Below are 57,671 nucleotides of genomic sequence, written 5' to 3' on the forward strand. Positions count from 1 at the left end.
AATAAGGAGAAATACTTTCTTGAGATCTTTCCTGAAATTATAGGAAACCAAATGAGGAACAGGGTATTTTTTAGGAGAATAAAGGGGGTGTTTTCGTATTTAAGGCTGGTTTTTAGTGGGTTGTGGTTAAATAATGTACATTTGATATACGTTGATGTTTTCCAGTGGTGTAACAATACAATATATGAGAAGAACATTGCTAATTTTCGGATTTTGTTTTCTTAGTTTTTGTATATGCATGAATGCTCTAACCCAGGATGAAGCTATCAGTAAGGATAGTGTTCAGAAATTGTTAGAGGAATGTACTTCGTATATAGTAAGACCAGAAAAAGAATATAAAGAGAAAGGAATTAATTTACTAAATCTACTAGAAAATTTAGTGAAGCAGATGGAAGATCCTTATCTGGAATTTTTGGTGAATAAAAACAAAATAATTTTTGCAGTAAGTAACAGGGATCCCGTTAACCTGGAAAAATATGTAACTAGAAATTTTGAACTACTAAAAAGAATAGATGATAAACGGGAATTAGGACTCAATTATGAAGCTTTAGGACTTCTTAGATGGTTGCAAGGGAAACAGGAGGAAAAACTACAGGCATACATCAAAGCTGAAGAGCTGTTACGGGAGTTTGGGAAACCAGAAGACTTAATTGATGCAAACTTTAATTTGGCACTTTCTTTTTTAAAAGAAAAAGCCTGGAAGAAAAGTATTACTTATGGCGTAGCCTCCATAAATGCAATACAGGAGGTCGGTCTAAAGAAAACGCAACTCAAGCATTTGAATATTATTTTAGCAACAGCTTATTTAAATCAAGGAAAAATAAAAGAAGCGAAGGAACGAATTCAAGTAATAGAGAATGATCCGTTTTATTATTCTGATGTTGCTTATTTTTCTGGAAAATTTAATGCGGTCAAAGGATTGTATTATGACAAGCAGAAAGCCTATGAAAAAGCGGCATACTATTACGGAGTGTCTTCTGCTGATTATGCTCGTTTTGCTGAAGAAAAATCAAAAGAAGTGAGCTCTTTTCTGGCTTTAGAAAATACATTAAAACTTCAGGAAGCTGAAAATCAAAAAATACGAGTAGAAAATGAATTGAACAAAGAACGATTAAGAAGTGTGAAGTATATTTTCATTTTATGTGTTATTACCATTATCGTATTGATTGTTTTTGGAGTTAATCAGTTTAAAGCTTCCAGGTATAAATCAAAAGTAAATCAGGAGTTGTCAAAAAATTATGAAGCTTTGGTCGTGGCAAATAAAAAAGTTGATGAAGCATTACAGGTCAAGTCTAATTTTATGGATGCTGTAACTCACGAGTTGCTGACTCCGTTGAATACTATTAAGGGGGTTTCTTTTCTGTTACAGAAAAAAGAGAGAAGTAAAGCAGAAGCACATCAAATGAAGCTGATCAATGTATCAAGTGACTATCTCTTAAGTATGATTGATAGTGTGATTCACCTGAATTCTTTAGATAGGGGGAAAGAACAAGTAAAGAAAGAGCCATTTAATTTTAAATTTTTACTCAATGATTTGTTGAATTCTTCATTGCTAACGAAAAATAAACATGATAATAAAGTTCATTCAGATATCGATGTAAATATACCTGATATTGTATTGGGGGATATGCTAAAAGTTTCGCAGGTAATTACCCACTTGTTAGACAATGCATTTAAGTTTACTGAACAAGGGGATATCTATATCAAAGCAGGTGCAAAATTCGAAAGAAATAAGGTGGCTGTAAGTTGTGAGATTAAAGATACAGGGATTGGTATTTCGGAGGAGGAGAAGGGGGATATTTTCACTAATTTTTCCCAGGGATCTGTTGCAGTAAATAGATTGTATGGAGGAGTAGGATTAGGTTTGTCAATTGTAAAAAAAATAATAGACTTATTAGAAGGAGAAATAAGAGTAGATTCAGAAAAACACAAAGGAACAACTGTTTTTGTTTGTTTTGTTTTTGATAAAGCAGAAGGAATAGAAGAAATATTACCAGGAAGTAAGGAAGTAGTACACCCCGAAGAAAAAATTAATGTTTTGTTGGTAGAAGACAATAAAGTAAATCAGCTGATAACAGAAAAAATTATTACTAATTATGGGTTTCGTTGTGATTCTGCGAATGATGGGGAAGAAGCGGTGGCATTAGCAGCAAAAAATGAATATGCGTTGATTTTGATGGATGTAATGATGCCTAAGATGGATGGTTTTGAAGCTACAAAACATATTAAAGGGAATAATAAAGATATTCCTGTAGTTGCCTTAACGGCATTGTCAGAAGAATTAAATAAGAAAAAATTTAATGAAGTAGGGATAGAAGAAGTGTTGAATAAACCAGTAAATCCTGAAAAACTATACCAAACAATTGTCAAGTATAAAAGATCGATGTCATGATTTCTTTTAATGATTTTAATATAGATACTCTCCTTGTCGACTATATAAAAAAAACACAACCTGTTGCAATATAGTGTTATATGAAAGTTGCTTTTTTTAAAAACAGCATGTCTTAAAAAAGAGATAAATCCTTAATTAGTTACGTTTTATACTGGTTTTTAGTAAGTTAATACAGTAAATAGTGTATTTTTGTAGTTCGTTATACACAATTTATTAAAAGGATTTATTGATGAGATTTTTATTTGTGTTTTGTTGTTGTTGGATGCTGAGCTTTGGAAACGGAGTCTTGGGAAAAACAAGCAATTCTCAAATTAACAAAGAGTATGTAGAGAAATTACTCGAAAAATCTTCCACCTATTTAAAAAGTTCCCATAAAGATGTAAAAGAAAAAGGGATCAAATTGCTTAATTTTTTAGAAGTATTGGTAAAGGATCAGCAAGATGCATATCTAAAATTGAAAGTAAATAGCGCCAAGATTGATTTTTTCTTAAATAATAGGGATACAATTTATGCAAAACAGTATATAGATAAAAACTTTGAATTAATTGATAGGATAAAAGATGAAAGAGAACTGGGGCTGAATTATGAAGTGCTAGGGGTTTTAATGTCATTGCAAGGAAAAAAGGAAGCGGCAAAGACTGCTTATATCAAAGCAAAGGATAAGTTGAGTGAATTTGGAAAACCAGCTGACAGAATAGATATAAATTATAATCTGGCGATTATTCTTTTGAGAGAAGAAGCGTGGAAAGCATCAAGAGAACATGCGCTGGCATCTTTAAAAGCAATTAAAGAAACAGGAGTAAAAAAAGACCGTGTAAAAAGGCTTCAGATGATGTTGGCAACAAGTCATATTTATTTAGGAGAATATGTTGCTGCTCAGGCTAGTTTTGATTCAATTTTACAAGATGCATATTACAAACCTGATCAGTACAACTTTGAAGGATTGTTTAGTCATACCAAGGGAATCTATTTTGAAGAGAAAAATGAGCTTAAAAAAGCAGCATTCCATTATAGAGAATCTTCTAAGCATTACAAGAAGTATGCTTATGAAAAAATGAATGAAGTTAGTAGTTCAATAGCATTGGAGAATAAACTTCGCCTACAGGAAAAAGAAAATGATAAAATCCGGGTTGAAAATGAATTGAATAAAGAACGCTTAAAAAGTACGAAGTACCTCTTTATACTTTGTATGATAGTAATTGCAATTTTGATTGTTTTTGGTGCAAACCAGTTTAAAGCGGTAAGGTATAAAACAAAAGTAAATCAACAACTGACAAAAAATTATGAAGATCTGGTGCTGGCAAATAAAAAGGTAGATCTGGCATATCAGGCAAAATCTGATTTCATGGATGCAATTACTCATGAATTGTTGACTCCGCTTAATACAATAAAGGGAATTTCTTTTTTGTTGCAAAAGAGAAAAAAGAATACCGAAGAAGAACATCAAATGAAATTAATCAATTTATCCAGTGATTATCTGTTGGAGATGATTAATGATGTAATTCATTTGAATGCATTAAATAACGGGGGAGAGGAAATTAAGAGAGAACCTTTTAATCTCAATTTTTTGATAAAGGATTTAGTAGCTTCTTCTTTAGTTACTAAAAATAATAAGAATAATAAGATTCACTGTACCTTAGATGATAAGATTCCAGAAGTTTTATCAGGGGATATGCTAAAAGTATCTCGGGTAGTTACTCATTTATTGGATAATGCATTAAAATTTACAAAAGAAGGAGATGTTTACGTGTCGACTTCTTTGTTGCATAGCGGAAAAGAAACAGTAGATGTGCGGTTTGTTATAAAGGACACTGGCAGGGGAATGTCTGATAAAGAACGACAGCAAATCTTTGATATTTTTAATCAGGGATCTGTAAAAGTAAACAGAGAATATGGAGGTGTAGGTTTGGGGTTGTCGATTGTAAAAAAAATACTTACCCTATTAGAAGGAGAGGCTACCGTGGAATCCAGTTTGGGGAAAGGAGCCACTTTTTCTTTTGATCTTTCATTTGGTAGGGTAGCGACACAAGATAAGCCGCAGGAAAAAGCATTGAAAAACTCCTGGTCAGAAGATAAAAGCAGATTGAATGTCTTGTTGGTAGAAGACAATAAAGTCAATCAGTTAATAACAGAAAAAATTATTACGAATTACGGTTTTAAATGCGATTCGGCAAATGACGGTGAGGAAGCAGTTGCTCTCACCAGGGAGAAAGAGTATTCCCTTGTTTTAATGGATGTTATGATGCCCAAAATGGACGGTTTCGAAGCAACAAAACATATTAAAGGAATGTATGAAAAACTACCAGTAATTGCTCTTACCGCTTTATCAGAAGATCTTAATAAAGAGAAGTTTGATGAAGCAGGAATAGATGAAGTATTAAGTAAGCCTGTTAACCCGGAAAAATTGTATCAGACAATCGTCCGGTATAGCAAACCTATGTCCTGATAGCTTTAACAATTAATTGAGCCGTATTGTCACTTGCTCCTTTTCCTCCTAGTTTCTTTTCCAGATCATAATAGTCTAAAAATAAAACAGCCCGGTTATAGTCATCGGTAATGTGAGTTAACTCCTCTTTGAGTCGTTCGGGATTAAAATCATTTTGAATAAGCTCTTTGACAACTTCTTTCCCCATAATGAGGTTTACCAAAGAAATAAAATCTACCTTAATAACTTTTTTAGCAATTTGATACGATATTGCATTTCCTTTATAACAGACTACTTCTGGTATTTTAAACAATGCGGTTTCCAGAGTTGCTGTTCCTGATGTGACTAAAGCAGCATTACTGTGACTCAAAAGATCATATGTCTGATTCATAACCAGATGAACTCCTTCTTTTTTTATAAAGGGATCGTAGAAAGAAGCATCTTGGCTGGGAGCTCCGGCAATGATAAATTGATACTTAGGGAAGTCATCGACTACACTGAGCATTACTTCCAGCATTTTTCTTATTTCCTGCTTCCTGCTTCCCGGAAGAATAGCAATAATAGGTCGGTCGTCCAACCCGTTTTTTTCTTTAAAAGCTTCGGGAAGCATTAATTTATGCTGTCCGATAGCATCGATTAAAGGGTGTCCTACGAAATGAACAGGGAATTTATGTTTGTCCTCATAAAATGATTTTTCAAAAGGAAGAATGACGTACATGGCATCGATACACTTTTTAATTCCTTTTATTCTTCCTTCTTTCCATGCCCATATTTGTGGAGAAATATAGTAATGCGTTTTGAAACCTTGTTCTTTAGCCCATTTGGCAATGCGTAAATTAAAACCTGGATAGTCAATAAATATTAAGGCGTCTGGTTGAAAATCAGTAATATCTTTTTTGCAGGTCTTAATATTTTTAAGAATCGTAGATAAGTTAAAAAGAACTTCAATAAACCCCATAAAGGCAAGTTCCTTATAATGCTTAACGAGGGTTCCCCCGACAGCACTCATTAAATCCCCTCCCCAAAAGCGAAATTCAGCATCAGGATCTTCCTTAAGAATTGATTTCATAAGATTGGCTCCATGAAGATCTCCGGAAGCCTCTCCGGCAATAAGATAGTATTTCATGTGTTTTAATAGTTTTTAGTTGTCACATGATGCCCTGGATATCAATGAATATTACTTTATATGAGGTATCTATTTAATCTCGTAGGCATTATATTGTTATAAGTTATAAATTTTAATTTTGTGTACGATTTATAAACTCGCTTCGTCCTTTAATTAGTATAGCCCTGTCTAAATAAATTTACTAATTGCTACGCATATGGCTGCTATAATGGTAGCAAGAAGTACGCCACGTGCTTTATATGGCATATTTTTTTTGATAAAAAGGAAAAAAACAATCAAATTTAGGATAGCTCCCAAAACCAGTAGACTCCCGATTGTTCCATTCTGTACGGAGGCTGACAATGTCTCTGATAAGGATAGACCGTTAGGGCTTAGATAAGAAAATAGTAAAGTGCATATGATTACTCCGATACTATTGGCGATAAGCCCTACAATAAAACCAATTCCAATTTCTTTTTTAATCATTTAAATTCCAGTTGTTTAATTCTTGTATAAAATGGTGGGCTGTTAGGTCGAATTGAGTGGGTACAATAGAAATATACCCGTTCTGTAAAGCCCATTCATCTGTGTCTTCTCCTTTGTCTTCATTGATAAACTTGCCGGTTAACCAATAATAATCGCGTCCCATAGGGTTTGTTCTCTTGTCAAAATCTTCTACCCAATGAGCATTTGCCTGCCTGCATATTTTAGTACCTTTGATAGCGTCTCTATCCAGATTTGGTATATTTACATTGAGAACAATTCCTTTTGGCAGCCCATTAGCAATCACATTTTTAACAATGTTTTTTACAAATTTCTTAGAAGGTTCAAAGTTGGCATTCATAGAATAATCTAATAATGAGAAACCAATAGCAGGAATCCCTTCGATTCCCGCTTCAACGGCAGCACTCATGGTTCCTGAATAAATTACATTTATAGCAGAATTAGAACCGTGATTAATACCGCTTACGCATAGATCGGGTTTGCGTGGTAGAATTTGTCGGGTAGCCATTTTGACACAATCAACAGGAGTACCAGAACAGCTATATTCCTTCTGAGGGGCTTCCTTGTCGATTACAATAGCATCGCAGTATAAAGTGTTGTTGATTGTAATCGCATGCCCCATAGCGCTTTGCGGGCTATCTGGAGCTACCACCACCACTTCCCCTATTTCATTCATAACTTCAATTAACGCTCTGATTCCTGGCGCTGTGATTCCATCATCATTTGTAACTAAGATAAGAGGTTTTTTAGTAGACATAAGAAGGATTTTTTTGTAAAAATATTGAATATTATCGTATAAATACAGGCTTCAGATCTTAATTCATGATGGAAATATTTATTTTATTGATCCAGATATGAAAACAAGGGAATGTGTAGTAGAATTCCCTGCTTTTGTATCTGGTTTTTGAAGAAAAAAACAATCTTAACTTTTTGTAACATCCGTATTTTTTTTTCGTTTTTATAAAAGGTGTGTGAACATCGTCAGGGGATAATATTAGTTGTTTTAAAAAATATTTAGTAATATTACTTACTATTGGCATAGTGTGCCCCCTATTGTGTCTTGAATTTACAAAATAATAAGCGTATGAAAAAGAGTGCTCTGGTATTGATGCTTACCGTGATTGTTTCTGCTGTTTCCTGCAGTTTTACTACCAAAAACCAAACAGATCCCGATAAGGATAAGTTATTGATTGATTTAATTAGTTATGTACTTAGTAAAGGACATTATGATGCTAAAGATATAAATGACTCCTTCTCTAAAGGTGTTTATAAGGATTATGTAGAAGCGTTAGATCCTCTGAAAAGATTTTTTTATAAAAGTGATATAGAGGAATTTAAGAAATACGAAACACTAATTGATGATCAGATAAAAAATAAAGATATTTCTTTTTTTAACCTGACTTATTCCCGTTTGCAAAAGCGAATAGGAGAAGCAAGTGTATTATATCAGGAAATTTTAGATACACCTTTTAATTTTGATAAAAAAGAATCCATAAATACAGATTATGAAAATTCTTCTTATGTTACCAATAAAGAAGAGATGAAAGAAAGATGGCGTTTACAGTTAAAGTTTAACTCGTTATCTGGCTATTATGATAAGGTAGAAGAACAAATTGATTCTCTGACGAAAAATGATACATACAAACGAAAAACAGCTGTAGAATTAGAAGGAGAAGCAAGAGAAATAACACGAACGTCACTAAAAGAATATTTTGATGTAGCGAGTGATTTAGAAAGAAAAGACTGGTTTTCTATTTATATTAATTCTATTGCAGAAGAATTTGATCCGCACACGTATTATTTTGCACCTCAGGATAAAGATCGTTTTGATATAGCGATGTCAGGTAAGTTGGAAGGGATAGGAGCACGTTTGCAAAAAAAGAATGGAAATGTCAATATTGTAGAAATCATTTCCGGAGGACCTGTATGGAGAGACAATAAAGTACAGGTAGGAGATATTATTATGAAAGTTAGACAGGAAGACGAGCTGGAGGCGGTAAGTATTGGAGGAATGAGGCTTGATGATGCGATTACTTTGATCAAAGGACCTAAGGGAACTAAGGTTATTTTGACAATTAAAAAAGTTGACGGAACTGTAGAAAATATAGAGATTACCAGAGATGTTATAGAGCTTGAAGAAACCTATGCAAAATCTTCAATGGTTAAGAAAAATGGAAAGACATATGGCGTAATTAATCTGCCGAAGTTTTATTTCAATATGCAAGATTACAATCAACGTAATGCGGCAAATGATGTGAAGAAGGAAATAGTACATCTAAAAGAACAGGATATGGATGGTCTTGTGATCGACCTGAGAGGGAATGGTGGAGGTTCCCTTCAGACGGTAGTAGATATCGCTGGGTTGTTTATTGATAAAGGACCTATTGTGCAGGTGAGAACAAAAGGAGAATCTCCAGAAGTGTTGAGTGATAGAGATAGAAGTATTTTGTGGGATGGACCTTTAGTAATTTTGGTAAATGAATTATCGGCATCTGCATCAGAGATACTAGCCGCAGCTATGCAGGACTATAAAAGAGCTATTATTATAGGAAGTAAGCAGACGTATGGAAAAGGGACTGTCCAAAATGTAATGGATCTTAATCGTTGGATGAGAAGTAATGATTTTGGTGATCTTGGGGCATTAAAATTAACCACTCAGAAATTTTATAGAGTAAATGGAGGGTCTACGCAGTTAGAAGGAGTGAAGAGTGATGTAGTCGTTCCGGATAGATATAGTTATATAGATATTGGAGAAAAAGATCAGGAAAACCCACTGCCATGGGACAAAATCCCTGCTGCGGATTATACCCTGTGGGATGGTTATATAGATTTTGAGGAAACGATTACTAGAAGTAAGGACCGTATGGCACAAAGTGAGCAGTTAAAGCTGATCGATGAAAATGCAAAGTGGGTACGTGAAAAAAGAGATATCGACACATATTCTCTAAACTATGATGATTATAAGGCAAGTAGAGCTCAGAATGAGGATCAGGCAAAGCGCTTTGATGCAATTTATGACTATAAAACAACATTGACATTTCAATCACTTCCTTATGAGCGGGAGCTAATCCAAAAGGATACCGTACTGGCAGAAAAGCGAAAAAGGTGGCACGAAAACCTTAGTAAGGATGTCTATGTAGAAGAAGCTTTGAGTGTGTTAGAGGATATGAAAATTAATAACATAAGAAAGTCAAAGAGTTCTCTTTCTCTCAAAAATTAAAAATATACATGCTAGAAGAACAATCAAACTCATTAAGTAGATTGGCGCTCCAAAGATTTAAAAAGAATCTTTGGGGCGTTTTAAGTTTTTGGTTTATTCTTTTTTGTGGGATTATAGCGGTTTTTGCGTATTTAATTGCACCAGATAACTCCCAGAATGCAAATAAAATGCATTTGTCTATACATTCTAAGCCTCCGGGGTTTTCTGTAAAAATTTTGACATTGCCAGCAAAAGATGAAACCAGTCAAAACTGGGGTGATAAAGCGTTTTTTGGAGAGAAAAATAGTGGTATTGAAATCCCGATAGAACAGTATGAAGTTGCTGATACTACCGTAACGATTCTCCCATATGCAGATGGGGCTTTAGCTGGTATGAAAAAAGAATATGGAGTTTCGCGCTTTAAGGAGGTAAGTACCGGAGAAAAAATTGCAGATCACTATATTCAGGAAAAAACATTTTTATTAGGTACAGATAAATATGGAAGAGACTTATTGAGTAGAATGCTCGTAGGGATTCGTATTTCATTTTCTATTGGTTTTGTAGCCGTTTTGATATCATTATTGCTGGGAGTGCTATTAGGGGCACTAGCAGGATATTTTGGTGGGAAAACTGATGCATTGATCATGTGGCTAATTAATGTAACCTGGTCGATTCCTACACTGTTGTTGGTTATTGCTATTACATTGGCATTAGGAAAAGGCTTTTGGCAAGTTTTTATAGCCGTTGGATTGACAATGTGGGTAGAAGTAGCACGAGTTGTTCGGGGGCAGGTTTTAGCGGTCAAAGAAATGCAATATGTAACAGCAGCTAAAGCCTTGGGATATAATCATTTTCGTATAATTACACGTCATATACTGCCGAATAGCTTAGCTCCGGTAATTGTTATTTCTGCAGCTAATTTTGCAGCAGCTATTCTGATAGAAAGTGGTTTGAGCTTTCTGGGGATAGGGGCGCAACCTCCTACACCTAGTTGGGGGGCAATGATTAAAGATCATTATTCATATATCATTTTAGGAAAAGCATATCTGGCAATTATTCCGGGAATAGGGATTATGAGTTTGGTGATGGCATTTATGTTGCTGGGGAATGCATTACGCGATGCATTGGATGTTAGAAGAGGCTAGTTCTATAAAGTAGAAAAGCTAGAATGGAATTGCAGACAGGATTAAGAAAAAAGCTGGTCTCATTAGGAAAAAATGCCCCGAATATTTATAGACACTCGGGGCTCATGTCTTCTTTGTGTGTGTGAAGAAAAAGAGTCTTAATAATCGAAATCAATCATCAAGATGTGCTGAATTCTTTTCTAAGAATAAGTTAAGTTTGTTCAATGTCTTGTATTTCCACATGATGATGATATGATATTTTAAACCTCTACAAGGTTTTCTTCCGTTAGCTTTACTAAGCGATGTTCTTCTTTTAAGGCGCTTATAAAGTGAAAAAATTCCTTATAGGTGTATTTTGTTGGGTAAACGGTATGATTTATAATACTGGCAGGAGTATAAAATAAATCATTCGTTTCTGCCCAGGCAGCTTGTTTCTTTAATACTCTGATATGATCAGGGTTATTAATAGAAGTGCTGTATTTTTTTATCCAGGCGGTATAGGTTCTGTCTTTAAACCAATCTGAATATGCTTTTATAAAAGCTTCAGCCCCGTTTTCATGGTATATCTCAGCTAACCTCAGGCTGATCTGTCGAGCCTGATCTTCTGGAGAATCCTGAGAAACTTTAAATCGTATTGTGACCTGAAGATGTTCTCCATGTGCTTTTAATACTCTGGCATATGCTTCAAAGGCTTCCTTGCAGTATCCACACATCGGATTTGTTAATGTTATTATTTTAAACTTGGAACCAGGATTACCAAGGATGATTTCATTACTTATTTTAGTAGTGTCTTCTATGACCTTTGATTGCTTAAAAAAATATTCAAAAATCTCCTCGTCTCTTTTGAATTTTGTAAGATCAATGTTTTCACTTTTTGCTTTTTTGTTTTCGGCTATTTTTTCTCGGCTAAATATGTAGAAAGTACCGAATAACGAAGAGATCGCTAATAAGTTGTAAATCCCACTATAACTAAACTGAAAGGGTAAGGTAGTCATAGCGATTGCTAGAATACCTGCCGTAGTCAAAATAGTAGCAATACATAAAGCACACCACTTCTTGAGAACAAATGCTTGCGAGTATATCGAATATAAGGTAACTGGAATACTAATTAGAGTCGGGATGAGTAATGTGCTGTTAAAACCGAAAAATAGTTGAAACAATACCAGAGAACCAAAGAATAACAACCCCATATCTGCTAATGAAATGGTATTAAAGAGTTTTCCTTGAGTACTGTTAATAACATCTCCACAATTAGTGTTGCCAACAGACGAACAGAATTGATGTACTGTCTGTGATTGGATACCTAGGCTTTCCTGAACAGCAAAAAAGCTGAGGATAAGCCCGGTGATGCTTAATAAGAAAAAGCTAATACTAGGTATAGAATGTGTCTTCCCGATAAAAATAGTAATAAAACTGGCAACTGAAATCAGTAGTAACAGATTAAATAAAGAAGGCTTTTTAGAAATTATCGATGATTTAGCTTCTTTTTCTACAGCGATTACTTTTGGAACCCATATGGAAGAAAAGTTACTGTAGTCTAAAACATTACTTTTTAGAGTTGTGTTTTCTAAAGTTATTCGGTTGTTTTTTTTGTTTACGGAAACAATCTCGTCTCCATTGTCTGTATGAATGATAGATACAAAGTCCTGTGGAAGCTGTTCTAAAGAACTTTTAGGGACTTCGACAGCTACATTGTCTATGTTAAAATAATCAAGAGTGTCAGTTATGGATTGAAAACTTGGAAAATTAGGGTGTACACGTAATTGAAGTTTCAAATCCTTTTTGTTATAATTCCGGATTCGATTCCTTAACAATAAATGTTCGACTATGTTTTCTATATTATTTTCCATAATACCTATTTATAGAGAAAAAGTATTTTTTTTTCTAGGATTCGATCGAAAGGGAGGTATGGGGGTAATCATCAGTATACTCATAGAGTTAATTTCAAATGTCGAAAAATAGGTTTATAGATTTAAGGAAAATCGATTAGACTAAAGTATGTATTTTAATGGCTTATAGTGATGCGGGCACTGCTCAAAATATAAAAGGTTAAACCGTAAAATAATGGGTTTTTTGATTTATTTTGCTGATATACAATAATTAAGCTGTTATTGGAACGTCAATTTTACCAAGGGAGAAGACTGTTAAATTTTCTTTTCTCTTAGCGTCAAAACGGTCTTGATAGTTAATTAGATTGCCTTACATTTGCTTTTGAAATGTTTAATTTTAGAATTAGAAAAGGTTTTGAGTAGAAAGTATATTTACCCGATATTGATCATTTTGGTAACTATAGGGTTTTATTATTTAGAAGGGAGTATTGAAGGAAATACAAAAGGAGATACAAAGAATGAAGAGAAGCAGCATAGCTCTTTTTATTATTTACCAACTTCAACTACTGATAAAATTATAGTTCATGATTATTATACGTTGTCTTATTCAGAAACACATGAACAGGCAGAATGGGTGGCGTATGAATTAAAGAAAGAACATCTTTCCAGAAAAGAGTTTAAAAGACCGTATTTTATTGAAGATAGAAAAGTGAAAAGCATGTCGGCAGATTGGAAGAATTATAAAAACTCTGGTTATGATAAGGGGCATTTATGTCCGGCTGCGGATCGAAAGTTTAGTTATAAGGCTTTCGAAGAGACGTTTCTGACCTCTAATATCACTCCTCAAAACTCCTCGTTTAATGCAGGGATATGGAACGACCTGGAACAACAGGTGAGATATTGGGCGCGTAGATACGATGGGGTATATGTAGTGACTGGAGGGGTGCTGACTAAAGGATTGCCTTCTATTGGTTATGAAGCAGTTTCCGTTCCAGAGTATTTTTATAAAGTAATAATGGATACCGATAAAAGTAAAATGATTGGTTTGTTATTACCTGCAAAAGACTCAAATAAAAAACTTAAGGAGTTTGTTGTTCCGGTAGATCAAATAGAGAGGATGACAGGGATAGATTTTTTTAAAAGCCTAGAAGATCATGTAGAAGATAAGTTGGAACGGGCAAATAATGCGGCCCAATGGAAATTTTAGGCTCTTACCATTCGTTTACTCGATTAGCATCTAATTTGATGAAAATAAATAGTAATAAAGTAAACCCCCATAAACTCGATCCTCCATAGCTGAAAAAAGGAAGTGGTATTCCAACGGTGGGTAATAAGCCGGTTACCATTCCAATATTTACAAAAAAGTGAATGAAGAGGATACCAACGACACCGTAACCATAAGCTCTACTGAATTGAGATTTTTGCCGTTCTGCTAACTGAAGTAATCTGATCAGTAGTAATACGAATAGAACCACAACAGCAGTGGCGCCTAAGAATCCCCATTCTTCTCCTACGGTACTAAATATATAGTCAGTATGCTGTTCCGGAACAAAGCCTCCTTTTGTTTGGGTTCCTTCTTTCCATCCTTTTCCGGTCCATCCACCACTTCCAATAGCAATTTGACTTTGATTGGTGTTATAACCTATTCCTTTGGCATCGACTTCTTTTCCTAAAACAATATTGAAGCGATCTCTGTGTCTTTGTTCAAAAACATTGTTGAATATATAATTAACGGAATAACAAAAGGCAGTAATCATGACGATGGTCAGTATGTAGTTACTGTATTTAGGGCGTAGTTTTCTGTTTTTTATCAGTAAAAGAATCATCACTCCAGTAATGGCAAGTATTACCCATAAAGGATTAAAAAGCAGCGTTAGTATAAAGAGAAGTGTAGCAGATACAACGATAATAAGATACATGGCTGATAACCCCTCTCTATAAAGAGGGAAAAAAAATGCTGCATATACAAGGCCACTACCGGGATCCGGTTGTAAGGTGATTAAAAAGGCAGGGATAATAATAATTAAAAAAGCCTTTAACTGATGGTTGAAAAGCTTGATGTTTGTTTGCATATCACTTAAGAACTTGGCAATTGCCAGAGCTGTTGCGGCTTTAGCAAACTCTGATGGTTGTAATCCGGCAGGACCAATTTGATACCAGGAAGTAGCACCAGATATTTTGCTTCCTAGTACGAAAAGTCCAGCTAATGATAAGAGTGATAGTACATAGATCAATCCAGAAAACCGTTCATAAAATTTAGCTTCAATGGCCAGGACGATAATGACAATTCCAACGCTTAATGCAATCCAGACAGCTTGTTTGATATACGGTTTTGAAAAGTTTAGAAACGAAAATGCTTCTTCTCCATGCGAAGAGGAGTAAATATTTACCCACCCAAATAAGACTAACGTAAAAAATAAAACGACTGATATCCAGTCTATAGCAGCTATACTCGACTTGGCCATTATTGATTAATTTTAAACGGTTCTCCGCTGTATGGTTTTTTGTATTCTTCTTCTAAGCTATGTGTTAGAATCCATTGTTCCAGGTCCTTTCTGGAGATGTCTCCTTTGAGGTGTTTTTCTATCATAAGACTGGCAATTTTACCAGCATATCGCGCTCCCCAATATCCATTTTCGATAAATACGGCAAGAGCAATTTTAGGATCATCCTTTGGAGCGAAGGCAACAAAAACAGAATGATCCGTTAATTGGACTCTCTTTCCGTCGATTTTAGTAAAATTCTCCGCTGTTCCAGTTTTTCCGCAGATATCAATCCCTTCTATCTGTAGTGCTTTTGCAGTTCCATTAACATATACCTGATGCATCCCTTCTATTACAGGTTCAAAATGTATTTTGTCAATAGTCGTTTTTTTAGGTTTGGTGTATTGTTCTATTTGTATGGGGATATCATTGATCTTTTTTAGAATATGAGGAGTATAGAAATACCCTCTGTTAGCAATTGCAGCGGTCATATTGGCCAACTGAATAGGGGTTGCCAGAATTTCCCCTTGTCCTATAGAATTAGAAAGGGTTCCTGTGGCATACCATTTATATTTAGGGTAACTATATTTCCTGTTGTATACACTGGCATCAGGAACTTTTCCTGGTTTTCCGGCAGATAAGTCATTTCCTAAATAATTTCCGAGACCAAAACTTTTCACATGTCTACTCCAATTGTCAATTCCTTCTTGTGGGGTACTATATTTATTAATAATGCGGAGATATACATTGGCAAAATAAGCATTGCACGAATGTGAAAGTCCAGGAATCAGAGATAAAGGACTTCTATGGGAATGGCACCCAAATCTTCTTTTCTTTTTTCCGTAATAATATCCCATATGACAGGAAAACCCTTCGTTAATATCCACCACATTTTCTTGTAATGCAATTAAAGCATTTATCGCTTTGAAAGGAGAACCAGGCGGGTATTCTCCCTGAAGGCCTCTGTCAAATAAAGGTTTGGCAATAGTATCGTAATATAATTTAGTAAAGTTTCTGGAGCGTTTTCTTCCTACCAATAATTCGGGTTCATAATTCGGAGCAGTAATCAAGGCGAGTATTTCCCCGTTTGAAGGCTCGATTGCTACAATTCCTCCTCTTTTGTTTTTCATGAGCTTTTCGCCATACTCCTGTAGTTTAATGTCAAGAGTAATGGTGAGGTCTTTACCATTTACAGGAAGGGTGTCGAATCGTCCTTCTTTATATGGACCAATATCTCTGTTGAATCGGTCCTTCTGAATATATTTTACACCTTTAACACCTCTGAGTTCTTTTTCGTATTGCTTTTCTACTCCTCCTGTCCCTATTAAATCTCCGGAGTGATAATAAGGGTCCTTTCTGATAAGTGCATTGTTTACTTCACTGATATATCCTAGAACATTGGCAGCATTTCTTGTGTGATAATCTCTTAAGGATCGTTTCTGGATAAAGAATCCTTCGAATTTTCTCATTTTTTCCTGAAGAAAAGCATATTCGTCTTTTGTTAATTGCGGAATAACAATAGAAGGGACTCTGGGAGAATATGTTCTGGCTTTCTTTAATTGCTTTTTTAATCTTTCTTTGGTTATGTTTAGAATAGAGCAAAATTCTAAGGTGTCAAATGGTTTTAATTCCCGGGGAATCACCATCACATCATATGAGGGTTGATTGGTTACCAGTAATCTTCCATTTCTGTCATAAATAGTCCCTCGCTGAGGGTAATCATATATGACTTTTATAGCATTGTCTTCAGAAAGAGAGGCGAATGACGTGTTATATATCTGCAGATAAAATAACCTGGAGATAAAAATAACTCCGGTAGTAATGACAATTAGATATAACAAAAGTTTCCTCATGAATTGTTTTTTCTAAACAAGACTAGTGCAAGCATTGTTGTTAGAATTGTAAATAGACTGGAAAATAACGTTTTTTTCAAAACAGTCACTATATGCGAGAAGTTAAATGTTTCCAGGAAGAATAAAATGAGGTGATGAATTAGTACCATCAGCGTTACATAGGCTAATCGCTCTCCAAAACGGACTTTGTTTAGTTTTATCGTTTGGAATTCATAACTCAACCCGAAAGAGGAACGAAGGATAAAAGGTCTTAAGTAGGCAATAGTAACACAGGCTGCTGCATGAATTCCTCCTGAATCCCCAGCCATGTCAATAAACAATCCTAGTAAAAAACATACGACCAGAAACAAGCTTCTGTTGATGGTTATCGGCGCTAGTAAAATAAAAATAATATACAGATACGGATTGAGATATCCCAGAAAGTTAATGTGATTCAGAATAAGTATCTGAATGAGGACAAGAAATAAAAACCGAAATGTATGTGTTGCAATATCGTTATTCATTCGCAGGGTTTTCAATGGTTTTTATTTCGGTTCTATCATTGCTTCTAATCGCGTATACAAAGCCAATATTGGTCATGTCATTAAATAATCGAACATCGATAAGATAGTAACTTTTATTTTGGTCTAGTGTGAAGTTTTCGATAGTGCCAATACCAATTCCTTTAGGGAAGATTGTAGATCTACCATGGGTGATGATAGTGTCTCCTTTATTTAAAATAGCTTGCCTTGGAACGGTTTCTAGTTGGACTAAATTCGGGTTTTTTCCATTCCATGTAAGAGAGCCGTAATGAAATGAGCTTTTTAATCCGGCATTAATCCGGGAATTGCTGTTGAGAATCGAAATTACACGACTATACCGATGAGATGTGTTTTCTATAATTCCAACAATTCCCTTGTCGGTAATAACTCCCATATCAGGAGTAAGGCTATCTCTTTCTCCTTTGTTTATCAGGATGTAATTGTCGCTTTTGCTATAATCGTTTTTGTGCACTTTGGCTTTGATGTATCGAAAGGGGATATCAAAAGAACTGGTGTCTACAAAAGATTCCGTTGTCTGATTGTTATCCAGAAGTGCCACTTTATTTCTTAAGTATTCATTTTCCTCCAGTAAACGCTCATTTTCTTCTTTGAGATGAAAATATTGAGAAATGGAATGCCTCCAGTTGTATATCCCTCCTGTAAAAAAATTGGTAGAGCTAATAAATTTACTTTTGTGATAAGAATGGGATTGAATAGTTAAGATTAAGGAGAATACTAATAAAAGCAGAAATAACAGAGAATTCTTATTTCTTATTAAAAAATTGATAATCTGCTGCATTGTTTAAAAATAAGTTTCCAATACTTTTGTCTATAGTTTCTCAAAAGATATATCCTACCTTTTAGAAACTGTATAAGGTAGGATAACGTAAAATTCGAATTTTAGGTATATAGAAATTATTATTTTCTTATATACGGTATTACTTTATAAGTACGTTTTTATATCTGTTAATATTTTTTAGAGTAATCCCTGTTCCTCTAACTACGGCTCTAAGAGGGTCTTCTGCAATATATACAGGAAGATCTGTTTTTTGAGATAATCGTTTGTCTAACCCTCTAAGCATGGAACCTCCTCCTGCGAGATAAATTCCGGTATTGTATATATCGGCAGCTAATTCGGGTGGAGTCTGAGAGAGTGTTTCCATCACAGCATCTTCAATTCTTAAAATGGATTTGTCTAATGCTTTGGCGATTTCTCGATACGAAATTTGAACTTGTTTTGGTTTTCCTGTTAGTAAGTCTCTACCTTGAACATTCATTTCTTCTGGTGGAAGTTCCAAATCTTCGGTGGCAGCACCTACTTTTATTTTTATTTTTTCGGCAGTGCGTTCCCCAACATACAGGTTGTGCTGGGTTCTCATATAATAAATGATATCATTGGTGAATACGTCTCCTGCAATTTTTACAGATTTATCACATACGATTCCTCCAAGCGCTATTACGGCAATCTCAGTGGTACCTCCACCTATATCTACAATCATGTTTCCTTTTGGCTGCATGATATCAACACCGATACCGATGGCGGCAGCCATCGGTTCGTGTATTAGGTATACTTCTTTTCCATTTACTCTTTCTGCACTTTCTTTTACAGCTCTCATTTCTACTTCTGTAATACCAGAAGGAATACAGATTACCATTCGTAGTGCAGGGGTGAATATTTTCTTTTTTAATGCAGGGATATCTTTGATAAACATACTTATCATTTTTTCACTGGCATCGAAATCAGCAATTACCCCGTCTTTTAGAGGACGAATTGTCTTTATGTTCTCATGGGTTTTTCCTTGCATCATAGCAGCTTCTTTTCCTACTGCGATGATTTTCCCCGACATAATATCTCTAGCTACAATAGAGGGGCTGTCTACTACAACTTTATCGTTATGAATTACCAAGGTGTTTGCGGTACCTAAATCTATTGCAATTTCTTCAGTGAAAAAATCAAAAAATCCCATATAAAAATTTAAAAAAGGGTTATCATTAAGTAAATGTACTAAAATTAATGTTTAAAATGTCTTGTTCCGGTCATTACCATTGCAATTCCATTTTCATCGCAGTAATCAATGCTTAATTGATCTTTGATAGATCCTCCTGGTTGGATAACCGCTTTTATACCTGCTTTATCTGCAATTTCTACACAATCAGGGAATGGGAAGAAAGCATCGCTGGCCATAACTGCTCCCGAAAGATCAAAATTAAATGAAGTTGCTTTTTCTATAGATTGTTTAAGAGCATCAACTCTGGATGTTTGTCCTGTACCACTAGCCAGAAGTTGTCTTCCTTTAGTAAAAACAATTGTATTGGATTTTGTATGCTTACATATTTTTGAAGCAAATAGTAAATCGTCTATCTGTGCATCAGATGGAGCAACTTTTGTTACTGTTTTTAAATCAGCTTCAGTATCCGTTTTTAAATCTTTATCCTGAACTAACAGCCCATTAAGACAGGTGCGAACCTGATTCTTTGGCAAGTTTACTTCTTTTTGGACTAATAAGATTCTGTTTTTCTTCCCTTTTAATACCTCGAGGGCTTCTTTGCTAAAAGAGGGGGCAATCACTACTTCACAGAATAGTTTATGGATTTCATTAGCGGTAGCAAGATCAATTTCGGAATTGGAAATCAAGATTCCTCCAAAAGCAGAAACAGGGTCTCCTGCCAATGCGTCAATATAGGATTGTAGTACCGTCTCTCTTTGTGCAACACCACAGGCATTGTTGTGTTTTAAGATCGCGAAGGTGGGAGCTTCTCCAGCGAATTCCCCCATTAAATTTACGGCAGCATCTACATCCAGTAAATTGTTGTAGGACAATTCTTTTCCGTGCAATTTATCAAACATGGCTTCAAAATCTCCAAAGAAGACTCCTTTTTGATGTGGATTCTCTCCGTATCTAAGAGATTGAGAAGATTGTTCGCTGGCTTTAAAAACAGTAATTTCCTGATCAGAATTAAAGTAATTAAAGATAGCAGTGTCGTAGTGAGAAGAAACATTGAATGCTTTGGCTGCGAATCGTTTTCTATCGGCTAAAGAGATGGTCCCTTTTCCTTCTGTTATGATTTGTAAAAATTCGCTGTAGTCTGCTACTGATGAAACACAAGTGACATCAGCAAAGTTTTTTGCAGCCGCCCTAATTAGGGAGATTCCTCCAATATCAATTTTTTCAATAATATCTTGTTCCGAAGCTCCAGAGGCTACAGTTTTTTCAAACGGATATAAATCTACAATAACAATATCTATTTGTGGGATTTCATATTGCGCTAATTCTGCAACATCACTATCGTTGTTCTGACGGTTTAAGATTCCTCCAAAAACTTTAGGATGTAATGTTTTTACTCTTCCTCCTAAAATAGAAGGGTAATCAGTAACATTTTCTACTGGTATAACATCAATATTGAGGTCTTTTATAAATTTTTCTGTACCTCCGGTAGAATAAATGGTGATACCAAGTTCATCTAATTTTTTTACGATAGGTTCTAATCCGTCTTTACTAAATACTGAAATTAATGCGGATTTTGCCGTTTTTGTATTGCTCATCGGTCGTTTTGTTAATAAAAGGCAAAAGTAGCAATTTAGTCTATAATCTGATAACCTAATTGTATGTATTTGTTCTAGATAATTGTAACGAATTTGATTAGAAAACGTCATATCTTTATGTAGGTCTAACTTTAGTCAAAAAAAAGAAAATGTTAATTTATCTAAGAGTGCTGAAGGAGAGCTTTAATTTTGCTATTAATGCTCTGAAAAATAATTTGTTAAGAACGTTTCTTTCTTTGTTAGGGGTTACGATTGGTATTTTTTCTATTATTGCTGTTTTATCTGCGGTGGATTCTCTGGAGAAAGAGATAAAAGGGAGTATCAGTTCTCTGGATAATAGTACGATCTATATTATGAGGTTCTCTTTTGGACCGTCTTCAGTGCCTCAATGGAAGAGAGAGCAATTTCCTGATGTGACCTATGAGGAATATCAGCACCTAAAAAGAGATCTTCCTGATCTTAAAGCAGCCAGTTTTATCGTAAATGTTAATTCGGAAACTCTTAAGCATGAGGATAAAAGTATTAGTAATGTAGAGGTGGTGCCTGTGACGAGTGATTATTATGATATTGAAGAGCTTCAGGTGGTGAAAGGTAGGTTTTATAATGAGCAGGAGTCGATAACGGGAGCTCCGGTTGTAGTGGTTGGTGATGAAGTAGCAAATAGCCTTTTTGGGTCACAAGATCCTGTGGGGAAAGAAATTCGGATGTATGGCAGGAAATTTACAGTTATCGGTGTTTTAAAGAAAGAAGGAGCCGGGTTATTCGGTAATTCCAAAGATACGACCGTTATTTTACCGGTAAATATTGTAAGACGAATCTTTGGAGATAGTAATAAGTTTGTGATTCCTGGGATTATTGTCAAACCTGAGTCAGGTATTGATGTGCCTGAATTTATAGCGGCGATAAAACAAAAGTTAAGAGCTTTCAGAGGGCTGAAGCCGGACGAAATTGATGATTTTTTTGTAAACCAATTACAAGGGTTTACGGATTTTATTGATAATATAACTGGTACGATGTCAATGATTGGGGGCTTTATAGGGATGTTTTCTTTGTTGGTAGGTGGTTTTGGAATTGCTAATATTATGTTTGTTAGTGTTAAAGAAAGAACAAATCTAATTGGAATTCAAAAAGCACTGGGTGCAAAAAGAAAGTTTATCTTGCTGCAATTTTTGTTTGAGGCAATTGTACTAGCAGTTTTTGGAGGAGTGATCGGGTTATTAATGGTGTGGGGTGTTTTTGCGTTGGTTTCTAATTTTACCGGAGATTTTGAATTTATTCTCTCTGCTTCCAATGTTTTTTGGGGAATGTTCTGGTCTACAATTATTGGATTGATTGCAGGGATTATACCTGCCTGGTTAGCATCTAGGTTAGATCCTGTAGAGGCCATTCGGACTGGAATGTAATTCAAGAAAGAAGTGTTGCTAGTATAGGTATAGCAAAAGATATAAGCTCATTGTTAGTGCCGTCACAATTAAAATTACAATTAGTAGCGGAATGATCTTTAGTAAGGTCTTCTGCGTTTTTCTCAAGTTCATGTTGGTTTTCGTTATTAGCATCATGTTGTAAATGTAGTGGAAAAAGAAACTTCAGTAAACAAGTATAAACACGTGTTTTAAAGAAAAAGCCTTATTGCAAAATCACAATAAGGCTTTTTTGGGGTTAAGATTTTTGGATATAAAAACAGGTTATTGTTTTATGATTCTATAGGTGAAAGTGTCTTTTTTGCTCATAGTTTCAATAAAATAAATTCCTGCGCTTAATACCGAAATGTCAATTGGGTTGTTTTTTCGGTTTCCATTTAGTTTTTTTTCTAAAACCAAAGCGCCTTGTGAATTGTAGACTCTGGCAACTTCGAGATAGTTGTTTGTGTCAGCGGTCAGCGTTATGATTTCGGATGCTGGTATTGGGTGTATCGAGAAAGGAACCTCTGGAGCTGGGTGTAATGTGTGTTTGTATTCGATAGTGAGTATTTCTGATTTATTATTAGGGGTTCCAGTTATATCAGTTACAGTATTCTCATTGACGTAAACTGTGATTGTCCCTTCTGTAATTGGAATAATATCCACTTTATAGGTTTTAGAATTAAGTACAGTAAAATTAGATAAGATCCCCATAGAACTGGTAATATCATTAATAGAGAAGCCGATAACTTCTGAGTTCCAGTCAAACTGAATGGTAATTGGTGATGCATTTGTAGGAGTCGCACCAGAGTAGCTTAATAAAACAGAGGGAGGAAGGTTGGTGTCGTTGTCGGTAATGATTACTGTGTTAATTTCATTCTCCCGAATATGTGCATTTTCTACCGTGCTGAATGTAATGATGATCGATTCGTTTGTTTCTATATCGAGATCGTCTATAGAAGTAATGGTATGTTCGATATGAGTATTTCCCGCTGGAATAACTATAGTTTTTTGAGCATCAAAATCCTGAGCGTAGGTAGCAGTGCTAGCGGTATAGTCTAAATGAATGATTACATCAGCTCCATAGGCATGTGATAAGGCTACTGTTATAGTAGAAGTTCCTTTGTTTTCTTGTATGGATGGAGAGGATGGAGAGTCGTTGGAGAAATACACTTCGGGAAAAGGAATTACTAATAGATCCGCAGTATAGGTATGCGTACTGTATACTGTTCCGTCATTAACTTCAAAATCAAAAGATGTATTGATGTTATCGGTTTGATGATATTTGAGAAGGTTGTTTTCTAAAGAAACTCTGGGGACAATAGTATTGGGAGTAATAATGGTTTCGGTATTGTCAATATTATTGTTGTTGTTTGTGTCTATCCATAAATTTCCGGATGGAATTGTAGTAATTCGAATGTGATCCAATGGATCGTTATCAGGATCTGAGTATATGATTTGAGATAGTGAAAATGTATATGCGATATTTTGATATATTGAAGAAATAGTAAGGTTCTCAGAAGTTGGGGGAGTATTACTGCTGATCACCGAGATTTTTACTACAGAAAGGGCAGAAGTGCCTCCGTCGCCATCACTGATAGAAATATGAAGTGTTCTGCTGCCAACTGTTATATTAGAAGTGTTCGTGTTTTCATAGGAGAGTGCCTGGACTAGTTTTTGTATTTTGTCAGCAGTTGCATTGGGGTTAAAGGTTATTGCCAGGTCATTTCCTTCCGTAATTGTATTGTCCAGCGTTCCTATGGTTGTTCCGGAAACAATGACATTGCTGCCAGCATTTGTTCCGGATAAGGAAACCACTCCAGAAGTGTTTATGGATAAAAGATCTTCAGCAAGAATCTTGCCTGATGTAATACTGGCTAGCAAAACGCCTCCCTCAAAATTAAAGGAATCCACATCACTGACACCTGCCGGGTTGTTCTGGTCTAGTAATGTATTGCCATTGCCTTCTATGTAAGTATAAGAGTCGTTGTTTAAATGGGTTATAATAGGAACATCATTAATGTTGTTTATATCAACCGTTATATTTGATGGGGTAGAGGTTCCTCCATCCCCATCGTTTAATGTGATTTCTATATTTCTTGTGTTTGTAGCAGGGTTGTCCGTATTGATGTTTTCATAGGTGATAGCTTGTAATACGGATTGTATGCTATTGAGGGTTGCGTGTGTGTTAAAAGTGATAAGGAGGTCATTTCCTTCGGCAATCGTATTGTTAAGTGTTCCTATGGTTGTTCCGGAAACAATAATATTGCTGCCGGCATTTGTTCCGGAGAGAGAAATTATTCCAGAAATATCTATAGATAAAATGTCTTCAGAAGAGACTTTGCCAGATGTAATAGTGGCGTACAGGGAGCCTTTGTCAAAATCAGGGGAATCAACATCCGATACTATTGCGGTGACTTCCTGATCAAGTATAGCTTTTCCTTCTTCCTCTGTATAGGAAATGACGTCTCCATTAAGATTATTGATTTCAGGAGGATCATTGGTAGCTAATATAGAGATGGTTATGTTGCTGGTGGCAGAGGTGCCTCCGTCACCATCATTGATACTGATGCTAATGTTTCTTGTGTCTGTAGTAGGAGCTTGGTTGTTGGTATTGTTATAGGTTATTCCTCGAAGTAGTATTTGTGCTCGAGTGGGAGTTGCATCTGCGTTAAAATTTATGATCAGGTCGTTTCCAGGGGCTATATTATTCCCAAGCGTACCAATAAGAGTCCCGTTAATAGATATAGTGCTTCCGGCGGTGGTTCCGGAGAGAGTTATGTCACTAGAAGTGTCTAAGGATAATACATCTTCTTCAGGATCCTTTCCGGTGGTAATAGTTACGGTGATATTTCCTCCTTCAAAATTAGGAGAATCTACATCGTTTATATTTGCATTTGCATTTTGATCCACAAGGGTATTGTTATCTCCTTCAGTATAAGTAAACGTGTCTCCGTCTACGTTTGAGATAGTAGGGATGTCATTTTGATTATCTACTGTAATGATGAGATCGTTATTGGAGGAGGTCCCTCCATCACCATCATTAATAGTTACTCTGATATTTCTGGCTCCAGTGGTAGGAGTTTCGTTATTGATATTTTGATATTGAATGGCATGTAATAAATTTTGCACATTAAAAAATGTAGCATTTGTGTTGAGGTTTATAATCAGATTGTTTCCAGTAGCAATTGTACTACCTAAGGAGCCAATAGTTGTTCCTCCGATCGTAACACTACTTCCGTAACTTGTTCCTGATAGTGAGATGTTTCCGGAGGTGTCTATAGATAAAAAGTCTTCAGAAGCATCTTTGCCGGAAATAAATTCAATACTAAGATTACCACCATCAAAATCAGGAGAGTCTACATCAAAAATAATTGAGGATGAATGTCGGTCAATAAATCGGGGACCATCTCCTTCGGTATAGGTCCAGGCGCCTCCGTTTAATGCATGGATCACAGGAGGGTCATTTGTAGCAGTAACAGTGATAGTAGCTTCAGAAGGAGGAGATTCTTTTTCAATGCCATCAAACACGGTAACACTGATGGTCCTGGGACCAGTGATAGGGTTGTCAGTATTACTGTTCTCATAGGTGATTGCTCGTAAAAGCGTTTGAACCTTGCTGAGGGTAGCGGTGTCATCTCCGTTGAAGACAACCCATAATTCATTTCCAGGGGAGAGGTCGGATAATAAATGACCAATAGGAACTCCTTCCACAGACACAGTACTTCCAGAGGTGGTGCCAGATAGAGATATATTTCCCGTAGTTGCCAGGGATAGTATATCTTCTATAGGGGCAGATCCGTTGCTGATAGAAGCTTTTAGATGACCTCCATTGTATATGGGGGTGTCTATATCATCCAGTATAATATTTGTTCCTTGATCGATAATGCGTTGTCCGTCTCCTTCTGTGTAGATGAAACTGTCTCCGGTCAAGTTGCTTATATAAGGAGGGTCGTTGATATCTGTTATCGTGACAGTAACGTTCGCATCTGGAGAGGTGCCTCCATCCCCGTCATTAATAGTTGTTTTAATAGTTCTTGGTGCTGTAGAGGGGTTATCTGTATTGGTGTTTTCGTAAGTGATCGCTTGTATTAATGTTTGAACTCTGAAAGAGTTTGCACTGGTGTTAAAGTGTACAATCAGGTCGTTTCCCAAGGCGATATTGTTTCCCAGAGTCCCGATAATTGAACCGCCAACAGTGACATTGCTTCCTGTTGTGGTTCCTTCCAGGGTTACAGTACCTGAAAATGAAAGGAGGTCTTCCGAAGGGTTTTTTCCTGAGGTAACGGAAACCGTTAGGTTTCCTCCGTTTAGATCAGGGGAGTCTACATCTATAAAGAAAAGGGGAGCCCCTTGATCGATATTGGTACTTCCGTCTCCTTCATTATAGGTATAGGAGTCACCATTTAAATTAATGGTTACAGGAACATCGTTTACTTCAACCACATTTATGGATATGTCTGAGGGAGCTGAAGTTCCTCCATCTCCATCATGTAATGTAACACGAATGTTTCTTGCTCCGGGAGTCGGGAGGCCATTGTCGGTGTTTTCATATATAATTGCGCGGGTCAGGCTTTCTATATGGGTAATCGTTGCATTGGCGTTAAAATTTACAATCAGATCATTCCCTGTAGAAATATTATTCCCCAGTGTTCCGATGGTAACTCCTCCAACAGAGATATTACTGCCAGTTGTTGCACCAGAAAAAGAAATAGCTCCGGTAGTATCGAAAGAGAGAAGGTCTTCAAAGATATCTATTCCAGAGGTGATCGATATAGTGAGGTTTCCTCCATCAAAATCAGGGGAATCAGTATCAGTGATAGTTAAGTTGCTTCCTTGGTCAATACGTCTACTCCCATCTCCTTCTGTATAGGTGAAAGTATCTCCGTTAAGGTCGGAAATGACAGGAGGAGAGTTTATCTCAATGCTGTTTTTTATAATTGAGGTTTCAGTAAGAATTGGAGAAACATCATCGCTATCGAGATAGGCTATAAAATCAATGTCTTCGAGATGATCGATGGGGGTATTTTGTATTTGAGCTTTTAGCATTATGGGGAATGCCAAAACAAATAATAGTAGGTGTTTCATGGTTGGTAGTTTTTCTTCTATAGAGTAAGGTTTTATTTCCCGGATAAAGAGGTAGTCTTTTTCCGGGGGTCATTTGTTTTTATTAAGAAAGTGTGTTCTCTAAAAGAGTGTGATGTGTAATGTGAACAATCAAAAAATGATTGTAGGACCTGGTTTGTGTTCGAAAGAAATACTAGAGTAGTATTTTGATTGCGTCGTAAAACTGTTTACGGTTGTTTCCCTGATTGCAAAAAGTATCTGGAGAAACAGGAAGTGTGCAGATTGTAGCGGTGAGAATATCTGTTGTTATAGGTATCGTAGGTGTGCTTCTTCTGTTCATAATTTTGGGGTTTATGGTTTACAGTTAGTAGATTGGGTTTTTTGGGTTATCGGGATTTACATAGTCCGATAAGGTCTATTTGTAAATATACTACAAAAAAAATAAAGCTGCTTTTAATCAGTTAGTTAGTTGGTTTTTGTAATAGTCTTTTGTTACTTTTTTCGGTTTTTTAGATAGAGGCATTGGTTTTCATAATCAATAATTGCCTTTCCTTTTTTTAAAATATCAGCGCCTATAATTCCATCTACTGTTTTGGCACCGTGATTTTGTAATGCTTCATTTACATGTGTAAGATCAAACAATACAAGAGGGATATTTGTTTTTTTCCAAGTGCCGATATGAAGGGTGTTTTTTTTAGATAATTGTGTGTGTATATCTATAGCTCCTGCTCCTGCTGCTTTTACATCGCTTTCTTCACTGGTAAGGTGAAATTTTTCAATTCCTTCAAATCCTACGCAGGAATTAGAAGCTCCGGTATCTAAAATGAAATCTCCTTCAATCCCGTTGAAAGAAGCTTTTATTTCAAAGTGATTTGTTTTAGTGTATGATAATGGGATTCGGGTATAGGATTTTTGGATCAGTAACCTCCGGAGTGTTGTCATAAATATAAAGCTAAATGAATGACAAAAATACTATAAAAAGAAGATAAAACAGCGAGCAATGATATGTGGGGTAGTGTTAGCATGTGATGTAGTATGTTGAATCCTTTGTAGTAGTGTTAATTTTTCTTAAAAAAGAAGATGTTTTCTAAAAGTAGTATTAAAAAAATAGGGTGTATTGGGAGTGAGCTGTTGTTGAGTAGAAAAAGAATTGTAAAAATAAAAAATGGTATGGTGGAAGTTGAAATCGTAGAAGAAGATGCAATTCGGCAATTGAAATTTCCGGAATATGAAGTTTTAGGATGTATTTGCGATGAAAATAATCGTTTTTTACAGTTAAAAAGAGCAGCTTTTCTGGGTAAAGTAGAGCGGTACAAAGTAGAAATTTTATTTGCAGATGATGAAGGGATTAAGAAAGTAAGAGCTGTGGTATGGGGAGTGACAAAAAAGGTTGTCATACTAAGCTCATTTGTGAGTATTCCTTTAAAAAGAATTATTGATATTATATAAGGTATAAGCCGGTTTTATAGATGGGGTATTATTGAGAGGTCACTTGGTGTTTTTAGTTTACTAAACTTTTTTCATAAGAAACAGGAAGTTAAATGATCTCGATAAAATACTATAAAATCGGCTTTTTTATCGTTGTTTTTAAACTATTATGAAGCATAGAAAAAGCAATGGTGGCTAATTAAATTTGGTTACTTTTGCCTTCATGATACTTACAGATACGCACACACATATTTACAGTGAATCTTTTAATGAAGATCAGGACGAAATGATGGAACGAGCAATTTCGTCCGGAGTGTCACGTTTTTTTGTTCCTGCAATTGATTCTGCTTATACAGAAGCGATGTATGCAGTAGAGGAAAAATATCCAGAGCAGGTCTTTTTGATGATGGGATTACATCCTACTCATGTCAAAGAAAATTACGAAGATGAATTGGCACATGTAGAAGAAGAAGTAAAAAAAAGAAGTGAATCATCCTCTTCAAAACGTTTCTATGCCATAGGAGAAATAGGGATTGATTTGTATTGGGATAAGACCTTTCTGAAGCAGCAACAAGATGCATTTCGAAGGCAGATACAATTAGCGAAAAAATACGGATTGCCAATCGTTATTCATGGAAGAGATGCTTTTGATGAGATTTTTGAAATTTTAGAAGAAGAAAAAGGAGAAAAACTAAGAGGTATTTTTCATTGCTTTTCGGGAACCTTGGAACAAGCTAAAAAAGCGATCTCTTATAATATGAAACTGGGTATAGGAGGAGTTGTTACTTTTAAAAACGGGAAGATAGATAGGTTTCTGGATCAGATTGCATTGACAGATCTTGTTCTGGAGACAGATGCTCCGTATCTGGCACCAACTCCATACAGAGGAAAAAGAAATGAAAGTGCGTATGTGTTGCATGTGGCAAAAAAGCTATCTTCAATTTACGGCATATCAGAAGAAGAAATAGCAGAAATTACTACTGCGAATTCAAAAGAAGTTTTTGGAATATAAAATTAATTTAGATTATGGGGGCTACACCAAAAATATTGCTGGTATACACAGGGGGAACCATTGGTATGGTGAAAGATTTTGAAACAGGAGCGTTGGTTGCTTTTGATTTTGATGAGTTGTTATTGAGGATTCCCGAATTGACACAATTGGAATGTGTGATAGAAACGATTAGTTTCGAGGAACCTATTGATTCTTCGGATATGAATGTAGCGAGGTGGAAGGATTTAGGAGGGATTATTAATAGGAAATATGAAGACTATGATGGATTTGTTGTGCTCCATGGAAGCGATACGATGTCTTATACAGCATCTGCGATTAGTTTTATGTTTGAAAATTTAACAAAACCGATCATCTTTACAGGGTCTCAGCTGCCGATAGGGGATTTGAGAACTGATGCAAAGGAAAACCTGATTACAGCTATTCAGATCGCAGCATTACAAGAAAAAGGCAAGCCGGTAATTACAGAAGTAGGTTTGTATTTTGAGTATAAATTATTGAGAGCAAACAGAACAACCAAAATAAATGCAGAGCATTTCGAAGCTTTTCAGTCTCCTAATTATCCGCCACTGGTAGAGTCAGGAGTTCATCTGAAAATAAATAGCTCCTTTTTGAGGAAACCCAACCGAAGAAAAAAAATGATCTATCATACCCATTTTGATAACGATGTGGTTATTCTGAAAATGTTTCCCGGAATTAATGAGAATATCGTAACAGGTATTCTTTCTTCTGATCTGATAAAAGGAGTGATTTTGGAGACGTACGGTTCTGGTAATACCACCACTAAAAAATGGTTTATCGAGGCGTTGACAGCTTTTATAAAAATGGGAAAACCGGTGATAAATGTTACGCAATGTGCAGGAGGAAGTGTCGAAATGGGTAAGTATAATACCAGTGTAGCGCTAAAAAAAGCAGGAGTTATTTCAGGAAATGACATCACAACAGAAGCAGCTATCGCAAAATTGATGTATTTACTGGGAGAAAATTTACCTCCTAAAGTCCTAAAAACCATCTATGAAACTTCTGTAAGAGGGGAAATGTCCGAAAATTAACTCATTAAATTTCATTAGTTAACATTTTTTTTGTTATTTGCTCACCGTTTTAAGAAAAAACTAGAGAGGTGGCCGAGTGGTCGAAGGCGCACGCCTGGAAAGTGTGTATACGTCAAAAGCGTATCGAGGGTTCGAATCCCTTCCTCTCTGCATTATTATTAAATTTTTAAGAGAGTTTATAATATTTTTTTATCTTTAACCCTTTATTTAACTAATTAAAATTAAGAATCAGCGCAATGAAAAGACTATTCTCTATTCTGGCAATCGCAGCAGTAATGGCGTTTGGAAACGTGAAAGCAGCTACTGTACCTGCTCAGTTATTATCAACTAATGTGCAATTATTTGCTCCTATAACTACCACTACTACAGTACAAGAAGATGCAGCTCCTGCAAAAGAAGAATTATCCTTCCACCAAGAAATCAAAAAGCGTTTCATCGAAGGAGGTCCTGAATTTATGGGGATTGTATTGTTATGTTTAATTCTAGGTCTTGCAATTGCAATCGAAAGAATTATATTTTTGAATCTTTCTACTACCAACACGAAGAAATTACAGCAAAACGTTGAAGATGCGTTAAATAGCGGTGGAGTAGAAGCTGCAAAAGAGGTGTGTAGAAATACAAAAGGACCGATCGCTTCTATTTACTACCAAGGGTTAGATAGAGCAGACGAAAGTATTGATGCTGCAGAAAAAGCAGTTGTAGCTTACGGAGGTGTTCAAATGGGACAGCTAGAAAAGAACGTTTCTTGGGTATCATTATTTATCGCATTGGCACCGATGCTTGGGTTCATGGGAACTGTAATCGGGATGATTCAGGCATTCGATAAGATTGAAGCAGCTGGAGATATGCAGCCATCGCTTGTAGCAGGAGGTATTAAAGTAGCACTTCTTACTACAGTATTCGGACTTATTGTTGCTATTATCTTACAGATATTTTATAACTACATTGTAGCAAAAATCGATAGTATTGTGAACAACATGGAAGATGCGTCAATCACGTTAATCGATATGTTGGTAGCTTATAAAAACAAAAAATAATAAGCATTTTCTATCAAGTGCACATCAGCTAACCACTGATGTCGAAAAAAGAAAATAATTATTATTCATCAGGTTTGAGAATTATTCATTCCTAAATTAAAAAATAGTCACATGAAAATTTCAAAAATACTATCATATGTAGTTCTTGCTGTTGGAGCTTTGGGAATTATCCTTTGGTTCGTAATGAACGGTAAGATTGGAGATTTAATGGCAGAGAGCGGGGTTTCTGAAGCACGTGATCTTTCATTAGAAGCTGCGAGTTCTGCAGTAAGTCCACTATATAACCTGACACTTGTAATCTTTATCATTGTTGTTGTTGTTACCTTAATTGCAGTATTCTCTGCATTAGCTAAAAACCCAGCCGGATTAAAAAAGACGGCTATTGGTCTTGTATCTTTCCTTTTAGTAGTAGGAATTGGATATGGATTAGCTCAGGGAGTTGAAACTCCGTTGAAAGATGGAGAAGTACTTTCTGCAGGAGGTTCTAGATGGGTAGGAGCAGGATTGTATGTATTCTACTTCCTGTCAGCAATAGCAGTAGGATTAATGGTTGTTTCAGGTATCAAAAAATTAATAAAGTAATATGGCAAAGAGAGCAGCACCAGAAGTAAATGCAGGATCGATGGCAGATATTGCATTCCTACTTCTTATATTTTTCCTGGTTACCACAACGATCGAAACCGATAGTGGTATCAGCAGGAAGCTTCCACCGCCACAGGAAGAAGATGTTGAACCACCTGTATTAAAGCAAAAAAATATTTTTGTAGTAGAGGTGAATAAAAACAATGACCTGTTGGTAGAAGAGGAGCCAATGGAATTGAAGGATTTACGTGCGGCAGCCATCAAATTTTTAGATAACGGAGGAGGAGCAGGAAATGATGCTTGTTCATACTGTAGAGGAGAAAAAGATCCATCTTCTTCTGATAATCCTGAAAAAGCCGTAATATCACTACGTAATAATCGTGAGACAAGTTATAAAACCTATATCGCTGTTCAGAATGAATTGGTAGCAGCATATACAGAATTACGTAACAGAGAAGCTCAGCGATTATTCGGTAAGACTTTTGTCCAAATGGAAAAAGATCTTAAAGATGTGAACTATCCTGGAAGTAAAGAAAAATTAAAGGATGATATCAAAAAAGTACAATTGTTATTTCCTGAAAAACTTTCAGAAGCAGAACCAAAGAAATAAATTAATAACATAAAAAATAGATTATGTCTAAGTTTAAAAAGAAAAAAAGTGGTGAATTGCCAGCTATTTCTACAGCATCTTTGCCAGATATCGTATTTATGTTATTATTCTTCTTTATGGTGGCTACTGTAATGCGTCAAAACACATTGATGATTGACAATAAATTACCGTCAGCAGATCAAATAGAGAAGTTAGATAAAAAAGATTTGGTTATGTACATCTATGCAGGAAAGCCAAGTGCTAGATATCGTGCTAGTGCAGGTAATCAGGCAAGAGTACAGTTAAATGATAAGTTTGCTGAAGTAGACGAAATTAAAGCGTTTATACTTGCAGAAAGAGCTTCTAAAAGAGAGGAATTGCTTCCTTTCCTTACTACAGCCCTAAAAGTTGATGGAGATACTAATATGGGGTTAGTAGGAGATATTAAAAAAGAATTGAGAGATGTTCAAGCACTTAAAATTAACTACACCACCAGAACAGGTAGTGCTACAGATAATTTAAAAAAGTAAGAATATTCTATTCTAATCATAAGTATTTTCAAAAAACCTGACCTTTTTGGTCAGGTTTTTTTTTATTCCATTGTTTTTTTAAGAATTAAAAATACGGTATGGCATGACAATTGTTACTGTATATATGTAAAGATTTCCTATAATCTTTCACTTTAATCTTTATTCATTATTGCCCATGGGGGTAAACCTGTTAATCAGGTATGGGCAATAAGAATATGGATTTTTTTTCATCGTTATTATATCAATATCTAACAATCCAAACGCTAAGTGATATTGAGTATACGTTTTATTCGCGAGTTTTCCTCCAATGAACGAATAGTATATGCATTATGGTAATAATGTATATAAATTTAGTAGCTAACGTTCGATGATTTTCTCTCCCTTATGCTGTCGGACATAAAATAGCTATACTGTTTTAGACATATAATGATTGTATCACTTCTGATTCGATGAAAGCCACATTATGAGTATTAATTAAATCTATATAATTATGGCTAGACGATTAGCACCAGAAGTAAATGCAGGCTCGATGGCTGATATTGCATTTTTATTATTGATCTTTTTCTTAGTGACCACTACTATAGAAACTGATGTAGGAATTAGCAGGAAACTACCACCTTTGCTGGAAAAGCCTCCGCAAGATATTCATATTAAAGAACGTAATCTTTTCAGGGTGGAGATTAACAAAGACAACCAGTTATTGGTAGAGGAGCAAATGATGGATGTTAAAGGATTGAAAGAAGCAGCTGTTGCTTTTTTAGACAATGGGGGAGCAGGGGTATCCTCATGTACGTATTGTATGGGAAATAGAGATCATAATTTATCAGACAGCCCCGAAAAGGCAGTGATCTCTTTGGTTAATGATCGTGAAACAAGTTATGAGATGTATATCGCGGTTCAGAATGAACTGCTGGCAGCATATACGAGTTTACGAAATAGGGAAGCTAGGCGTAAATACGGAATCTCATATGAAGAAATGCTCACGTTGTATAAAGAAGCTAGTGATTCGAATAATAAAGGGCAGTTAAAAGCACAATTAACCGCTATCCGAGCGATGTATCCAGAGAAATTATCAGAAGCAGAACCCGTAAAACAATAAGAATATGTCCAAGTTTAATAAAAAGAAAAAAGGAGGAATTCCATCAATATCTACTGCTTCATTACCAGATATCGTTTTTATGTTGTTGTTCTTTTTTATGGTAGCAACAACAATGCGGCAAAATACGCTTATGGTAGCGAATAAATTACCAATAGCTGATCAGGTAGAGAAATTAGAGAAAAAAGATCTGGTCATCTATATTTATGCCGGGAAACCAAGTAGCAGATATCAATCCAATGCAGGAACAGAGGGAAGAGTTCAATTGAATGATAAGTTTGCTAGTTTGGAAGATATCCAATCCTACGTGCTGGCAGAGCGGAATAAAATGAGAGAAGAATTAGTTCCTTTTCAGGTGACTGCCTTAAAAATAGATGGTCAAACAAATATGGGATTGGTTGGTGATATTAAAAAAGAGCTGAGGGCTGTACAGGCGTTAAAGGTTAATTATACAACACGGACCGGAGCGCTGTCAGATGTCTTTCACTGATGAATAAATGTCCTGTAATTTGCAACAAAAGGTTTCCCCTTTAGGGGAAGCTTTTTGATTGTTTGTAGGGCTTGTATTTAAAGATAAGACCAATGGGTGTAATTCTCTCAAAGCTTGCTTTGAAATTTAAAATCTGTTTTAAATAAATGCTCCGAGGTGACTTACTGTTGTAACGACTTAATTCGTTATGTGTTACTCTCGTGTTTATATATCTAGGCTTGCTTTGTATGTGTATATGTCAGCATAGTTGCTCCTGTCAATTTTAAGCAGTATAGGTGTTGTTTGAAGAATATAAAGTATTTTAGTGCTTTGGGATTATTAGTCAACCTTGATAAAAAGATTTCGCAGGTTGTTTTGATCTGTAGTACGCATTAGGGTTTTATAATGAAGTACGAAAATTCGATCAGGTATGATGTTTTATCAAATTAAGTATAGTCGTACTATGTTTAATCTGAGAAATATAACAAAGTGATATATTGTAAAATAGTTTTTCTAATACATAATCCGAATTAGAGCTTTTATCAGTACGGTTTCATGGATAGAAATTACTTTGTAGTGTATAGGTGATTACTACTAGAAAAATAAATTATAAAAAAGTGAGATACTCTTTGTTGTTTTTTGGGATTCTTTGTTGCTGGGAAGCAGCTTTTGGTCAATTAGATACCATACAGGAGGAAAGTATAGTACTGGATTCTTTATATAGAGAAGATCAGTTTTATGTTGGAGCAACAATGAACTTACTTTTTAATACTCCTGATGGAATAGAGCAATCTGGGTTTTCAGGAGGGCTTCATTTAGGCTATATGAGAGATATGCCTGTAAATAAGAAGCGAAACGTAGCGATAGCTTTAGGGCTTGGATATTCTTTTAATACGTATAATCAAAACTTGTATATCGGAGAAGAAACGACTGCTGAAAAAACAATATTTAGCTCCTTATCAGGGGTACGGTATGGTTCTAATCGATTTGTAACACATTTGGTAGAGGCACCATTAGAATTTCGATGGAGAACCTCTACAGCAGCTTCTCATAAGTTTTATCGTATCTACACGGGAATTCGAATGGGGTATTTGTATCATTTTACATCCAGATATGAAAATAATGGGAGTATTGTAAAACAAAATAAGGTGGAAGAAGTCAATCCCTGGCGTATAGGAACTTCCTTTGCTTTTGGGTGGAATACCTTTAATTTTTATGTGTATTACAGCTTAAACCCGCTTTTTAAAAATGCTGTAATGGATGATGGACAATCTCTGGAGATGAATACTTGTAAGATCGGACTTATGTTTTATATTTTATAACCAGAAATTGACCAGGATCAGCTGAGGCAGCATTCCTATAGATATGCCCAGAATGAGTTCTGTATGGGTGTGTGCCTTATAAATAAGACGAGAGGTGGCCAGTGCCCCATTTCCAATAAATAGCAGACCAATTAAAGTGGTGATGTTAATTCCGAAATGAACACTCAATGCAATAGTAAACATGGTGATGCTACTGATACCAATCATATGCAAACTTGCTTTTATATTAAACAAAACAATAAAAGTAGCACTAATCGCTGATATCAGAGCTCCCAGAAAAAAGAAGTACAGTTCCGGGAATGTAGGTGCATCGATAATAATTTTAATGACCAGCAACAAGATAAAAGACTGCAATATTAGTGGAATCTTTCGTTGATTGACTGTTGCGAGGTGAAAGGAGTCCAGTAAGCCGAGATTTTTCAGCGAAAAAAAAAGGATAACAGGAATACACACAGTCATAATAAACAGCCCGATCAGTTTAGCCTGTACAAGTTCAAAGGCAAAGAAACGAGGGGTGTTGCTAAAATAAATAATAGCGCCCAGTATAGGCATTATAATGGGGTGTAGGATATAGGAAAAACTTTTTAGCAATGCATTCATTAGATTTTCTTTCTTAAACGCGCGACAGGAATATCAAGTTGCTCTCTGTATTTGGCTACTGTTCTTCTGGCGATAGGGTATCCTTTTTCTTTCAGAATTTTAGCAAGTTTCTCATCGGTCAGCGGTTTCTTCTTATCCTCTTCGGCAATAGTAATTTCCAGTATTTTTTTGATTTCTCTGGTAGAGACTTCTTCTCCCTGATCGTTGGTCATCGATTCAGAAAAGAATTCCTTTATCAACTTAGTTCCATACGGAGTATCTACATACTTACTATTCGCTACCCGGGATACAGTACTGACATCCATATGAATCTCATCTGCAATGTCCTTAAGGATCATAGGTTTTAGATTCCGTTCATCTCCCGAAAGAAAATAATCTTTTTGGTAATGCATAATGGCACTCATGGTTACGAACAGTGTCTGTTGTCGTTGTTTTACAGCATCGATAAACCACTTGGCGGCATCAAGTTTCTGTTTGATAAAGAGTACGGCATCTTTTTGTGTCTTTGATTTTTCATTACTGGCTTTATATGCCTGTAGCATATTGTTATATTCTCTGGATACATGTAACTCCGGAGCATTGCGACCGTTTAGTGTCAGCTCTAATTCGTCGTCAATAATTCGTATCGTAAAATCAGGAATAACCTGCTCGATAACTTTATTGTTTCCGGCATAAGCTCCTCCGGGTTTGGGATTGAGATGTTCAATTTCTTCAATAGCTTCTTTTAGCTGTTCTTCGGTGACATCAAATTTATTGAGTAGTTTATCATAGTGCTTTTTGCTAAAATGATCAAATGAAGAATCCAGAATAAGTGTTGCCAGCTTGATCGGAATGGTGGTCTCTTTTCTTCGTAATTGGATTAAGAGGCACTCCTGTAGATCCCTGGCACCAACACCCACCGGATCTAATTGGTGTACAATTTTTAAGACTTCTTCTATTTCTTCTTCTGTAGTATATACATTTTGGGTAAATGCCAGATCGTCGAGAATATCAGGGACAGAACGTCGGATATAGCCACTCTCATCAATACTCCCAACCAAAAATACCGCGATATTTCTTTTTTGTTCTGACAGGCGATAGGTATTTAATTGATTGATCAGATGCTGATGGAAGGTCGTTCCTGATGCATAGGGAACTGTTTTTTCTTCATCATCCGCACTGTAATTATTAGAGCTCAATCGATAACTTGGGATCTCATCATCACTAAGATACTCATCGATATTGATTTCGGTTTCAATTTTTTCGGTTCCAAAATCTTCTTCTGCACTATTTTCATTGCTAAAGGTATCTTCAAACTCATCTCCTTTATCCTTGCCACTATCCAAAGCAGGATTTTCTTCCATTTCCTGTTTTAGCCGTTGTTCAAATGCCTGCGTAGGCAATTGAATCAATTTCATTAATTGAATCTGCTGTGGAGATAACTTCTGAGAAAGTTTAAAATTTAATTGTTGTTTTAGCATAAAAAATACAAATCTGTGGCTACCTACAAAAATACATAAAATGATGCGTATTTTATACCGGTAATCAATGGTTATATGATATGCCAGGTGTTTTTACTGTCAGGATAAAATGGCTGGCGTTAGTTCTTGATCGTTCCTGTCAGTCTTGTTTTTACTCCATAATGGGGATGTAAATACTTCAGGGCTTATTAGCCTCAGAATACAAGGGTTGTTTCAAGTGAATGTCTTACAGGTTTCTTTTATAGTTACTTCCTCAGCACCTAAAAACAAGCTCTTTATACAGGGGTTTCGATTGGATAACGCAATAAGCGCGCCAAAAATATACAATCAGGGTAAAAAAAATTAAAAGAAAAGGGAATCCAGTAATTTTTAAGGGGTAAATATCTTGTTTTTGATAGCGTATATAACCAATCCTGTTCTGTTTTTTAAGTGTAGTTTTTCGAAAATAGCATCGCGATATCCCTCGATCGTTTTAGGACTAAGACACATCATATTGGCAATTTCTTTATACGTTCTTTCTGTACAGGCATGCTTGATAAATTCAATTTCCCGGTCTTTGAGAATAACAGAAGCTTCTTTTTTAGGATTTAATGAGTTGATCAGCAAATTAGTTACGTCCTTAGTGTGGTAGTAACCGGTCTCTATAACTTCTTCCAGCGCATGTTCCAGAATGCTTTTTTCGGTGTCCTTGAGGAGGTATCCTTTGGCTCCGGCGCGAAGCATTTTGAGAATCGTTTTTTCATCTTCTTCTACAGAAAGAGCCAGTACATTAACCTGTGGATATTCTTCCCGGATAATGGCAGTGGTTTCAATCCCATTCATAATAGGCATGTTGATATCCATCAGTACAATATCAGGAATGTTTTTGGGATCTTTAAAACGAGTGAGTAGCTCTTTCCCATTCTTGCATACATATAAGGTTTTGAACTTGTCAAAATCTGCCACAAGACCTGCTAATGCTTGTGATAGTAATATGTGATCTTCTACAATGACAACTGAATATTTCATCTGTATATTTTTATAGTTTGTTATCCGATCATCGAGATTACATGTTTCGGGAATTGCCCCGAAGTGGTTTACGTACGATCGGCACATTTTTTATCTATGTCAAAAGGTTCCTCATTAGTGCCTATGAGGGATATTCAAATCAGAATGGGAATACATACCGTTTTACTAAAATTATAAGTGAACCATTGGAGGTCTAAACCTGGGTGTCCGGAGTTAATCCTTTTTCTGTGTAATGCTTCGTGCACTTGCACCGAACAGGCTTTCCTTTATAATTTTAAAAAGATTAATGCCGGTATGTCATGCTTCCATTCCTGCAATTGGTTTTTTGTAATAATACGTTAGTAATATGGCTGTTCCTTCTCCTTCTCTGGAGTGCAATTTCACTACAGCATTGATTAATTTACCTCTACTTTGCATATTCAGCAATCCGATTCCTTGCCTGGGGGAAGCGGTATGCTGATTGAATCCAATTCCATTATCCCGGGCTTTGATTTCCAGCCGATCTGTCTTATAGTGTACCAGGACATTTAGTTCATCGGCTTTGGAATGCTTAATGGTATTGGAAAAGAACTCCTGTAATATCCTAAAGATAATAATTTCTGCTTTGCCGTCAATCAATCGAAGCTCACCTTCTACGTTCATAGTTGCAGCAATAAACTGAAGTCGGTTAAATCGTTCGATCTCCAGTGATAAAGCCTCTGTTAAGCTGAGATTTTTGATCGCATCCGGATTAATGAGTTTGGACAACGCTCTTAATTCTTTCAGGCTTTTGCTGATGGTATCCGTAACTTCAGGCAATCGCTCAGGATCATCCTGAGCGATATTTACCTGAATTTTAGCCAATGTCAATAACTGACCAATATTATCATGGAGTTCCCAGCTGATATTGCGCAGGGTTTCCTCCCGAATTTCAATCTGCGTTTCTGCCAATGCTTTTTCAAAGGCTTTTTTGGCAGCAGCCTGTTGTTCTAAGAGACTGTTCTTTCGCTTTTGAAAAATCAAAAACAAAAAGATAATCAAAACGACCAGTACAATTAAGATAATACTGGCAATTAATATAGCTGTTTCTTGCTGCTGCATATAAATCCAATAATAAAACAGATATTCATAATAATGGTAAGAACAATATTTATTAAAAATAAGATAGAAATTCCAGGAAGATCCGCGTAATAGTTTCTAACCACTCTAAACGGAATATTTCCAACAAAAAAGATTAATAGTCCTACGCTAATCCAGAAGAGTAAATATCTATTTATGTTGAGTACTTTTTCTGAATTTAGTAATTCTACAAAGTAGAAACCTATTGTAATCAGCATTAAGCTCGCACCGATAATGTGCGGAATTGTTTGGAATTCTATAAGGTAATTTTCATAAAAACCATTAATGAAAAAAGCTATTAAATAAATCAATAAAAAATATTTGATATACTGTTTAAGTTTTATGTTTTTAATTGTTTTTTTATAGATGATAAATAAGAAAAGAAAATTAATGATATGATATATGTTGTATATCAGTGCGTTAAATCTAGATATGAAATCAGCAATAAAGATCCCTAATAATTCGTTTAAAAAAGTATACCATAATAAAAAAGAAAAGAATTTTAAAATGCTGTTTTTGTATTTATAAAAATAGAAAGAACTAAAAATAGCGGATACAAATTGTATAAAAGTTCCTATATTTAATAAGCTAATTAAAAATTCTTTACTAAGATCCATTTATTTCTTTAAATTTAGTTGCTATTTCCTCTTGGTGGAGAACCATTTAATTCATTCCCAATTAAACTATTACTATTTCTGGATAATGTACGAAGCTTAAAAAAGCTTGCTGCTTGTTTATTGGAATGACTGGTATGGATAGCTCCGGTTCGATTATCTGTCCCAATGGCATCTTTGAGCAATACCATTTTAAAATTGTCATCTAATGTGTATCCCAGATGTGCGATTTCTTCTTCTCCGTTTACAGTTATTTTCTTTTCTACCGTCGGGGTAAAAAACAGGGATTGACGTCCGGCATAATCATCTTTCTTATGTCTTTTATAGTCATCCGAATAAATCCCAAAATAAAAGCGAACCCCGGATGGTGTGATATTGGCTTTTTTGGATTGCCTTCGGATGTATCCTAGGTAGTGGTATAAATCATCTAGTTTATAATATAGAGATCGGGTAGCTTTAAAATCCGGTTTGTCCAATCGGTTGGCTACCTCTTTACTGATTTTTTTACTCCTTGGACTATATAGGTGATACATTTTTTCTGCTTGTTCCAGGCTGATAATATTACTGGGAGGCTCTTTTCTGTTTTCTCCTAATGCCTCTTTGAGACGGGCGATCTCCTGTTGCTGAGCTTCAATTTTTTCTTTGTACTTTTTGATCACTGCATCATTCCCTGAAGTGTCCTGATTACACGCCCCCAAACTGATAAGCATCAAAGCTGCCAAACTGTACAGGCGCATTGGTAAAAGTAGTTTTTTCATAATGTGTAAAATTTGATTAGAAAGTTTATTGTTTTTGTACACACGGTGAGGGGTTAAGCTCATCATGTGGTGTTAATACCATTTACACTTTAAATCTACTGGAATAAAATGTTCTTTTTTCATCTCAGTTTCAGAATAAAAATAAACCGTAGTGCTGCTATGCTTGATTTTTTTTTCTTCACTGAAACAAAAAAATAATAATTTTCTTTGTCAGTACATTCAAAATACAAAAGGTATAAGACCATTCTGCTTTGAAATTTTAATAGGTAATCTCAAAACGAAAATGGTATCATTTTCCCGTGGTTGATTTCCTCAACCTTTTTATTGAATTTCTCATTGGGCTTTCTGAGAGACCATACCGCTGTTTTTATTAAAAAACAAGAAATACAGGTGATAATAGTGCCTGTTATCAATAGCTGTATTCCGTGTATGGATGCTATATTCAATGAACTAAAAATAGAACTATTACCGAATTAATAAAAATGAAAAGAAATAATAAAACGATTTTTATGTGTTTAATCGTTTGGAACATAAGTAAAAACAATAAGTAGTCAAAGGATGGTAACATAGGCGTGCAGCTTGTTTTTAGGGGGAAAAAACCCTTTTAGGAAAAGGGGTATTAACTAGTAAAAAAGTACAAGGTTTTCTGTAGGCTATTTTTGATGATACAGTCATTCCCGGAATTAGATGAATTGCAAAACCCAATTGATTAACAGGGTGATTGCTTTTATTACTATTAGTAAGGTCGTGGTCATTTTTATTGTGATCTTTCTTTTTGTAGGTATATGTACAGCTAAGTCTTATTGTTACCCGGTTTTTTTATTTTTTTATAACTCCCTCCCGATAATAGAGAGGGAGTTTTATAAGATTTAATCTTGAAAATGAATTGGTGTTCTTATTATTGTTAGATGTCTTTCCCTAAAGGAGGGGAAGAACCTAATTCATTCATTATACTACTGCTTTGGTTGTCTCCGGTTTTATGGGATGGTACGGATAAGGTGTTTTGAGAAAAATCCAGGATCACCTTAGTACTCTCTATAATAGAATAGGAGATTGTCTGCTTGTTTTTTCCACCGGTTTCTGTAGGGGCAAAGAACAAGGTTTGATGATTGGCCATGGCTCCCATTTCAGGTGTATTGTCATAGACTCCGAATACAACCTGAACACCATCTAAAGTAATCTGGTTGTCAGCGGCTTGTTGCTGCAGGTAATCGAGATAGGCACTAAAAATTCCTTTTTTGTAAAAACAAATACGAGTATCATGCGGTACCTGATCAGTAATAGGAGCTACCTTGGTATCATAGTACCGATTGTATTGCGCAACAGTTTCTGCTGTGGATACTAATCCTGATGTTCCCAGGACTAAAGATGTTTCGGTTTCAGTATCTGGACTGGCAATAAGGCTATAGTTATCATAAGGATCCGTATGCAAAAAACGAAGTTGTTGCTGTTCTATGGTAAAGGCTCTGTGACTTCCGGATTGCGAATCAAAGGTCATAGGAGCAATTAGTACAGTACGTTGTCCCTGCGCATTGGCACCTAGTAAGAACGAAAGTTTGGTTATCGGGATCTGGTATTGTGCCGCTATTTGATCCATTCGATTCAGATGCTGACGTAATTGCCCGATATCAAACCATACACTTCTGTTTTCTTCAGTGGCGGTTTTACGGGGAGCTATCCGGGTGGTGTAAAAATTGTTGTACTCTGTAGTTGCTTTATCCAATGAGATCATGTGCTCAGGAGGAGATACATTAGCGGTTTCTGCAGTAGAGGCTTCTTGTTCACAACTGCTGAGTGTGATGGTTGCGACCACAGCAAAAAAAGCCTGTCGCGTACGGTGTGAAGTTTTCATAATAATAGGTTTTAGATACGATAGGTACAGCTACAAAAAAGAAGGAATTCCTTATCCCATTTACACATTCCATCTGCCGGAGTAAAATGTTTTTTGATCTCAGTTTCAGAAAAAAATCAACCGTAGCATTGCTGTGCATGATTTTTGCCGGTAAACGCAACATACAAATGGTATTCCTTTTTTTGAAAAACCTGCTTCCATCAGTAATTATTGAGTATAAAGCTATTTTATTCAATAGCGCTGACAAACAGGAGAGAAAAGGAGGGAAGCTGTTTTTATAGTATTGTGTTGATAATGAGGGTTTTATTAATAGTAAAACTTACTGAAACTACTGCAAATAGGGGAATCTTCCCGATAGAGAGGAGGGGAAATTTCCCCCTGAAAATATAAGAAGTATCTGATGTCATTTACGTGCTCCATCTACTGGAATAGAATGTTCTTTTCTATCTCAGTTTCAGAATAACAATCAACCATAGCCCTGTTATGCTTGATTTTCTTTGTTCGTACATTCGAAATACAAATGATATTAATGCCAGATTAACACGCTGTTTTTAAGTATTATTGAGCTCGACAAAAAGTAATCTCCACAGCTGTATACAGTAAACAAGGAGGCGACCCCCTCCGGCTATGGGGTCTAGCCCAGCAAAAAGTATTTCGAAGCATTAAATTAATATTTCAAAGGCTTCCGGGACGGGTTCTGAGCCTTGCTGCTAATAGCTGTTTGCCCAAAATAATAGAAAAAAGGGCGTTTATTAAGGGGGTGCTGCCCAAAACTGTGGATAGACAAGGATTAAATGAATGTTTCGATTGATTAAAAGCATTCTTCGAAGCAGTTCGGGAACGCTTCGAACGCGTGCTATAAGGAGTTCTAAGGAGTATCAGCACCCATCGCCCCCCCCTATAAGACAGGCTATAAGAGGACTGCGATGGGGGTCACCCCTGTCTAAGTGTGTGTGTCTTTTTTTGGTATCAAACACTGCTTTTATCCCCTTACGTACTTCTTCTTCTTAACAAGTAGCTATTAACCAGGATCATTTCCAATAACTAAAATACGCTTTATATACTGGGCATCAATACACTATTTACTGAAGCTACTGCAAAAAGATGGATACTGTTGTATACAGTATTATATGATTGGTTATATTGTGCTATCAATATAACCAACAAAATGAATACAAACACAAATCATCAACAGTATGGGCTTTAAAGCCGAATTAGAACTAGACAATAAGGTATATCCGCTATTGCTCTGTGATTATGAGTTCTCACAGACAGCAGATCATACAGGGCGACCGAATCCCTATATTACTGCGGGGATTATCGATATTCGGGTTCCTATGAGCCGGGACGATGTATTAGTGGATTGGGTATTGCAACCTTCTTTAATGAAGAAAGGAACCATCACCATCTATAAATACGATTTGAGTGCCGTAGAAACGACTATTAATTTCTATAATGCATATGGATTACACTACCACCTAGCATTTGATGCCAATTCGGCACAAACTGCCTATATCGATTTTAGAATCAGTGCGGGAGAATTACATCTTAATGAGCTGATCCATGAGAATAGATGGAACCCGGAGAGACATCAGGCGGTAGTGACACCGAGGGAAACGCGTGAGAAAGAACCACCTACAGAAGAATCAGTACCACTTTCTTTTATCGCATCTCTGAGAAAACCCGATTCATATCAAGGAACATTTGGTTTTGACTGGATGCGAGAAGAATATACACATATCTGCGAAAACTATAATGCGCTAAAAAAAGAATATAACCCGATCACCATTTATGGTCAAACATATTTCGTTCCGGGGTTAAATATGTTCCCAAAACAAGAAGGAGTAACATTAAAACTAGAGATTGAGATATTAGAAGGTACTGCTACAGATACTGATATGATACGATTACCTGCGACAAAAGGAATACGTTTTGAACCAGAAGAAATAGCAGTATCCAATGCTCACAATCAAGAAATAAAGGTATACTGTGATAATCCATTAACCAAAGATGTATATATCGAATTATCAGACCAACAAGATCGTATTGTAGGTAAGATTGCTGTGTTTAGAAATGCGAATCACTCCCAATTACATTTCGACATTACCCCTGTTCGAATCCTAAGAAATATAGCTACCGAAAGTGATAAAGAGATAATAAATAAGCAGATCGATATTAAAGGCACCATAACCCAAAAAGATGGCACCCTGCAAAAGGTTGCAGGTTGGGGAACTAAAGACCAAGGTCTGGAAGCAGATATCAAACAACTAGAACACTACCTAAATACCAATTCCTTAAACCAGGCATCATTACAATGTACTATTGGTAAGGTTTATGATGTTATTATTGACGAGAAGCAATGGATCAAACACCAGTTAATAACAGAAGCCGGGTGTCTGTTTATAGGAAATTTGCTTAGTGATTTTAATAACGCTTTTAAATCACAGCATCCCGAAGCCTATAAAAAAAGAGGGATCACAATGTATATCTCCCCATTAAACCATACTACTGATGGAGGCGAAGAAGGAGCAGGAGGCTATGGCAACCTCGGAGATATCGACGCAAAGGGATTAGTAGTGTTTAAATCTAATTTATGGGATAAAACAACATTTGCCCATGAAATAGCACATGTAGCTGGACTAGAGCATTCGTTTAAGGAAAAGGATGATTTAAATGAAAAAAGACTAACTTCTTATAATGAATATATAATTCAGGTAGATGCTCGAATAAATTATCTTTTTAAGAAAAAAGCACCTAAAAAGCAAATTAGAGAAGAATGGCAAGAATATAAAGATGATTACAAAGATGCTAGAAGTAAATTAAATGTTCATTATAGAAATCTTCATAAATTTAAACAAGGCAAAACTGAGAATTTTATGGATTACTATACTACTAGAAAGACCTTTTGGAAATTTCAATGGGAAGCCTTACAAGATGATATCGTTAAATTTTATAAATCATAATAAAGATGAAAATAAGGTATATATTTTTTTTGCTCCTGTTTTTGGTAACTTCTTTTAGTTTCTTAGAAGCTCAAATAAAAGAAATTAAAAAACCTATAATTCCAACATCTTCTCATAAGCTATTAAAGCAAAACGAACGAGGAATTACTATCTACAAAAGAAAGTCTGATAATCATCTATTAAATTCTACATATGAAGTATGCAAAACAAATTTAAATACAAATACAGATATAGTTAATAGTTATTATTTTTCTGGTTTGTGTGAAAAAGGCACTTTCAACAAAGGGTATAAAGATGGTTTTTGGAAAACCACCTACAACAATAAATTGGTAAAAACCGCAAACTGGAATAAAGGATTGATTATGGGCAAGTATCGGGTTTATAACACTGTAGGTACATTATTATATCAAACCAATTTTGGCACACTAGGCAATGGTAAGTACAAAGATTATTTTTATAAAACAGGCACATTAAAACAAGAAGGAGATTATAAAAACGGTAAAAAACAAGGAGCATGGTGTAGCTATGACCAGAAAGGTACACTCCTAGAAACAACCATCTATAATCAAGGGATAATCACCCAATAAAAAAACGAGTGCTTTTTTATAGTTAGCTTTATCCTATATCATACCTAGCTATAGATAAAGATGATCCTCTGTTACACCTACAAAAAATAGCAGCAACAAATGTTACTATAATTTCAATAGAAAATGGAAAATCAATTATTCTTCTATGATCTTTTTATCAGTGTTCTGGGGATTGTATTATTCCTCTATTATTTATATAAAATAATTACAACAATAAAAGGCTCTTATAAGAGTGTTTCTAACAGGTCTGATATTGTAGCTTTTATAAAAAAAGCAGATAAGGTCGTTATTGACCTGCTAGAGGTGACATTTAGATCACAAGTGAATCAAAAAGAGAGCTTTGATTTTACATTTTTCGAAAACGAAATCATTCCTGAAACGGAAAAGCCTAATATATATAGAATATAAGAACAGAGGTGTTGTGAGTTTTAAGTATAGAGACAAGGAATATCACCAGCTTATCCGGGCAGATAATATCCCGGAAAAATCAGTACTCATTCATTTTTATAAGCAGAGACAAACCTACCTCTATATCGATAAGACAGATGTGTCAAAGAGATATCTAGACTTGTTTTTTTTAGAAAAAGCAACCAATAGAGCCTTTATTGCTAATGGGGTAGAAGAAATTAATCTGGATACTTATGATCTGGAGATCAAGTATCGCATATATGGCTGATATCTTTAAGTTAAATTAATCTATAATTACTCTTAGACAGAGTTCAGTTTACACCCTCCCTCAATGGTAAGCATAATATATAATAGCACGATTTTAAAAAAAATGTTTTAAGTGATAGCTTGCTTACATTCTTAATAGGCTTTGTTATATCCTCTCTTGGTACTTATTGGTCGGGGAGCATTCCCTGACTTGGAAGGATGTATTAGTGGATTGGGTATTCATCTTCTTTAGTGAAGAAAGGAACCATCACCCTCTATAAATACGATTTGAGTGCTATAGAAACGACGATCCATTTCTATAATGCATATAGATTACACCACTACTTAGGATTTAATGCCGAATCGGCACAGTCTGCCTATATCGATTTTAGAATCAGTGTGGGAGAATTATATCTTAATGAGCTGATCCATGAGAATAGCTGGAACCCGGAGAGGCATCAGGCAATAGTGACGCCGATATATTAAAATATACTAGAATACGTTTTTTGCGCTTTTACAGAAACAAAAAACGTATTTTTATTCGCTTGTAAATCCAAAATACAAATGGTATTATTTTTTGGTCAAGGCATTGATCAACCCTTTAAAAACGAATAGATGAAAAGGAGCAACTGCAAACCAGTAGAGACGTCCCCATATTCCTTTAGGACGAAATACGGCACGTTGATACAATTTGTTTTTAGCAATCTTAAATTCGAGCCAGGCTTCTCCGGGCAGTTTCATTTCGGCAAATAGGAGTAGTCGCTTTTGAGATTTGTCAGCAAGAATCACGCGCCAGAAATCCAGGGGATCTCCCGGTTCCAGATAAGTGCTATGTGTGCGTCCTCTTCGGAGACCAACCCCTCCGAATAGCTTATCGATGATTCCTCGTAGTTTCCATAATGAATTATAACGATACCAGCCATTCTTTCCTCCGATAGTCCATATTTTATGTAGGGTATAGGTTTCATCTATTACAGGAGCCACCTGTAAATCTTTAAAACATCCAAAATGAGGAACCTGAATATGAGTGGCTAGCTGATCCTTAAACACGCCACTGCTGATAGCATCTTTCCAGCTGGAAATTACGGCATTTTGTGCTATTTTCTGAAATGCCAGTGCTACTGCTTCCTTATAGGAGATAGGGTGTATATCTAATAGTTGATTAATAGTACTGGGTCGGGCAATAACAGGAACTTTCATACTGTCTACTAAGGCTTGTGCCAGATTAAAAGAAGTCGTGGTGACGAAATATAACCAATACGAAGACAGCCTTGGTGTAAGGACAGGAAGGATGAAAATAAAGCGGCGTAATCCCCGAACAGCGGCAAATTGTAATAACATCTCTTTGTAGGTTAGGATTTCCGGACCACAAATATCAAAGGATGTATTATACGTTTCTTCTCGGGCAATAGCTTTTTCTAAAAAACTCAATACATCTCGTATAGCAATAGGTTGCGTTTTGGTATGTAGCCATTTGGGAGCTACCATTAGCGGGAGCTTTTCTACAATATCCCTGATGATTTCAAAAGAAGCACTGCCACTGCCTACAATAATGCCAGCCCTAAATGTAGTGAGCGCATACTGATCGGATTGCAATGCCTTCTCCACAGCAAAACGAGATTGCAAATGTTTGGAAAGCGAAGATTCATTGACAATACCACTGAGATAAATAAGTTGTAGGCAATCTGTTGCTTCTAATAGTTTTTTGAAATAGGTAGCACATTGTAATTCGAGCTGTTGGAAATCTGTGGCACTACTTGCCATAGAATGAATCAAATAATAAGCAATGTCTATATCTGAAGGAAAGGTAACCGCCGCAGGTCTTAGAAAGTCTATTTTTATAAATTCAATGTGATCTCTAGACTCAATTTCGTCAGGAATTCGTTGTAAGTCCCGAACGCAACATACCAGTTGATGTCCTTGATCTAATAAACGAAGTACTAACCGCTTTGCGATGTATCCTGTAGTTCCGGTAATAAGAATTTTCACACGTCTAATTTTTAATAGTTTACTGATAGTTACTGATACCATTTACATTTTTACATCTACTGGAATAAAATCGTACTTTTCTTTTTCTGTAAATTCAAAATACAAATGGTAGTATAAAATTTCTTACTGTTCGTTTCATTTATTTATACTATCCCCTTTTAGAGGTCATATAAAATCCACCTGAAATACCTCAGTAGTGATTAATCTAATGGTGTATCCCATATAATCGCTATTATAGAGATACAAGCTATAGGGTGAGATAATGATTTTTAATTCGAGCAAAGTGCTGAGGTATATCAGCTAACTGAAAATATAAGATACAAAAAATAGAGAGGATATAAAAATATATCCGTTATGCCAGAATAATGTATTGGGATTTCATAATGAAGTAGCTTTTTTCTTTAGTGAAGAAAAAAATACCATTTCAATAGCTGTTATTCATAAAGAGCATGTCTTTATAGGTAAGGGGGATGAATATAAAACAGCAACAATCTTATTCCTCTTTTGGGAATGTAGCTACTACCACTGTAATAAGAGTGGATAGTTGTTTTAATTATTGTATCTTTCAACTGTAAAGTGTGGTGGGAATCAATAATTTGATTGGCATTATACTAAATGTTAAAGAGAGGTCCTGAATTTTACTTAAAACTAACAATCCACAATTAATTTAAATTAAAATAATATCAGGATTCCTCTCTAAAACTAAGATTGCCCCCATTTTTCCTTGATAGCTAGACGTTAGCAGATACGATGTATAGATCCATTGTTTATTCGGTTATTAGAATAGCATCTCCCACTTCCCTTTCTCCTGAGATGTCTGATGATTTTCCCGTTTTTCTATTTTTAATAACCATCATACTGGAGCCTCCTCCATCCAGGTTAAAGGCCGTTGTACAACCTAATTGTTTAAACAATGTCGACATTTCTGTAATGGAGGCACCTGCTGTAATTGTGGGTTGCCTCCCATAGACTACAACTATATAAACGTCGTTATTCTTAATTCCAATGGCAGTTCTTGGATGTCTTCTGACAACCCACCCATGATAAAACCCTTTTCTATTGTTTTGGGCGTCATCAGAAATAGATGATTTGTCTTTTTTGTCGACAAAATCATCAGAGACCTTGAAGTTTTGAAATTGGGTTTCGAAACCTTCTTTAAACCTGGCATGAGGGTCAATTTTACCATTATCCAATAAGATAGGACCTCCATTTATTAAGTAGATACCATTTTTTAATTTAATTTCTTTTTGATCGGTAAATACTTTTGTTTCTACCCGAATAGTTTGATTTTTAGCGATGAGGGAATCTAATTCTTCAATATAACTACCTGTGGCTTGTATAAGGTATCCTTTTTCCGGAATTTCACCTCCTCTATATGTATTTTTGGAAATTACTTTTCCTTCTTCATTAATAATAAACTCGATACCTTCTCCTTGAATACTCTTTTTTCCAAATTGCTTATTAAAAAGAATTATTTCATTGGGGTTGTTACATACAAAATCGTGAATCGGAATTCTCGATCTTACCGAGTCTATTTGATTTCCGCAGTTTAATACTTTACCTGCCTCTCTATTTATCCCGTGAATTAAAAAAGAAGTGTCATTAATAAATAGTCGTAATCGCGTAGTTACATTTTTCGCTATTGAAACTTTTTTGGGCGTATTATTGTCTATAACCAGGGCACTTCTTCCATTAGTAGCCTCACTTACTAATTCACCGTTTATAACAGAAATACCGGCTGGTTCTCCATCGACTCCAACAGTATTGTTCCAGGCAAAAAAACCACCATTAATAGCAGCTAAGGCATTATTTTTTTTAGAAATATCAGTTACATATGCTTTCTCCTTGATTACATTTTTCCCTAAAGCAGAAGATATATTCCCTTTAAAACTAGTTAAATCTATTTTTAAAATACTTAATAGAAAAGGACCAGAGGTTGGTTTATTGTCTTCAGCTGTATGCCTTACGGTCATTTGTATGCCTTCTGATTTGAGCTCCTGTTCTTTTTTTTGAACATCCTTGATATTTTCGAATTTTCCAACCCGGACAATGTTTCCGAGAAATTCACCATGTGGTCCTTTTTCAGCTGGTTCTTCTATCCATGAAATGGTTCCTTTCTCTTTTAACTTTTTAAGTAAGTCTTTTTCTGTTTTTTCTGAAATAGCTCCCGAAGAAAGAACAAAATAATCTTTCGGAGAGGGACTCCCCCGCTGAATTTGATAGAAAAATAATCCTTCTGCTAATTTTTTGTAACTGACTTGCTGGTTTAATCCTTTTCTGCCTATGGCTAAATCGGGAATTTTAGAGTCATTAGATACATTCGAGCAGGCGTATAGTGTGAATAAGATGTAATATGCTAATTTTTTCATTGATTCATAAATACTATGTGTTATGATTATTAAGAGAAAGTTTAGAGAACGAATATCCTGGTTTGTTCTCTAAACTTTCAAAAGCTACTTCAAATTAATAACCTGGATTTTGCTTAATTCCGGTTAGATCTATTTCTCGTTGGGGAATAGGGAGCAATAACTGATTTTGTTCGGTTACATTCTCCAGTCGCTCTAATGCTTTATTGGTCCGGACTAAATCATACCAATAAAAACCTTCTGCATAAAACTCCTTTTGTCTTTCGTCAAGGATTGCATCGATAAATCCTTCCTGATCGGTAATGGTCGTATGAGATGCTAATCCTCTGATATTTCTTAGTTGGTTCAATCGAGCCATTCCAGATGGGAACCCTTGTGCTTCTGCACTAATTAAGTACATTTCTGCCATTCTGCTCACGACCACCGGCATATTTCTGCTTTCGGAATACTTATTTACAATATTCTGGCTGTTGAATGTCGTAATAGATGCATTTTTTCTTAAGTCTTGATCCGAAAACAACTGGTTGAATATAATATCGGTAGGAGCAAACTGTTGAGATCCTGATATGGGATGATCATTAGGATTAAATACTACGTATTGTCTTACGAGTTCAACAGGCGTATTACCTAAAGAAAAGATAACTTCTTTGTTTCCATTTATACTAAAAATGGAGGCAAAATCTGTAGCCAATGAAAATTGACCAGAAGAAGAGGATATAACATTTTCTGCCATGATCAATGCTTCTGAGTGATTCCCTGTTGCTATATATACTCTTGCGAGCAAAGCTTGAATGGCTTCTTTAGAAACAAAATTTTGATTGCTAAAATCATCGGCTAAAGGGAGCGCATTGGTCAGATCAGAAATGATAAAATCCCAGGTGCTATCAATTGTACCTCTCTGAACAATTTCAGTGGTGTTTTTAGATATTAATGGCACTCCACCAAATCGTGTGACCAGATAGTAATACGACAGTGCCCTGAAATACAAAGCAGTTGCTTCTTCTGTTTTGAAATCACCTTCTAAGTTATCGATGACTTCCAGTGCTAAATTAGCACTGAAGATGGCTTCATAAAGTTCTATCCACCAGCTTTCTGTTTGTGTTGGGTTTAGTCTGTTTCGTATATAATTTACATCATCTCCTGCAAATAGAGGAGTTGCTTCAAAGTGATGTGCTAACAAATCAAAATCAATAAACCTGTTACCAATGCCAATAGTAGATTTATTATATACTCCATTTATCAGTTGTGGTAAATCTGAAGCAGTTAATTGAGATGGGTCGATACTCTCTTCAGGAAATAAGTTTAATTCATTAGAACACGATGCTGTTAATAGCATGATGAATAAGATATAAAACAGACTGTATTTTTTATATAATTTCATGATTCCCAAAATTTAAAAGTTTATAGTTAACCCTAATATTACTGTTCTTAACGGGGGAGCTGTCAAGAAATCTGCGCCAAATGTTCTAGGGTCAGAACTATCTGAAGCTTCGGGATCATATCCGGAGTATTTCGTAAAAGTAAATAAGTTTGTTCCGGTAGTGTAGATTCTAAAATTATCCACAGATAATTTTTTTATAAGGGTATCGGGTAATGAATATCCTAATGTGATGTTTTTTATTCTGAAAAAAGAACCATCTTCAACCCATCTTGATGATGCTTGATTATTATGAAAAGCAGCACCTGTTCCACTGGCAATTGCTCTGGGAGTTGTGTTACTCGTTCCGGGACCGGTCCATCTGTTTTGAGCCGTACTTCTCAACATACCAAACTGTGAGAATCCTAATCCATCGACTCCTCCACCAACTCTGATAGATCCAGCAGCTCCACCTGCCAGAAAGCCTCCTGACCGCCAGGCAGCATAGATGTCATTTCCTATTGAAAAACTGGAAAATATAGATAGATCAATATTTTTATATTTAAAACTATTATTGATACCTCCAAAAGCATCGGGAAAAGCATTTCCTACAATTTGTCGATCACTGGCATTAATCAGACCGTCATTGTTAATATCTTCATAGATAACATCTCCTGCTCGTACACCATTTGCGGCTAATGAAGAAGGAACGTCACTATCAGACTGATAAATTCCTATTTGTTTTAGGAGATAAATTGACCCGATAGCTTCTCCTGTTTTTAAAACATTATATCCTAATGGAATGGGTTTTTCGCTTAGGAGTGACGTAAGTTCATTCTTGGCTGTAGAGATATTGAAATCCAGATTCCATGAAAAAGAATCAGTATTTATAATAGACGTATTTATTCCTAGTTCAAACCCTTCATTGGTCATACTTCCAATATTTTCAGAAAAGGTTGTAAATCCGGAGGTTCCATGTACAGGACGATCGTATAATAAGTCATCAGTATCCCTGGTATAATAATCCATTGTTACTTTGATTCTACTATCAAAAAGATGAAGATTTAACCCGATATTTGTCGAACGGGCTTGCTCCCAGGTTAGATTAGGATTGGCTAATTGGTTTGCTGTAAGACCGCTATTGCCCAGGTAGTCTGCTCCTCCGGAAACAAGTGCCAAAGAATTATAATTACCGATACTACTAGTACTTCCGGTGACTCCATAAGAAGCTCTTAGTTTTAAGAAGCTGACCCATGAGTTTTCTTCTAGAAAAGGTTCGTTGGAAAGAATCCATCCTGTGGAGACAGAAGGGAAATTTCCATATCTTTTTCCATCAGCAAATCTCGAAGAACCATCCCGTCTAAAAGATGTGTCTAATAAATATCGATCTTTAAAAGTAAAAGAAACTCGTCCCAAATATGAATCCAGTGCATTTTCGGACTTAGCCCCAAATGCAAACTGAGTGGCTGCTGATGAAATTGCAGTAAATGAAGGAGAGGGGAAGTTTCTCGCATCGATTAATGAAGATTCGATTACTTGTTTTTGGAACGAATGAGCTACAGTAGCTTTTAATTCAAGGTCTTCCCAGTTTTTATGGTAGTTAAAAAGATTTTCTACCAGAATATTGGTTAATATATTTCTCGAATCAAATACCTGACCATTTACATTTCTACCTCGGGGATGTAAGGGAGATCGGTAAGTATTATCATGATATGTACCATAATCGAGATTAAATGAAGGGGTGTAACTAAACCCTTCGAAAGGTTTGAATTCTCCAAAAACGGTTACAATACCTCTATAGGTTTTGTATTTAGAATCTTGTTCATTGATAACCTGTACTCCGTTATGTCGGGTTAATGTAGCAGATCCCCCAATATTATAGCTTCCGTCGGGGTGATAAGGTTGATCAGCAGGTCGCTGTTCTAAAGACCGAACCAATAATCGTAGACCTCCTTCATGACTGGCTACCCTGTTATTAATACTGTGATTACCTATTATATTGGCTCCGAATTTGGCTTTAGCATTAAACTTGTGTTCGATTGTAAGTTTTGTAGAATACCTTCCGAATTCACTTTTTTTGAACCAGCCTTCCTGATTAAAATACCCAAGCGAAGTATAAAATCTGGTTTTATCATTTCCTCCGTGGATGGAGAGGTTGTGATCTTGGATGAGCGCACTTGAATTTGTAATTCCTGCTGTCCAGTCATATTCTGTTTGACCTGGGGATAAAGGATTTGAAAGCGGAGATAAAAAACCGGAATCACCAGAAGTCAGTCCTTGATCGGTATTAAAATTATTTCTGGCCTCATTATTAACTTCTAACCAAAGTGCCGTATTCGCAGTGTGAATTTTTTGAGGAGCATGCTGAATTCCGGCATAGGTAGAAAAGTTTACTTTGGCCTTTCCCTGTTTTCCTTTTTTGGTACTAATGATAATGACCCCATTGGTTCCTCTGGAACCATATATAGAAGTTGATGCAGCATCTTTTAAGATATCAATACTTTCGATATCATTAGGATTCAATAGCGCTAATGGACTCTGACTATTAACAGTACCAAAAACCTGATCATTAAGTGACGAAGGGTCTGTATTATTGATTGGGATTCCATCGATAACGATCAGAGGCAGGTTGTTTCCTTGCAAGGATCCGATTCCTCGGATATTAATCCTTTGTTGCCCCCCAGGGGTTCCGGACGTAGATGCTATCTGAACTCCGGGAACACGACCTTGTAAAACATCATCAGTAGCTAAAAAACCTGCTTTTTCGGTCTCTATTACATCTATGCTGGAAATAGACCCGGTTACTCTTCGTTTACTTTGGGTTCCGTACCCAACAACTACTACTTCATCAAGCTTATCAGAATCTTCCTGTAGTGTAATTTTTAGCTGGGTTTGATCCGTTATATTAACTTCTTTGGAAATAAACCCGAGATACGAAATGTGAAGAATTGGATTGGGATGCTTCAGTATAATCGTAAAATTTCCATCAAAATCTGTTTGTGTTCCATTAGTAGTTCCTTTTTCAATAATATTGGCACCAGGTAATGGAACTCCATTTTGGTCATATACACTACCTTCTAAGATGTGTTCTTGAGGTTCTTCTGCCTTCGGCTCCTTTTTTACTTGTTTTGATGGAATGGAAGGTTTTTTCTTTAGAATAATTTGATGTTTTCGATACACCATATAAATATCCGTACCTGAAAATAATTTTTTTAGGACATTCGATATCTTTTGATTCTTGGCATGAACAGAAAGAACTTTGTTTACGTCAATTTTCTTATGGTTATACAAGAAACTATATGCTGAGATTGACTCTATTTTGGTAAGAATAGTTTCTAGTTTGACATTGCTCATTTTTAATGAAATGCGCTTGTCTTGAGAATATGTGTTTGCTTTAATCTGAAAAAGAGAAATTATTAATAAGAGTGTTGTTAGCTTCATTTTCAGGTCAAAATTGGATAATAGTATTCGATAGAAGAACCTATCTAAGTCTAATTTTTTCATACTTTTGTTTTGATTTTTTTGATTTTCACCATTTCGATTAAATCATTAACCGAATCCAGAAATGCTCCAACATTCTCTGGATTCACTTTTTAATTAATGATCTGTTGTGGGATTGATTTTTATGTCATAGGCATAGTGTTTTTGATAATAGTTATTTAGTGATTGATATAATATTTCCTTTTCTTGTAAATGAAAAAGGGGTGTCTTCGCTAAAGGTTTTTAGAATTTCCTCTATGGTTTCTCCATTAAAAGAGGCAGAATAAATTTGGTGATTCAGTAATGGATAGTCATTCTTTATTTG

The 57,671-nt window shown here is 35.7% G+C and carries 45 protein-coding genes and 1 tRNA gene (1 of these 46 running past the window's edge); 22 read left to right on the forward strand and 24 right to left on the reverse strand.

Annotated elements, in window-relative coordinates; translation table 11 throughout:
• The first annotated feature begins 238 nt into the window (after positions 1–238).
• Together ACFSTE_RS07375 and ACFSTE_RS07380 are read left to right on the forward strand one after the other, a co-directional pair.
• A complete protein-coding gene (locus tag ACFSTE_RS07375) occupies positions 239–2,392 on the forward strand; it encodes a hybrid sensor histidine kinase/response regulator (RefSeq protein ID WP_378257312.1) in 2,154 nt (717 codons plus the stop codon).
• A gap of 229 nt (positions 2,393–2,621) precedes the next feature.
• Positions 2,622–4,838 carry a hybrid sensor histidine kinase/response regulator gene (locus ACFSTE_RS07380; protein WP_378257310.1) on the forward strand — a complete coding sequence of 739 codons (2,217 nt, stop codon included), beginning with the start codon at positions 2,622–2,624 and terminating at the stop codon, positions 4,836–4,838.
• Here the strand turns inward: ACFSTE_RS07380 and lpxB are convergent.
• The 3 genes from lpxB to surE all read right to left on the reverse strand — a co-directional run bounded on the left by lpxB (position 4,828) and on the right by surE (position 7,183).
• Complete coding sequence (gene lpxB, locus ACFSTE_RS07385) at positions 4,828–5,943, reverse strand: lipid-A-disaccharide synthase (protein WP_378257308.1); 1,116 nt, start codon at positions 5,941–5,943, stop codon at positions 4,828–4,830. The genes ACFSTE_RS07380 and lpxB overlap by 11 nt on opposite strands.
• Positions 5,944–6,111: 168 nt before the next feature.
• Positions 6,112–6,408: a hypothetical protein gene (locus tag ACFSTE_RS07390; protein ID WP_176028570.1), complete on the reverse strand. Its 297-nt coding sequence runs from the start codon at positions 6,406–6,408 to the stop codon at positions 6,112–6,114.
• On the reverse strand, positions 6,401–7,183 hold the full coding sequence (surE, locus tag ACFSTE_RS07395) for a 5'/3'-nucleotidase SurE (protein ID WP_176028571.1): 783 nt from the start codon (positions 7,181–7,183) through the stop codon (positions 6,401–6,403). Before surE ends, ACFSTE_RS07390 begins: the two co-directional genes overlap by 8 nt.
• A gap of 327 nt (positions 7,184–7,510) precedes the next feature.
• On the opposite strand from surE, the gene ACFSTE_RS07400 reads away from it, so the two are divergent.
• Both ACFSTE_RS07400 and ACFSTE_RS07405 read left to right on the forward strand, forming a co-directional pair.
• Complete coding sequence (locus ACFSTE_RS07400; RefSeq protein ID WP_176028572.1) at positions 7,511–9,646, forward strand: carboxy terminal-processing peptidase; 2,136 nt, start codon at positions 7,511–7,513, stop codon at positions 9,644–9,646.
• A gap of 8 nt (positions 9,647–9,654) precedes the next feature.
• Positions 9,655–10,770: an ABC transporter permease gene (locus ACFSTE_RS07405; RefSeq protein WP_378257305.1), complete on the forward strand. Its 1,116-nt coding sequence runs from the start codon at positions 9,655–9,657 to the stop codon at positions 10,768–10,770.
• Between the two features lie 239 nt (positions 10,771–11,009).
• Here the strand turns inward: ACFSTE_RS07405 and ACFSTE_RS07410 are convergent, their stop codons facing one another.
• A complete protein-coding gene (locus tag ACFSTE_RS07410; protein ID WP_378257303.1) occupies positions 11,010–12,599 on the reverse strand; it encodes a vitamin K epoxide reductase family protein in 1,590 nt (529 codons plus the stop codon).
• 394 nt (positions 12,600–12,993) lie between these two features.
• On the opposite strand from ACFSTE_RS07410, the gene ACFSTE_RS07415 reads away from it, so the two are divergent.
• Positions 12,994–13,785, forward strand: a complete 792-nt coding sequence (locus tag ACFSTE_RS07415; protein ID WP_378257301.1) for a DNA/RNA non-specific endonuclease — start codon at positions 12,994–12,996, stop codon at positions 13,783–13,785.
• A 4-nt stretch (positions 13,786–13,789) separates the two neighbouring features.
• On the opposite strand, the gene rodA is transcribed toward ACFSTE_RS07415, so the two are convergent.
• The 6 genes from rodA to purH all read right to left on the reverse strand — a co-directional run bounded on the left by rodA (position 13,790) and on the right by purH (position 20,979).
• Positions 13,790–15,043: a rod shape-determining protein RodA gene (gene rodA / locus ACFSTE_RS07420; protein ID WP_176028576.1), complete on the reverse strand. Its 1,254-nt coding sequence runs from the start codon at positions 15,041–15,043 to the stop codon at positions 13,790–13,792.
• Entirely contained in the window at positions 15,043–16,914 is a 1,872-nt protein-coding gene (mrdA, locus tag ACFSTE_RS07425; protein ID WP_176028577.1) for a penicillin-binding protein 2, read from the reverse strand. The genes rodA and mrdA overlap by 1 nt, the downstream gene beginning before the upstream one ends.
• Positions 16,911–17,417: a rod shape-determining protein MreD gene (locus tag ACFSTE_RS07430; protein ID WP_176028578.1), complete on the reverse strand. Its 507-nt coding sequence runs from the start codon at positions 17,415–17,417 to the stop codon at positions 16,911–16,913. Before ACFSTE_RS07430 ends, mrdA begins: the two co-directional genes overlap by 4 nt.
• Entirely contained in the window at positions 17,410–18,234 is an 825-nt protein-coding gene (gene mreC, locus ACFSTE_RS07435; RefSeq protein WP_176028579.1) for a rod shape-determining protein MreC, read from the reverse strand. Before mreC ends, ACFSTE_RS07430 begins: the two co-directional genes overlap by 8 nt.
• Positions 18,235–18,373: 139 nt before the next feature.
• Positions 18,374–19,402, reverse strand: coding sequence for a rod shape-determining protein (locus ACFSTE_RS07440; protein ID WP_176028580.1), 1,029 nt, complete (start codon positions 19,400–19,402; stop codon positions 18,374–18,376).
• A 44-nt stretch (positions 19,403–19,446) separates the two neighbouring features.
• Entirely contained in the window at positions 19,447–20,979 is a 1,533-nt protein-coding gene (gene purH, locus ACFSTE_RS07445) for a bifunctional phosphoribosylaminoimidazolecarboxamide formyltransferase/IMP cyclohydrolase (protein WP_176028581.1), read from the reverse strand.
• A gap of 149 nt (positions 20,980–21,128) precedes the next feature.
• Between purH and ACFSTE_RS07450 the strand changes: the two genes are divergently transcribed.
• Positions 21,129–22,382: an ABC transporter permease gene (locus tag ACFSTE_RS07450; RefSeq protein ID WP_176028582.1), complete on the forward strand. Its 1,254-nt coding sequence runs from the start codon at positions 21,129–21,131 to the stop codon at positions 22,380–22,382.
• Positions 22,383–22,664: 282 nt separating this feature from the next.
• On the opposite strand, the gene ACFSTE_RS07455 is transcribed toward ACFSTE_RS07450, so the two are convergent.
• From ACFSTE_RS07455 to ACFSTE_RS07465, 3 genes are all read right to left on the reverse strand, one after another.
• Positions 22,665–27,467, reverse strand: a complete 4,803-nt coding sequence (locus ACFSTE_RS07455; RefSeq protein ID WP_378257296.1) for a T9SS type A sorting domain-containing protein — start codon at positions 27,465–27,467, stop codon at positions 22,665–22,667.
• Between the two features lie 172 nt (positions 27,468–27,639).
• On the reverse strand, positions 27,640–27,786 hold the full coding sequence (locus ACFSTE_RS07460) for a hypothetical protein (RefSeq protein WP_176028584.1): 147 nt from the start codon (positions 27,784–27,786) through the stop codon (positions 27,640–27,642).
• A 152-nt stretch (positions 27,787–27,938) separates the two neighbouring features.
• A complete protein-coding gene (locus ACFSTE_RS07465; RefSeq protein ID WP_378257294.1) occupies positions 27,939–28,388 on the reverse strand; it encodes a retropepsin-like aspartic protease in 450 nt (149 codons plus the stop codon).
• Positions 28,389–28,526: 138 nt separating this feature from the next.
• Between ACFSTE_RS07465 and ACFSTE_RS07470 the strand changes: the two genes are divergently transcribed.
• The 11 genes from ACFSTE_RS07470 (at position 28,527) to ACFSTE_RS07520 (ending at position 36,560) form a co-directional block, all read left to right on the forward strand.
• Positions 28,527–28,895, forward strand: coding sequence for a hypothetical protein (locus ACFSTE_RS07470; protein ID WP_378257292.1), 369 nt, complete (start codon positions 28,527–28,529; stop codon positions 28,893–28,895).
• A 202-nt stretch (positions 28,896–29,097) separates the two neighbouring features.
• Positions 29,098–29,886: a TatD family hydrolase gene (locus ACFSTE_RS07475; protein ID WP_176028587.1), complete on the forward strand. Its 789-nt coding sequence runs from the start codon at positions 29,098–29,100 to the stop codon at positions 29,884–29,886.
• A 14-nt stretch (positions 29,887–29,900) separates the two neighbouring features.
• Entirely contained in the window at positions 29,901–30,935 is a 1,035-nt protein-coding gene (locus ACFSTE_RS07480; protein ID WP_378257290.1) for an asparaginase, read from the forward strand.
• A gap of 62 nt (positions 30,936–30,997) precedes the next feature.
• A tRNA-Ser gene (locus ACFSTE_RS07485) sits at positions 30,998–31,085 on the forward strand.
• An 86-nt stretch (positions 31,086–31,171) separates the two neighbouring features.
• A complete protein-coding gene (locus ACFSTE_RS07490) occupies positions 31,172–31,972 on the forward strand; it encodes a MotA/TolQ/ExbB proton channel family protein (RefSeq protein WP_176028589.1) in 801 nt (266 codons plus the stop codon).
• Between the two features lie 111 nt (positions 31,973–32,083).
• Positions 32,084–32,554, forward strand: coding sequence for a hypothetical protein (locus ACFSTE_RS07495; protein WP_176028590.1), 471 nt, complete (start codon positions 32,084–32,086; stop codon positions 32,552–32,554).
• A 1-nt stretch (position 32,555) separates the two neighbouring features.
• On the forward strand, positions 32,556–33,164 hold the full coding sequence (locus ACFSTE_RS07500; protein WP_378257287.1) for an ExbD/TolR family protein: 609 nt from the start codon (positions 32,556–32,558) through the stop codon (positions 33,162–33,164).
• 23 nt (positions 33,165–33,187) lie between these two features.
• Positions 33,188–33,673, forward strand: a complete 486-nt coding sequence (locus tag ACFSTE_RS07505; RefSeq protein ID WP_176028592.1) for an ExbD/TolR family protein — start codon at positions 33,188–33,190, stop codon at positions 33,671–33,673.
• A gap of 490 nt (positions 33,674–34,163) precedes the next feature.
• Complete coding sequence (locus ACFSTE_RS07510) at positions 34,164–34,772, forward strand: ExbD/TolR family protein (protein WP_176028593.1); 609 nt, start codon at positions 34,164–34,166, stop codon at positions 34,770–34,772.
• 4 nt (positions 34,773–34,776) lie between these two features.
• Positions 34,777–35,259, forward strand: a complete 483-nt coding sequence (locus ACFSTE_RS07515; RefSeq protein WP_176028594.1) for an ExbD/TolR family protein — start codon at positions 34,777–34,779, stop codon at positions 35,257–35,259.
• Between the two features lie 596 nt (positions 35,260–35,855).
• Positions 35,856–36,560: a porin family protein gene (locus ACFSTE_RS07520; RefSeq protein WP_176028595.1), complete on the forward strand. Its 705-nt coding sequence runs from the start codon at positions 35,856–35,858 to the stop codon at positions 36,558–36,560.
• Here ACFSTE_RS07520 and ACFSTE_RS07525 read toward each other — a convergent pair.
• From ACFSTE_RS07525 to ACFSTE_RS07550, 6 genes are all read right to left on the reverse strand, one after another.
• A complete protein-coding gene (locus tag ACFSTE_RS07525) occupies positions 36,555–37,160 on the reverse strand; it encodes a hypothetical protein (protein WP_176028596.1) in 606 nt (201 codons plus the stop codon). The two genes, ACFSTE_RS07520 and ACFSTE_RS07525, sit on opposite strands and share 6 nt — an antisense overlap.
• The gene (gene rpoN / locus ACFSTE_RS07530; protein ID WP_176028597.1) at positions 37,160–38,620 is read right to left on the reverse strand and encodes an RNA polymerase factor sigma-54; all 1,461 of its coding nucleotides are present in this window, start codon (positions 38,618–38,620) and stop codon (positions 37,160–37,162) included. The genes ACFSTE_RS07525 and rpoN overlap by 1 nt, the downstream gene beginning before the upstream one ends.
• A 369-nt stretch (positions 38,621–38,989) precedes the next feature.
• Positions 38,990–39,628, reverse strand: a complete 639-nt coding sequence (locus ACFSTE_RS07535; protein ID WP_176028598.1) for a response regulator transcription factor — start codon at positions 39,626–39,628, stop codon at positions 38,990–38,992.
• 297 nt (positions 39,629–39,925) lie between these two features.
• Positions 39,926–40,708, reverse strand: a complete 783-nt coding sequence (locus tag ACFSTE_RS07540) for a sensor histidine kinase (protein WP_378257282.1) — start codon at positions 40,706–40,708, stop codon at positions 39,926–39,928.
• A 649-nt stretch (positions 40,709–41,357) separates the two neighbouring features.
• Positions 41,358–42,098: a hypothetical protein gene (locus tag ACFSTE_RS07545; protein ID WP_378257278.1), complete on the reverse strand. Its 741-nt coding sequence runs from the start codon at positions 42,096–42,098 to the stop codon at positions 41,358–41,360.
• Positions 42,099–43,002: 904 nt separating this feature from the next.
• Positions 43,003–43,950: a hypothetical protein gene (locus ACFSTE_RS07550; RefSeq protein WP_378257274.1), complete on the reverse strand. Its 948-nt coding sequence runs from the start codon at positions 43,948–43,950 to the stop codon at positions 43,003–43,005.
• 1,196 nt (positions 43,951–45,146) lie between these two features.
• On the opposite strand from ACFSTE_RS07550, the gene tssD (ACFSTE_RS07555) reads away from it, so the two are divergent.
• From tssD (ACFSTE_RS07555) to tssD (ACFSTE_RS07575), 5 genes are all read left to right on the forward strand, one after another.
• The gene (gene tssD / locus ACFSTE_RS07555; protein ID WP_378257271.1) at positions 45,147–46,913 is read left to right on the forward strand and encodes a type VI secretion system tube protein TssD; all 1,767 of its coding nucleotides are present in this window, start codon (positions 45,147–45,149) and stop codon (positions 46,911–46,913) included.
• A gap of 5 nt (positions 46,914–46,918) precedes the next feature.
• Positions 46,919–47,500: a toxin-antitoxin system YwqK family antitoxin gene (locus ACFSTE_RS07560; protein ID WP_378257269.1), complete on the forward strand. Its 582-nt coding sequence runs from the start codon at positions 46,919–46,921 to the stop codon at positions 47,498–47,500.
• Positions 47,501–47,623: 123 nt separating this feature from the next.
• Positions 47,624–47,908, forward strand: a complete 285-nt coding sequence (locus ACFSTE_RS07565) for a hypothetical protein (protein WP_378257267.1) — start codon at positions 47,624–47,626, stop codon at positions 47,906–47,908.
• A 13-nt stretch (positions 47,909–47,921) separates the two neighbouring features.
• Positions 47,922–48,176 (forward strand): hypothetical protein, encoded by a 255-nt coding sequence (locus ACFSTE_RS07570; protein ID WP_378257265.1) that lies wholly within the window; start codon positions 47,922–47,924, stop codon positions 48,174–48,176.
• Between the two features lie 230 nt (positions 48,177–48,406).
• Positions 48,407–48,640, forward strand: a complete 234-nt coding sequence (gene tssD, locus ACFSTE_RS07575) for a type VI secretion system tube protein TssD (protein ID WP_378257263.1) — start codon at positions 48,407–48,409, stop codon at positions 48,638–48,640.
• Between the two features lie 84 nt (positions 48,641–48,724).
• On the opposite strand, the gene ACFSTE_RS07580 is transcribed toward tssD (ACFSTE_RS07575), so the two are convergent.
• The 5 genes from ACFSTE_RS07580 to ACFSTE_RS07600 form a co-directional block, all read right to left on the reverse strand.
• Complete coding sequence (locus tag ACFSTE_RS07580; protein WP_378258952.1) at positions 48,725–50,143, reverse strand: SDR family oxidoreductase; 1,419 nt, start codon at positions 50,141–50,143, stop codon at positions 48,725–48,727.
• Positions 50,144–50,910: 767 nt separating this feature from the next.
• Positions 50,911–52,512: a phosphodiester glycosidase family protein gene (locus ACFSTE_RS07585; protein WP_378257261.1), complete on the reverse strand. Its 1,602-nt coding sequence runs from the start codon at positions 52,510–52,512 to the stop codon at positions 50,911–50,913.
• 94 nt (positions 52,513–52,606) lie between these two features.
• The gene (locus ACFSTE_RS07590; RefSeq protein ID WP_378257259.1) at positions 52,607–53,890 is read right to left on the reverse strand and encodes a RagB/SusD family nutrient uptake outer membrane protein; all 1,284 of its coding nucleotides are present in this window, start codon (positions 53,888–53,890) and stop codon (positions 52,607–52,609) included.
• Between the two features lie 12 nt (positions 53,891–53,902).
• Complete coding sequence (locus ACFSTE_RS07595; RefSeq protein ID WP_378257257.1) at positions 53,903–57,370, reverse strand: TonB-dependent receptor; 3,468 nt, start codon at positions 57,368–57,370, stop codon at positions 53,903–53,905.
• Positions 57,371–57,521: 151 nt separating this feature from the next.
• On the reverse strand, positions 57,522–57,671 hold the final stretch of the coding sequence (locus ACFSTE_RS07600) for a FecR family protein (protein WP_378257255.1). 987 nt of this gene lie beyond the right edge of the window; 150 of the gene's 1,137 nt are visible here — the last part of the coding sequence; the start codon falls outside the window, past its right edge; its stop codon occupies positions 57,522–57,524.

Origin of the sequence: Aquimarina hainanensis (genome assembly GCF_042684685.1) — a bacterium.
In the GTDB taxonomy this organism is placed as follows: domain Bacteria; phylum Bacteroidota; class Bacteroidia; order Flavobacteriales; family Flavobacteriaceae; genus Aquimarina; species Aquimarina hainanensis.

Excerpts from the sequence above, each read along its gene's own strand:
- ACFSTE_RS07375 (WP_378257312.1), top strand. The coding sequence starts at position 239 with ATGAATGCTCTAACCCAGGATGAAGCTATCAGTAAGGATAGTGTTCAG.
- ACFSTE_RS07380 (WP_378257310.1), top strand. The coding sequence starts at position 2,622 with ATGAGATTTTTATTTGTGTTTTGTTGTTGTTGGATGCTGAGCTTTGGA.
- lpxB (WP_378257308.1), bottom strand. The coding sequence starts at position 5,943 with ATGAAATACTATCTTATTGCCGGAGAGGCTTCCGGAGATCTTCATGGA.
- ACFSTE_RS07390 (WP_176028570.1), bottom strand. The coding sequence starts at position 6,408 with ATGATTAAAAAAGAAATTGGAATTGGTTTTATTGTAGGGCTTATCGCC.
- surE (WP_176028571.1), bottom strand. The coding sequence starts at position 7,183 with ATGTCTACTAAAAAACCTCTTATCTTAGTTACAAATGATGATGGAATC.
- ACFSTE_RS07400 (WP_176028572.1), top strand. The coding sequence starts at position 7,511 with ATGAAAAAGAGTGCTCTGGTATTGATGCTTACCGTGATTGTTTCTGCT.
- ACFSTE_RS07405 (WP_378257305.1), top strand. The coding sequence starts at position 9,655 with ATGCTAGAAGAACAATCAAACTCATTAAGTAGATTGGCGCTCCAAAGA.
- ACFSTE_RS07410 (WP_378257303.1), bottom strand. The coding sequence starts at position 12,599 with ATGGAAAATAATATAGAAAACATAGTCGAACATTTATTGTTAAGGAAT.
- rodA (WP_176028576.1), bottom strand. The coding sequence starts at position 15,043 with ATGGCCAAGTCGAGTATAGCTGCTATAGACTGGATATCAGTCGTTTTA.
- mrdA (WP_176028577.1), bottom strand. The coding sequence starts at position 16,914 with ATGAGGAAACTTTTGTTATATCTAATTGTCATTACTACCGGAGTTATT.
- ACFSTE_RS07430 (WP_176028578.1), bottom strand. The coding sequence starts at position 17,417 with ATGAATAACGATATTGCAACACATACATTTCGGTTTTTATTTCTTGTC.
- mreC (WP_176028579.1), bottom strand. The coding sequence starts at position 18,234 with ATGCAGCAGATTATCAATTTTTTAATAAGAAATAAGAATTCTCTGTTA.
- ACFSTE_RS07440 (WP_176028580.1), bottom strand. The coding sequence starts at position 19,402 with ATGGGATTTTTTGATTTTTTCACTGAAGAAATTGCAATAGATTTAGGT.
- purH (WP_176028581.1), bottom strand. The coding sequence starts at position 20,979 with ATGAGCAATACAAAAACGGCAAAATCCGCATTAATTTCAGTATTTAGT.
- ACFSTE_RS07450 (WP_176028582.1), top strand. The coding sequence starts at position 21,129 with ATGTTAATTTATCTAAGAGTGCTGAAGGAGAGCTTTAATTTTGCTATT.
- ACFSTE_RS07455 (WP_378257296.1), bottom strand. The coding sequence starts at position 27,467 with ATGAAACACCTACTATTATTTGTTTTGGCATTCCCCATAATGCTAAAA.
- ACFSTE_RS07460 (WP_176028584.1), bottom strand. The coding sequence starts at position 27,786 with ATGAACAGAAGAAGCACACCTACGATACCTATAACAACAGATATTCTC.
- ACFSTE_RS07465 (WP_378257294.1), bottom strand. The coding sequence starts at position 28,388 with ATGACAACACTCCGGAGGTTACTGATCCAAAAATCCTATACCCGAATC.
- ACFSTE_RS07470 (WP_378257292.1), top strand. The coding sequence starts at position 28,527 with ATGTTTTCTAAAAGTAGTATTAAAAAAATAGGGTGTATTGGGAGTGAG.
- ACFSTE_RS07475 (WP_176028587.1), top strand. The coding sequence starts at position 29,098 with ATGATACTTACAGATACGCACACACATATTTACAGTGAATCTTTTAAT.
- ACFSTE_RS07480 (WP_378257290.1), top strand. The coding sequence starts at position 29,901 with ATGGGGGCTACACCAAAAATATTGCTGGTATACACAGGGGGAACCATT.
- ACFSTE_RS07490 (WP_176028589.1), top strand. The coding sequence starts at position 31,172 with ATGAAAAGACTATTCTCTATTCTGGCAATCGCAGCAGTAATGGCGTTT.
- ACFSTE_RS07495 (WP_176028590.1), top strand. The coding sequence starts at position 32,084 with ATGAAAATTTCAAAAATACTATCATATGTAGTTCTTGCTGTTGGAGCT.
- ACFSTE_RS07500 (WP_378257287.1), top strand. The coding sequence starts at position 32,556 with ATGGCAAAGAGAGCAGCACCAGAAGTAAATGCAGGATCGATGGCAGAT.
- ACFSTE_RS07505 (WP_176028592.1), top strand. The coding sequence starts at position 33,188 with ATGTCTAAGTTTAAAAAGAAAAAAAGTGGTGAATTGCCAGCTATTTCT.
- ACFSTE_RS07510 (WP_176028593.1), top strand. The coding sequence starts at position 34,164 with ATGGCTAGACGATTAGCACCAGAAGTAAATGCAGGCTCGATGGCTGAT.
- ACFSTE_RS07515 (WP_176028594.1), top strand. The coding sequence starts at position 34,777 with ATGTCCAAGTTTAATAAAAAGAAAAAAGGAGGAATTCCATCAATATCT.
- ACFSTE_RS07525 (WP_176028596.1), bottom strand. The coding sequence starts at position 37,160 with ATGAATGCATTGCTAAAAAGTTTTTCCTATATCCTACACCCCATTATA.
- rpoN (WP_176028597.1), bottom strand. The coding sequence starts at position 38,620 with ATGCTAAAACAACAATTAAATTTTAAACTTTCTCAGAAGTTATCTCCA.
- ACFSTE_RS07535 (WP_176028598.1), bottom strand. The coding sequence starts at position 39,628 with ATGAAATATTCAGTTGTCATTGTAGAAGATCACATATTACTATCACAA.
- ACFSTE_RS07540 (WP_378257282.1), bottom strand. The coding sequence starts at position 40,708 with ATGCAGCAGCAAGAAACAGCTATATTAATTGCCAGTATTATCTTAATT.
- ACFSTE_RS07545 (WP_378257278.1), bottom strand. The coding sequence starts at position 42,098 with ATGAAAAAACTACTTTTACCAATGCGCCTGTACAGTTTGGCAGCTTTG.
- ACFSTE_RS07550 (WP_378257274.1), bottom strand. The coding sequence starts at position 43,950 with ATGAAAACTTCACACCGTACGCGACAGGCTTTTTTTGCTGTGGTCGCA.
- tssD (WP_378257271.1), top strand. The coding sequence starts at position 45,147 with ATGGGCTTTAAAGCCGAATTAGAACTAGACAATAAGGTATATCCGCTA.
- ACFSTE_RS07560 (WP_378257269.1), top strand. The coding sequence starts at position 46,919 with ATGAAAATAAGGTATATATTTTTTTTGCTCCTGTTTTTGGTAACTTCT.
- ACFSTE_RS07565 (WP_378257267.1), top strand. The coding sequence starts at position 47,624 with ATGGAAAATCAATTATTCTTCTATGATCTTTTTATCAGTGTTCTGGGG.
- ACFSTE_RS07585 (WP_378257261.1), bottom strand. The coding sequence starts at position 52,512 with ATGAAAAAATTAGCATATTACATCTTATTCACACTATACGCCTGCTCG.
- ACFSTE_RS07590 (WP_378257259.1), bottom strand. The coding sequence starts at position 53,890 with ATGAAATTATATAAAAAATACAGTCTGTTTTATATCTTATTCATCATG.
- ACFSTE_RS07595 (WP_378257257.1), bottom strand. The coding sequence starts at position 57,370 with ATGAAAAAATTAGACTTAGATAGGTTCTTCTATCGAATACTATTATCC.